At 44.3% G+C, this 55,766-nt stretch carries 72 protein-coding genes and 1 rRNA gene; 12 read left to right on the top strand and 61 right to left on the bottom strand.

Going from position 1 to position 55,766, the window contains the following annotated elements:
* The 7 genes from Psfp_RS11745 to Psfp_RS11715 form a co-directional block, all read right to left on the bottom strand.
* Positions 1-306 (bottom strand): 16S ribosomal RNA (locus Psfp_RS11745); the annotation flags it as partial.
* Between the two features lie 664 nt (positions 307-970).
* On the bottom strand, positions 971-1,627 hold the full coding sequence (gene yunB / locus Psfp_RS11740; protein WP_243120601.1) for a sporulation protein YunB: 657 nt from the start codon (positions 1,625-1,627) through the stop codon (positions 971-973).
* A gap of 268 nt (positions 1,628-1,895) precedes the next feature.
* Positions 1,896-2,111: a hypothetical protein gene (locus Psfp_RS11735; protein ID WP_192895401.1), complete on the bottom strand. Its 216-nt coding sequence runs from the start codon at positions 2,109-2,111 to the stop codon at positions 1,896-1,898.
* Positions 2,112-2,311: 200 nt separating this feature from the next.
* A complete protein-coding gene (tyrS, locus tag Psfp_RS11730) occupies positions 2,312-3,535 on the bottom strand; it encodes a tyrosine--tRNA ligase (protein ID WP_134218726.1) in 1,224 nt (407 codons plus the stop codon).
* A gap of 241 nt (positions 3,536-3,776) precedes the next feature.
* A complete protein-coding gene (locus Psfp_RS11725; RefSeq protein WP_134218725.1) occupies positions 3,777-4,526 on the bottom strand; it encodes a fumarate reductase iron-sulfur subunit in 750 nt (249 codons plus the stop codon).
* Positions 4,527-4,550: 24 nt separating this feature from the next.
* A complete protein-coding gene (locus Psfp_RS11720; protein ID WP_134218724.1) occupies positions 4,551-6,377 on the bottom strand; it encodes a fumarate reductase flavoprotein subunit in 1,827 nt (608 codons plus the stop codon).
* Entirely contained in the window at positions 6,374-7,087 is a 714-nt protein-coding gene (locus tag Psfp_RS11715; protein ID WP_134218723.1) for a succinate dehydrogenase, read from the bottom strand. The genes Psfp_RS11720 and Psfp_RS11715 overlap by 4 nt, the downstream gene beginning before the upstream one ends.
* 574 nt (positions 7,088-7,661) lie before the next feature.
* Between Psfp_RS11715 and Psfp_RS11710 the strand changes: the two genes are divergently transcribed.
* Positions 7,662-7,976, top strand: coding sequence for a hypothetical protein (locus Psfp_RS11710; protein WP_134218722.1), 315 nt, complete (start codon positions 7,662-7,664; stop codon positions 7,974-7,976).
* Positions 7,977-8,150: 174 nt separating this feature from the next.
* Here the strand turns inward: Psfp_RS11710 and Psfp_RS11705 are convergent, their stop codons facing one another.
* The 6 genes from Psfp_RS11705 to Psfp_RS11675 form a co-directional block, all read right to left on the bottom strand.
* Positions 8,151-8,990, bottom strand: coding sequence for a metal ABC transporter permease (locus Psfp_RS11705; RefSeq protein ID WP_134218721.1), 840 nt, complete (start codon positions 8,988-8,990; stop codon positions 8,151-8,153).
* Positions 8,990-9,805 (bottom strand): metal ABC transporter ATP-binding protein, encoded by an 816-nt coding sequence (locus Psfp_RS11700; RefSeq protein ID WP_134218731.1) that lies wholly within the window; start codon positions 9,803-9,805, stop codon positions 8,990-8,992. Before Psfp_RS11700 ends, Psfp_RS11705 begins: the two co-directional genes overlap by 1 nt.
* A 73-nt stretch (positions 9,806-9,878) precedes the next feature.
* Entirely contained in the window at positions 9,879-10,349 is a 471-nt protein-coding gene (locus Psfp_RS11695; RefSeq protein WP_134218720.1) for a Fur family transcriptional regulator, read from the bottom strand.
* A 203-nt stretch (positions 10,350-10,552) separates the two neighbouring features.
* On the bottom strand, positions 10,553-12,760 hold the full coding sequence (locus Psfp_RS11690; protein WP_134218719.1) for a PAS domain-containing sensor histidine kinase: 2,208 nt from the start codon (positions 12,758-12,760) through the stop codon (positions 10,553-10,555).
* Between the two features lie 121 nt (positions 12,761-12,881).
* Positions 12,882-13,082: a hypothetical protein gene (locus Psfp_RS11685; RefSeq protein WP_134218718.1), complete on the bottom strand. Its 201-nt coding sequence runs from the start codon at positions 13,080-13,082 to the stop codon at positions 12,882-12,884.
* A 347-nt stretch (positions 13,083-13,429) separates the two neighbouring features.
* A complete protein-coding gene (locus Psfp_RS11675; RefSeq protein WP_134218717.1) occupies positions 13,430-14,404 on the bottom strand; it encodes an MBL fold metallo-hydrolase in 975 nt (324 codons plus the stop codon).
* 257 nt (positions 14,405-14,661) lie between these two features.
* On the opposite strand from Psfp_RS11675, the gene Psfp_RS22250 reads away from it, so the two are divergent.
* Entirely contained in the window at positions 14,662-15,471 is an 810-nt protein-coding gene (locus tag Psfp_RS22250; protein ID WP_243120600.1) for an ISNCY family transposase, read from the top strand.
* A gap of 491 nt (positions 15,472-15,962) precedes the next feature.
* On the opposite strand, the gene Psfp_RS11665 is transcribed toward Psfp_RS22250, so the two are convergent.
* Positions 15,963-16,409, bottom strand: coding sequence for an ATP-binding cassette domain-containing protein (locus Psfp_RS11665; RefSeq protein WP_192895398.1), 447 nt, complete (start codon positions 16,407-16,409; stop codon positions 15,963-15,965).
* Between the two features lie 351 nt (positions 16,410-16,760).
* Between Psfp_RS11665 and Psfp_RS11660 the strand changes: the two genes are divergently transcribed.
* Positions 16,761-17,060: a YjdF family protein gene (locus Psfp_RS11660; RefSeq protein WP_134218716.1), complete on the top strand. Its 300-nt coding sequence runs from the start codon at positions 16,761-16,763 to the stop codon at positions 17,058-17,060.
* Between the two features lie 696 nt (positions 17,061-17,756).
* The gene (locus Psfp_RS11650) at positions 17,757-19,553 is read left to right on the top strand and encodes a DUF4153 domain-containing protein (protein ID WP_134218715.1); all 1,797 of its coding nucleotides are present in this window, start codon (positions 17,757-17,759) and stop codon (positions 19,551-19,553) included.
* Between the two features lie 104 nt (positions 19,554-19,657).
* On the opposite strand, the gene Psfp_RS11645 is transcribed toward Psfp_RS11650, so the two are convergent.
* From Psfp_RS11645 to Psfp_RS11635, 3 genes are all read right to left on the bottom strand, one after another.
* Positions 19,658-20,407, bottom strand: a complete 750-nt coding sequence (locus Psfp_RS11645) for a TPM domain-containing protein (protein ID WP_134218714.1) — start codon at positions 20,405-20,407, stop codon at positions 19,658-19,660.
* A gap of 29 nt (positions 20,408-20,436) precedes the next feature.
* Complete coding sequence (locus tag Psfp_RS11640) at positions 20,437-20,994, bottom strand: LemA family protein (protein WP_134218713.1); 558 nt, start codon at positions 20,992-20,994, stop codon at positions 20,437-20,439.
* Between the two features lie 215 nt (positions 20,995-21,209).
* Positions 21,210-22,436, bottom strand: a complete 1,227-nt coding sequence (locus Psfp_RS11635; RefSeq protein WP_134218712.1) for an MFS transporter — start codon at positions 22,434-22,436, stop codon at positions 21,210-21,212.
* A gap of 417 nt (positions 22,437-22,853) precedes the next feature.
* Here Psfp_RS11635 and Psfp_RS21700 point away from each other — a divergent pair, with 417 nt between their 5' ends.
* Positions 22,854-23,003 carry a hypothetical protein gene (locus Psfp_RS21700; RefSeq protein ID WP_192895396.1) on the top strand — a complete coding sequence of 50 codons (150 nt, stop codon included), beginning with the start codon at positions 22,854-22,856 and terminating at the stop codon, positions 23,001-23,003.
* Between the two features lie 645 nt (positions 23,004-23,648).
* Here the strand turns inward: Psfp_RS21700 and Psfp_RS11625 are convergent.
* The 6 genes from Psfp_RS11625 to Psfp_RS11600 form a co-directional block, all read right to left on the bottom strand.
* The gene (locus Psfp_RS11625; protein ID WP_134218711.1) at positions 23,649-24,914 is read right to left on the bottom strand and encodes a hypothetical protein; all 1,266 of its coding nucleotides are present in this window, start codon (positions 24,912-24,914) and stop codon (positions 23,649-23,651) included.
* Between the two features lie 223 nt (positions 24,915-25,137).
* The gene (locus Psfp_RS11620; RefSeq protein ID WP_134218710.1) at positions 25,138-25,395 is read right to left on the bottom strand and encodes a DUF6504 family protein; all 258 of its coding nucleotides are present in this window, start codon (positions 25,393-25,395) and stop codon (positions 25,138-25,140) included.
* Positions 25,388-25,624: a helix-turn-helix domain-containing protein gene (locus Psfp_RS11615; protein ID WP_134218709.1), complete on the bottom strand. Its 237-nt coding sequence runs from the start codon at positions 25,622-25,624 to the stop codon at positions 25,388-25,390. Before Psfp_RS11615 ends, Psfp_RS11620 begins: the two co-directional genes overlap by 8 nt.
* Position 25,625: 1 nt before the next feature.
* Positions 25,626-25,829, bottom strand: a complete 204-nt coding sequence (locus Psfp_RS11610; protein ID WP_134218708.1) for a transcriptional regulator — start codon at positions 25,827-25,829, stop codon at positions 25,626-25,628.
* 72 nt (positions 25,830-25,901) lie between these two features.
* Positions 25,902-26,765 (bottom strand): DNA adenine methylase, encoded by an 864-nt coding sequence (locus tag Psfp_RS11605; RefSeq protein ID WP_134218707.1) that lies wholly within the window; start codon positions 26,763-26,765, stop codon positions 25,902-25,904.
* Positions 26,766-26,892: 127 nt separating this feature from the next.
* Positions 26,893-27,180 (bottom strand): hypothetical protein, encoded by a 288-nt coding sequence (locus Psfp_RS11600; protein WP_134218706.1) that lies wholly within the window; start codon positions 27,178-27,180, stop codon positions 26,893-26,895.
* A gap of 472 nt (positions 27,181-27,652) precedes the next feature.
* Between Psfp_RS11600 and Psfp_RS11595 the strand changes: the two genes are divergently transcribed.
* Complete coding sequence (locus Psfp_RS11595; RefSeq protein WP_134218705.1) at positions 27,653-27,838, top strand: hypothetical protein; 186 nt, start codon at positions 27,653-27,655, stop codon at positions 27,836-27,838.
* Between the two features lie 132 nt (positions 27,839-27,970).
* Positions 27,971-28,807, top strand: a complete 837-nt coding sequence (locus Psfp_RS11590) for a DUF932 domain-containing protein (protein ID WP_134218704.1) — start codon at positions 27,971-27,973, stop codon at positions 28,805-28,807.
* Between the two features lie 76 nt (positions 28,808-28,883).
* Here Psfp_RS11590 and Psfp_RS11585 read toward each other — a convergent pair whose 3' ends face one another.
* From Psfp_RS11585 to Psfp_RS11550, 9 genes are all read right to left on the bottom strand, one after another.
* The gene (locus Psfp_RS11585) at positions 28,884-29,069 is read right to left on the bottom strand and encodes a hypothetical protein (protein WP_134218703.1); all 186 of its coding nucleotides are present in this window, start codon (positions 29,067-29,069) and stop codon (positions 28,884-28,886) included.
* Between the two features lie 3 nt (positions 29,070-29,072).
* Complete coding sequence (locus Psfp_RS11580; RefSeq protein WP_192895395.1) at positions 29,073-29,483, bottom strand: hypothetical protein; 411 nt, start codon at positions 29,481-29,483, stop codon at positions 29,073-29,075.
* Positions 29,483-30,310 (bottom strand): tyrosine-type recombinase/integrase, encoded by an 828-nt coding sequence (locus Psfp_RS11575; RefSeq protein ID WP_243120599.1) that lies wholly within the window; start codon positions 30,308-30,310, stop codon positions 29,483-29,485. The genes Psfp_RS11580 and Psfp_RS11575 overlap by 1 nt, the downstream gene beginning before the upstream one ends.
* 118 nt (positions 30,311-30,428) lie before the next feature.
* A complete protein-coding gene (locus tag Psfp_RS11570; RefSeq protein WP_134218700.1) occupies positions 30,429-30,674 on the bottom strand; it encodes a hypothetical protein in 246 nt (81 codons plus the stop codon).
* A complete protein-coding gene (locus Psfp_RS11565) occupies positions 30,667-31,299 on the bottom strand; it encodes a hypothetical protein (RefSeq protein ID WP_134218699.1) in 633 nt (210 codons plus the stop codon). Before Psfp_RS11565 ends, Psfp_RS11570 begins: the two co-directional genes overlap by 8 nt.
* Positions 31,299-31,640 (bottom strand): hypothetical protein, encoded by a 342-nt coding sequence (locus Psfp_RS11560; protein ID WP_134218698.1) that lies wholly within the window; start codon positions 31,638-31,640, stop codon positions 31,299-31,301. Before Psfp_RS11560 ends, Psfp_RS11565 begins: the two co-directional genes overlap by 1 nt.
* Before the next feature lie 14 nt (positions 31,641-31,654).
* On the bottom strand, positions 31,655-32,002 hold the full coding sequence (locus Psfp_RS11555) for a hypothetical protein (protein ID WP_243120598.1): 348 nt from the start codon (positions 32,000-32,002) through the stop codon (positions 31,655-31,657).
* Between the two features lie 2 nt (positions 32,003-32,004).
* Positions 32,005-32,133, bottom strand: a complete 129-nt coding sequence (locus tag Psfp_RS22515; RefSeq protein ID WP_282434340.1) for a hypothetical protein — start codon at positions 32,131-32,133, stop codon at positions 32,005-32,007.
* Positions 32,134-32,719: 586 nt separating this feature from the next.
* Positions 32,720-34,276, bottom strand: coding sequence for a DUF262 domain-containing protein (locus tag Psfp_RS11550; RefSeq protein ID WP_134218696.1), 1,557 nt, complete (start codon positions 34,274-34,276; stop codon positions 32,720-32,722).
* Positions 34,277-34,479: 203 nt separating this feature from the next.
* On the opposite strand from Psfp_RS11550, the gene Psfp_RS21310 reads away from it, so the two are divergent.
* On the top strand, positions 34,480-34,725 hold the full coding sequence (locus tag Psfp_RS21310) for a hypothetical protein (protein ID WP_153189523.1): 246 nt from the start codon (positions 34,480-34,482) through the stop codon (positions 34,723-34,725).
* On the opposite strand, the gene Psfp_RS11545 is transcribed toward Psfp_RS21310, so the two are convergent.
* The 28 genes from Psfp_RS11545 to Psfp_RS21670 all read right to left on the bottom strand — a co-directional run bounded on the left by Psfp_RS11545 (position 34,722) and on the right by Psfp_RS21670 (position 53,129).
* Positions 34,722-36,767 (bottom strand): kelch repeat-containing protein, encoded by a 2,046-nt coding sequence (locus Psfp_RS11545; RefSeq protein WP_134218695.1) that lies wholly within the window; start codon positions 36,765-36,767, stop codon positions 34,722-34,724. The two genes, Psfp_RS21310 and Psfp_RS11545, sit on opposite strands and share 4 nt — an antisense overlap.
* A complete protein-coding gene (locus tag Psfp_RS11540) occupies positions 36,761-37,027 on the bottom strand; it encodes a hypothetical protein (RefSeq protein ID WP_134218694.1) in 267 nt (88 codons plus the stop codon). The genes Psfp_RS11545 and Psfp_RS11540 overlap by 7 nt, the downstream gene beginning before the upstream one ends.
* Before the next feature lie 64 nt (positions 37,028-37,091).
* Positions 37,092-37,544: a hypothetical protein gene (locus tag Psfp_RS11535; RefSeq protein ID WP_134218693.1), complete on the bottom strand. Its 453-nt coding sequence runs from the start codon at positions 37,542-37,544 to the stop codon at positions 37,092-37,094.
* 9 nt (positions 37,545-37,553) lie between these two features.
* Positions 37,554-38,777 carry a hypothetical protein gene (locus Psfp_RS11530; protein WP_134218692.1) on the bottom strand — a complete coding sequence of 408 codons (1,224 nt, stop codon included), beginning with the start codon at positions 38,775-38,777 and terminating at the stop codon, positions 37,554-37,556.
* 1 nt (position 38,778) lies between these two features.
* A complete protein-coding gene (locus Psfp_RS11525; RefSeq protein WP_134218691.1) occupies positions 38,779-39,855 on the bottom strand; it encodes a fibronectin type III domain-containing protein in 1,077 nt (358 codons plus the stop codon).
* A 6-nt stretch (positions 39,856-39,861) separates the two neighbouring features.
* Positions 39,862-40,491, bottom strand: coding sequence for a lytic transglycosylase domain-containing protein (locus Psfp_RS11520; RefSeq protein WP_134218690.1), 630 nt, complete (start codon positions 40,489-40,491; stop codon positions 39,862-39,864).
* Positions 40,484-40,747 carry a hypothetical protein gene (locus tag Psfp_RS11515; RefSeq protein WP_134218689.1) on the bottom strand — a complete coding sequence of 88 codons (264 nt, stop codon included), beginning with the start codon at positions 40,745-40,747 and terminating at the stop codon, positions 40,484-40,486. The genes Psfp_RS11520 and Psfp_RS11515 overlap by 8 nt, the downstream gene beginning before the upstream one ends.
* Before the next feature lie 18 nt (positions 40,748-40,765).
* Positions 40,766-42,049 carry a DUF6273 domain-containing protein gene (locus Psfp_RS11510; protein ID WP_134218688.1) on the bottom strand — a complete coding sequence of 428 codons (1,284 nt, stop codon included), beginning with the start codon at positions 42,047-42,049 and terminating at the stop codon, positions 40,766-40,768.
* 18 nt (positions 42,050-42,067) lie between these two features.
* The gene (locus tag Psfp_RS11505; RefSeq protein WP_134218687.1) at positions 42,068-43,210 is read right to left on the bottom strand and encodes a glycosyltransferase family 2 protein; all 1,143 of its coding nucleotides are present in this window, start codon (positions 43,208-43,210) and stop codon (positions 42,068-42,070) included.
* A gap of 86 nt (positions 43,211-43,296) precedes the next feature.
* Entirely contained in the window at positions 43,297-43,446 is a 150-nt protein-coding gene (locus Psfp_RS21695; RefSeq protein ID WP_192895394.1) for a hypothetical protein, read from the bottom strand.
* 58 nt (positions 43,447-43,504) lie between these two features.
* The gene (locus tag Psfp_RS21690; RefSeq protein ID WP_192895393.1) at positions 43,505-43,669 is read right to left on the bottom strand and encodes a hypothetical protein; all 165 of its coding nucleotides are present in this window, start codon (positions 43,667-43,669) and stop codon (positions 43,505-43,507) included.
* Positions 43,670-43,677: 8 nt separating this feature from the next.
* Positions 43,678-43,833 (bottom strand): hypothetical protein, encoded by a 156-nt coding sequence (locus Psfp_RS21685; protein WP_192895392.1) that lies wholly within the window; start codon positions 43,831-43,833, stop codon positions 43,678-43,680.
* Between the two features lie 246 nt (positions 43,834-44,079).
* Complete coding sequence (locus Psfp_RS21680) at positions 44,080-44,235, bottom strand: hypothetical protein (RefSeq protein ID WP_192895391.1); 156 nt, start codon at positions 44,233-44,235, stop codon at positions 44,080-44,082.
* Positions 44,236-44,464: 229 nt separating this feature from the next.
* A complete protein-coding gene (locus tag Psfp_RS11500; protein WP_134218686.1) occupies positions 44,465-44,941 on the bottom strand; it encodes a hypothetical protein in 477 nt (158 codons plus the stop codon).
* Positions 44,942-45,021: 80 nt separating this feature from the next.
* The gene (locus tag Psfp_RS11495; RefSeq protein WP_134218685.1) at positions 45,022-45,396 is read right to left on the bottom strand and encodes a hypothetical protein; all 375 of its coding nucleotides are present in this window, start codon (positions 45,394-45,396) and stop codon (positions 45,022-45,024) included.
* Between the two features lie 13 nt (positions 45,397-45,409).
* Complete coding sequence (locus tag Psfp_RS21675) at positions 45,410-45,625, bottom strand: hypothetical protein (RefSeq protein ID WP_192895390.1); 216 nt, start codon at positions 45,623-45,625, stop codon at positions 45,410-45,412.
* A gap of 9 nt (positions 45,626-45,634) precedes the next feature.
* Positions 45,635-46,168: a replicative helicase loader/inhibitor gene (locus Psfp_RS11490; protein ID WP_134218684.1), complete on the bottom strand. Its 534-nt coding sequence runs from the start codon at positions 46,166-46,168 to the stop codon at positions 45,635-45,637.
* Between the two features lie 12 nt (positions 46,169-46,180).
* Positions 46,181-47,098 carry a replication protein gene (locus Psfp_RS11485; RefSeq protein ID WP_134218683.1) on the bottom strand — a complete coding sequence of 306 codons (918 nt, stop codon included), beginning with the start codon at positions 47,096-47,098 and terminating at the stop codon, positions 46,181-46,183.
* Positions 47,099-47,148: 50 nt separating this feature from the next.
* Entirely contained in the window at positions 47,149-47,706 is a 558-nt protein-coding gene (locus Psfp_RS11480; RefSeq protein WP_134218682.1) for a hypothetical protein, read from the bottom strand.
* A 26-nt stretch (positions 47,707-47,732) separates the two neighbouring features.
* Positions 47,733-48,659, bottom strand: a complete 927-nt coding sequence (locus Psfp_RS11475; protein ID WP_134218681.1) for an ATP-binding protein — start codon at positions 48,657-48,659, stop codon at positions 47,733-47,735.
* Positions 48,660-48,773: 114 nt separating this feature from the next.
* Complete coding sequence (locus tag Psfp_RS11470) at positions 48,774-49,172, bottom strand: hypothetical protein (RefSeq protein ID WP_134218680.1); 399 nt, start codon at positions 49,170-49,172, stop codon at positions 48,774-48,776.
* A 183-nt stretch (positions 49,173-49,355) separates the two neighbouring features.
* Positions 49,356-49,928 carry a hypothetical protein gene (locus Psfp_RS11465; protein WP_134218679.1) on the bottom strand — a complete coding sequence of 191 codons (573 nt, stop codon included), beginning with the start codon at positions 49,926-49,928 and terminating at the stop codon, positions 49,356-49,358.
* A gap of 267 nt (positions 49,929-50,195) precedes the next feature.
* Positions 50,196-51,068, bottom strand: coding sequence for a hypothetical protein (locus tag Psfp_RS11460; RefSeq protein ID WP_134218678.1), 873 nt, complete (start codon positions 51,066-51,068; stop codon positions 50,196-50,198).
* Between the two features lie 212 nt (positions 51,069-51,280).
* Positions 51,281-51,628 carry a DNA cytosine methyltransferase gene (locus Psfp_RS11455; protein WP_205079562.1) on the bottom strand — a complete coding sequence of 116 codons (348 nt, stop codon included), beginning with the start codon at positions 51,626-51,628 and terminating at the stop codon, positions 51,281-51,283.
* Positions 51,629-51,678: 50 nt separating this feature from the next.
* Positions 51,679-52,332, bottom strand: a complete 654-nt coding sequence (locus tag Psfp_RS11450) for a DUF2786 domain-containing protein (RefSeq protein ID WP_134218677.1) — start codon at positions 52,330-52,332, stop codon at positions 51,679-51,681.
* 12 nt (positions 52,333-52,344) lie between these two features.
* Positions 52,345-52,542, bottom strand: a complete 198-nt coding sequence (locus Psfp_RS11445; protein WP_134218676.1) for a hypothetical protein — start codon at positions 52,540-52,542, stop codon at positions 52,345-52,347.
* Between the two features lie 95 nt (positions 52,543-52,637).
* The gene (locus Psfp_RS11440) at positions 52,638-52,958 is read right to left on the bottom strand and encodes a hypothetical protein (RefSeq protein ID WP_134218675.1); all 321 of its coding nucleotides are present in this window, start codon (positions 52,956-52,958) and stop codon (positions 52,638-52,640) included.
* A gap of 18 nt (positions 52,959-52,976) precedes the next feature.
* Positions 52,977-53,129, bottom strand: coding sequence for a hypothetical protein (locus tag Psfp_RS21670; RefSeq protein ID WP_192895389.1), 153 nt, complete (start codon positions 53,127-53,129; stop codon positions 52,977-52,979).
* Positions 53,130-53,230: 101 nt separating this feature from the next.
* Between Psfp_RS21670 and Psfp_RS11435 the strand changes: the two genes are divergently transcribed.
* On the top strand, positions 53,231-53,770 hold the full coding sequence (locus Psfp_RS11435; protein WP_134218674.1) for a restriction endonuclease: 540 nt from the start codon (positions 53,231-53,233) through the stop codon (positions 53,768-53,770).
* Positions 53,771-54,075: 305 nt separating this feature from the next.
* Here the strand turns inward: Psfp_RS11435 and Psfp_RS21665 are convergent, their stop codons facing one another.
* A complete protein-coding gene (locus tag Psfp_RS21665) occupies positions 54,076-54,291 on the bottom strand; it encodes a helix-turn-helix transcriptional regulator (RefSeq protein ID WP_192895388.1) in 216 nt (71 codons plus the stop codon).
* A gap of 112 nt (positions 54,292-54,403) precedes the next feature.
* Between Psfp_RS21665 and Psfp_RS11425 the strand changes: the two genes are divergently transcribed.
* The 3 genes from Psfp_RS11425 to Psfp_RS11415 all read left to right on the top strand — a co-directional run bounded on the left by Psfp_RS11425 (position 54,404) and on the right by Psfp_RS11415 (position 55,647).
* Positions 54,404-54,973 carry a helix-turn-helix transcriptional regulator gene (locus Psfp_RS11425; protein ID WP_134218672.1) on the top strand — a complete coding sequence of 190 codons (570 nt, stop codon included), beginning with the start codon at positions 54,404-54,406 and terminating at the stop codon, positions 54,971-54,973.
* A gap of 6 nt (positions 54,974-54,979) precedes the next feature.
* Complete coding sequence (locus Psfp_RS11420; protein ID WP_134218671.1) at positions 54,980-55,270, top strand: hypothetical protein; 291 nt, start codon at positions 54,980-54,982, stop codon at positions 55,268-55,270.
* 119 nt (positions 55,271-55,389) lie between these two features.
* Entirely contained in the window at positions 55,390-55,647 is a 258-nt protein-coding gene (locus tag Psfp_RS11415; RefSeq protein WP_134218670.1) for a hypothetical protein, read from the top strand.
* The last annotated feature ends 119 nt before the right edge of the window (positions 55,648-55,766 follow it).

The following is a 55,766-nucleotide window of genomic DNA, read 5'->3' as shown; positions in this document are numbered from 1 at the left end:
AATGCGGATTGCTCCTTTCCTCACCCAAACATGTGTTCCCCGTGAGCGTATCCGGTATTAGCGCCAGTTTCCCGGCGTTATCCCGGTCATTAAGGCAGGTTATCCACGCGTTACTCACCCGTCCGCCGCTATGAGAAGTGAGATGTGAGAAGTTGGATGTGAGATTTTTATCGTTGCAATTCGGCTTGCCGAATTGCTTCTTATTCTCACTTCTAACCTCTCAACTCTCACCTCTCACCGCACGACTTGCATGTGTTAAGCACGCCGCCAGCGTTCGTCCTGAGCCAGGATCAAACTCTCCATTTATATCTGAATAATTTGATTGGCTCGTAAAGTTTGTGAGCCTGTGTCTTTTACGACACTTCTCACTCGTTGTTTTGGAATGTACTGCTCGTTTAGTTTTCACTTTGACGAGAGTCATGTGTTGAGTCATGGGTCGTAGTTCGCTTGTCGTGTGAACTCCCGGCTTCCTCTTGGGTCCTGGACCCTTGAGTCTGTCATTCATTCCCACGTCTCACGTCTCACATCCCACGTCTCATTTCCATCCATCCACTGTTTAGTTTTCAAAGACCGTGTCGCCCTTTAGCGCGACGCAAATGTTATCTTATCATTTCTGCCGGCCCCGCGTCAACTGGTATTTTCTGGCCGGATTCGCGCCTTGCGGCGCGAACAGTTGTTATTCTATCACTTCTACAATCTGCGGTCAAGTGGCAATTTGTGCAGGTTGATATCAGTAAATGCAGGATGTCCCCCGCTACTTGACCTTAACTCGACTGGCCTGAGCCAATCGTGATAAATTCAGCAGCAACATTTAATAATTTACCATAACTTAGTGTAATCTGTCAAGAAATTTGGAATAAAAAATCAAATTATCTGTAATTTTATAGTACATAACTATATTGACCATAAAATATTTTGTAACGTGATATTTATAATTATTCACTATGCTGGAGGAAGATTCAATAAAAACCTATTTTAATAAACCACTTCCGAAAACGCCTCCGGTCACATTTACAAACGTGTCAGGTACGTTTCCTACTATTATACTTTCCACCAGAGGCACTTGAGTTGTTACAACTGCCTCACCGCTTTTGGAAGGCACTACAATGCGGACGCTGGTGTCAAAAGCAAGGTATATTGAATGTCTGGTCTGGTTTATCCCAGCGGACTCAAACTTGTCTAAAACATTTACTCTTACCGAGCCAACCGGCATAATATGGTAGGTAATATTTGGGCCGCAGTGTGCCAACAGTGGAAGTCTTAGCATTTGCCCGAGCGGAATACTAAAGGATTGCCACCTGAAATTTTCTAGAGCTTTTTCTACTGCCAGTGTTGTTGCAGCGGCAAATTTATTGACACTGACGGTATCGGCCTGCATCAGGGTTATGTGTCCCTCGCTGTCCGTGTGAATTACAATAAAATCCTGATACCGGATATTCTGATCAACTACCTGTTCCTTGAGTGTCTCCTGGATAGCATTTGTTGCTATTTGCACTGCTTTGACCTCTGCTATGCCATAGAAGGTACCTCTGAGTGAAAGATCCAGCATGATCAAGAGCGCCGCTAAAGCAAGAAAGAAGGCGCCCAGCACAAGGCCTGGCCGCACCCTTCTTCTCCTTTTAAACAACAGGTTGTCACCTCCTTAAACCATGTTAAATGGGACTAATTTTTTAAAATAATTCCCGTATACTAATTTATGTTTCAACAGTAAAAATGATTGCTGATTGCAATAAGTGCATAAAAAAATGTTCCAAGGGCTGTACTAAATCATGCCAATATTAGTTGTTCGAAAATAGAAAAGGCGCCTAAGCGCCCTTTCTTATCTTAATTCTGTTCTTGAAATAGATTCTTCCTGGTCAAAAGTTTATATCTCAACCCTTTGGGCCATTTGCACTTTAAATTTTTTCTCCTCGGACTTTTACCGCCCCCTGCTGGATAAGACGTCTGTCGTTGCTTGTGCTTGAGGCGCTGCCGGGTGCTAATTTGGGCAGCAAGATCAACCCGTCCTCCAGCATGTCCTCTGATAATCTAAAGTCAGGTATTTCATCAGGCTGATCTTTTTGTTGGAATATTCTTATCAATTCCTCTTCCAACGGCAACTGCTGCATCATGGTCATGGTACTGTGAGACAATTTCCCTGGCCAGGCGCATCTTGACATCCTTGGATGCATTTCACCGAACTTTAAGCCTCTTTCAATATCACCCAACTCTTACAGAGATACGGCAGTTACCAGTTTAAAATACCGCAGCATCATATCGTTCGTCTATACCGATATAGTTACCCAGGCTTTTACTCCAGTTATCATTTTCTTTACTTCATCAAAGCCTTATGGTAAGTTTTCTTACCTTTACGTATTTTGACACTGTTTTTCAATTGTTCTAAAGTAATTTTATGATCAATGGATTCAACTTTAGTATCATTAACAAATACACCACCCTGTTGCACCAGACGTCTTCCTTCACTCTTAGAAGCCGTTAAACCACACACCACCAGCAAATCCGAAATACTGATCGCACCATTGGTCAGTTGCTCGGTTTCAATTTCAGTAGTTGGCATGTCAGAATCATCCGTGCCGCCTGCGAAGAGAGCGTGAGAAGCGTTCATGGCCTTTTGGGCTTCTTCTTCACCGTGGACCAGCTTTGTCAGTTCATAGGCCAGAATTTCCTTGGCTTCGTTTAGCTGGCTGCCTTCCCATTTGTCCATTTTGTCAATCTGTTCCAGGGACAAGAAGGTAAGCATACGGATGCACTTGAGCACATCAGCGTCACCGACATTACGCCAATACTGAAAGAATTCAAAAGGTGAGGTTTTGTTGGGGTCAAGCCAAACAGCACCCTTGGCCGTCTTGCCCATCTTATTGCCTTCGGAGTTCATTAGTAGTGTAATTGTCATGGCGTAGGCATCTTTGCCTAACTTACGGCGAATCAGTTCAGTACCACCCAGCATATTAGACCACTGGTCGTCACCGCCGAACTGCATATTGCACCCGTAATGCTGAAACAGGTAATAAAAATCGTAGGACTGCATGATCATATAATTGAATTCCAAAAAGGAGAGTCCCTTTTCCATTCTGTTCTTATAACATTCTGCGCGCAACATATTATTTACAGAAAAACAGGTTCCTACTTCACGCAGTAATTCAATATAATTCAGCTTTAAGAGCCAGTCTGCATTATTAACCATAATCGCCTTATCTTCACCAAACTCGATGAAGCGTTCCATCTGCTTTTTCAAGCAATCAATATTGTGCTGAATTGTTTCAGGTGTCATCATCGAACGCATATCCGTCCGGCCGGATGGATCACCAATCATCCCTGTTCCGCCTCCAAGAAGAGCAACCGGTTTGTTTCCTGCCATCTGCAAGCGTTTCATCAGGGATAGGGCCATAAAATGACCAACATGCAAAGAATCCGCAGTTGGATCAAATCCAATATAAAATGTTGCATTACCATTATTAATAAGTTCTTTAATTTCTCCTTCGTCGGTAACCTGGGCAATCAAGCCACGAGCTACCAGTTCATCATAAATTTTCATTGCAACGGTTCACCGCTTTCAATGGAGTGCTTTAATTTCTTTTAAAATACAATACATTATACCAATATTTGACGAACAAAATCAACCACACACATATTTTGTATCTCCTAATATTTTCTATACCAAGACGGCTACTTGCCTTGAGAAACTCATCATTATATGTCCTTCAATACAGAAAAAAACACCGTGGCAGTTTTCATTTCCGCCACGGCGTTTTAGTCCTTACTAAAGAGTTACCTGTTTAAGATATTTTCACTCCCGCAAACTGGAGCTTTAAGCCGGCTGCGGCCATCTTGCGCCGGGCATAAGCCAGCTGCGTCTGCAAGGGTATTTCCATGGGGCACAGGTCGGCACATGCCATCAAACCAACACAGCCAAAAGCGCCGTCCTCATTGCCAACCACTTCATAATATTCAGCGTCTGAACGTTCATCCCGAGGATCCATCATGAAACGCGAAACCCTGTTGATTCCTGTTGCTCCAATGAAGTCTTCACGGATATTGGCAGTTACGCAGGTAGCCACACAACAGCCACACTCAACGCAACGTTCCGGCTCATAAATTTCTTCTGCCGTTTTATTATCCATCCTTACTTCCAGAGCATTGGGGTCAAACTTCTTATTGGTATGAATCCATGATTCGGTCTTGATCTGTAAATTCCTGAACCAGGTTCCAGTATCAACCGAGAGGTCTCCAATCAGCTTGAATACCGGCAACGGCAACACCGTAATCCGGCTGGGCAGGTTCCTGGTCATGGTTTTGCAGGCCAACCGGGGCCTGCCGTTAATCATCATGGCGCAGGAACCGCAGATCGCTGCGCGGCAGACGAAGTCAAACATCAGGGTCGGATCCATCTCTTCACGGATCTTGTTCAGTGCCACGAACATGGTCAAACCTTCGAATTCTTCGAACGTATATTCCTGCATCCTGGGCTTATCGCCCGGCTTGTTCGGATTATAGCGAAAAATCGAGAATGTTAACTTGCGTGCCATCTATTCATGCCTCCTTTTACCACGTTATTTTGCCGCCTTCGGGCCTGCGGTTGCTTCTCCATAGCCGCGGTCTCCTGGAGGCATATGTGGAGTGGCAACAGGTTCGTAGTCAAGCGTGGGCAGATCGGCCCCTGGTTTCCAGTAAGCCAGCGTCCGCTTAAGCCAATTGGCGTCATCCCGCTTCGGGAAGTCTTCGCGAGAGTGGCTGCCACGGCTTTCCGTACGCATCAGAGCGCCGTATGCCACGCAGAGCGCCATACGGATCATACCTGGCATCCGCAATGCTTGAGCCAGTTCCGGATTGGCTCCCTGTCCGGAGGAACGCAGTCCGATCTTCAGTGAACGCCTGTAGAGTTCTTGGAGCTTTGTCACACCTTCTTGCAATGCCGGACCGGTCCGGAAGATGTGGACATGGTCCATCATGGTCTGTCCCATTGCTTCCTTGATTTCGTATGTGTTTTCCTTACCGTTTTTGCCGGAAATAAGGTTCTTGATCCGTTCTTCTTCCTGCTTGACAAAACCTTCGACCAGTTTGTAATCAAACTTCTGTGTAGCACCCAGGGTATATTTGGCAACCTCTTTACCAACCAGGAATCCCGCGGTGACTGTTTCCGCCAGGGAGTTGCCGCCCAGGCGGTTGAAGCCGTGGAGGTCCCAACAGGCCGCTTCACCGATAGCAAAGAGACCCTTGAGGCCGTATGCAAAACCGTTCTTATTGGTCCGGATACCGCCCATGGTATAGTGCTGGGTGGGGAGAACCGGAACCAGATCCTTGGCCGGATCCAAACCGTTAAAGTTCATGGCGATATTGGATATCTCACGCAAGTTGTTCCATACCCACTTGCGACCCAAATGGCGGATATCCAACCAGAGGTGCTGCGGCGCGTACTTGCTCTGGATACCATAACCTGCCCGAATATGCTGGATCATGCGGCGGGAGACGACGTCACGTGAGGCAAGTTCTTTCTTCTTAGGCTCGTAATCGGGCATAAAGCGGTGCATGTTCTTATCCAAGAGGTATCCACCGTCACCCCGGGCTCCTTCTGTCATCAGGATCCACACCGGCGGCATGCCCGTGGGGTGGAACTGGACAGCTTCCATATTGCCGAGAGGAACAAGACCGGTGTTGAGGCAGATAGCCCCGCCGGTGCCTTCACAGATAACAGCGTTGGTGGACGCAGCGTATATACGTCCGGCGCCACCGGTACCAATAACGGTCGACTTGGCCAGGTATACGTTTAAGTCACCAGTTCTCAAGTCTCTGGCGACAACTCCCAAACAGGTTTCACCGTCGTGTATCAAGGAGATGGCTTCCATCCGGTCATGGACGGTAATCCCCAGCTTGCAAACGACTGTGTCCACAACGAACATCACCGTATGGCCGGTGCCATCAGCTGTATAGCAGCAGCGCCACTTGGCCACACCGCCGAAGTCACGGGCGGTAATCAAACCTTCTTTTTCTTTTAAGTCCTCTGTTTCTACACCACTGGCGTATTTTTTCTTACCGGCCGTAACACGGTTCCAGGGGACACCCCAGGCGTCAAGTTGCCGGATCATAATCGGAACAGTATCGCAAAACGCTTTAGCGACTTCCTGGTCGCAGCCCCAGTCAGAACCTTTAATAGTATCCTCCAGGTGAATCCTGGGGTTATCACCCAAGCCCATCGCAACGTTTCCTAGAGACGCCTGCATGCCGCCCTGGGCAGCGGTACTGTGCGAGCGCCGCGGCGGAATCAGGCTTAGGATAATAACACTCAACCCCTGTTCGGCAGCCTCAATGGCGGACCGTTCAGCGGCAAGGCCGGCGCCAACAACTAGAACATCAGATATATGAGTATGTTTCGCGCTCATAGGGCACCTCCTACATGCGGATACATTTTAGCTAACTGAGTGAACATGTAAAGGGCTCCAACGCCGATGCAAATAATAATAACGGTTATTCCTTTTAACACCCAGCCCATTTTATGCCGCTCAAACCAGCCCCACTTGACAAGGATACGGTAGAGTCCGAATCCGGCGTGGTATTCTCCCACGAGCAGAAAAATTGTATAAAAAATTAAATAGTATGGGATGCTGAAATGACCCCAAAAAGCAACACCCGGATCGGCGACACGGTGAGCGCTTTTCACCGCTTCAATAGGCCAGGTTGTCATGACTGTCCAAAGGTGCATACTTGCGAAAATACCTATCAATAAGGCTGTGATTACCTGACCAACCCAAACCCAGGTATCATAGTGATTGAGCATCTTGGTCAACCGCCACGCTATCCTCAAATCACGCAGGCGCATCGGCGCGCGCCGGCCGGCCATAAAAATGTGAAGCAAAATAACCAATACCGTGGCCGGTATGCCAATTTGAGCCAGATAATACTTATCCAGACCCTCGGATAACGAGTTAAACAAAACACCATTATTGATATAAATCGTACCTACAAAGAGCATGTGCATCCACAAGAAACCTACCAGTATAATACCGGTAATCGATTCAGCGAGGTCAACATACAGGTCTGTCTTTCCATAAGACTTATTGAGAGTCTTCTGTAAGTTCTTCGCTAGCTCCATGTTACTCTCCTTTCCCCAAAGGAACAGATTGAGGCAAACACCCCTAAACCTCACCAGTAATAAAAGGTTTTTTCTGAAGTCCTTTACTAACTGTACGAGCTTTTAACAGCTCAGCCGAACTAAAATCCTCCCCTTAACGTACACTACACGACACTGCGCTGTGGGCTTGTTCAGCCCACCCAAACCAAGACCTTTTCTCCCGGTAAACCCGCGTATAATTGACACGCACACATTTTAACAGCAGCTATGGCGGGAATTACCTAATTAGGCCATCCCTTTCAAGATAGCCTGCAAGCCATTGCCTATAGCACCCCCCCTTAATAACTAAATATTTAGTATTATCTTAATAATGAATATGCAAAAGGGATGCCATGAAGTCAGTGCGCCTTCTTCAAATAGTCACGCGATTGTAAAAGGCACCACAACCTGTCTTAATTTAGATAATTTTGAAATCTTTATGCGTTTCATTTCTCATAAAAAGAAGGTGCCCGGACTCGTTTTGTGGAAAAATAATGGTCAAGCATTCTTAATTGTATTTATAATTTTTAAAATATAGAAATGGAAGTGATTCGTTTTGGCCTTTTTATGTGACACTTGCGGCAAAGAATTAACTGTAAATGAAGGGACCCTATCATGGTGTGATGACGAAAACTGCATACGCGATTTTCGCATTACCCACAAACACGACCAGGACCATTCCTGCGATGAAAAAGATGTAGGGTATGTTCATCTTTGGATTGTTACCGGAATATCCGGGTTTGTGAAATTCAACGAAATACTTGCTGATTACTGGGCAAAGGGCTATACACTAAAAGACCCTGGCGGCCTAAAGAAAGCGCTTAGCCAAATCGGCGCCTATATCTGGGAAAAGTCAAAAAACCAGCCATAAGGTGGACGGGCTGTCCCACGCAGCTCGACAATGCCGTAAATAAAAGAGTAGGCCAAGTCCTGGCCTATTGTCAAGCTCATTTTAATATTTTCTCTGCCGAAGATCTTAATCCCTTCACAAAATGGCGAGTTTTAGACATAAGATTTTGGAATAATAACAAATTTTAGTCTATTTTCAGGCCAAACGGGGTTTCATCAAAAGAGTGGCCAAGTAGAAAAGGGCAGTTATTAAAACAATCGTTGCCCCGGTAGCGGTAGCCCAGTAGTAAGACAATAACAGGCCGGCAACTCCAGAAAAAATTGTTATCAATACCGAAACGATATGGTAGCTCATCATGTTGCCGGTTACATTACGGGCCGCTGCAGCCGGTAAAATCAAAAATGAATTTATAATCAGGATGCCGACCCATTGAATCGATATGGTTACTATAATCGCCGTTGCCACGCAAAAAATTATTTCTACCAGACGCACAGGTATGCCCCTGCTAAGAGCGACGGATTGATTAACGCTAACCAGCAAAAACTTGTTGAACATCAATCCCCATAGGAGTAAAACCCCGCCCAGAGCTATGGCCAAGAGCAGCACTTCCCCGGAAGTTATGCTAAGTATATCACCGATGAGAAACCGTGAGAACTTGGCGAAACCTCCCCCCCGCGAGAGCAGGACTATGCCGAGAGCTACCATTATTGCGGCAACCGAACCAATCACAGTATCGGTGGGGGCCGTAGTCCAGAGTTTCAGCATGGAAATAGCAACCGCCAAAAAGACTGAAAAAACAAGCATGATCCATAAAGGGTCCTGGAATCCCAGGAGCACTCCGATAGCAATGCCTGTTAGCGAAGAATGTCCAATGGTATCAGAAAAAAAAGCCATTTTATTATTGACAACCATCGTCCCCATGATGGCGAACATTGGCCCGACCAACAACACTGCCAGCAGGGCATTCTTCATAAACCCATGGCTGGCCCAGGCAAACGGTAACATATGGCTAACAAAAGCATACCAAAGCTCCATTAAACGGGGACACCTCCAACGATATTGGGCTGCAAATAGTTTTGCGCCTTAGTTTCCAAGCAGAGCTGCCCATAAGCCTGCAGGAGCTTTTCGCTGGTCAAGACCTCTGCCGGAGCGCCTGTACAGAGTACCGTCTTGTTCAAAAGCACAACGCGGTCGGCATAACGCGCTACCATATCCAAATCGTGGGAGACCAGAATAATCGAGAGGTCATATTGACGGCGCAAGTTAAAAACCAGTTGGTAAAATAACTCTCTGCCCCTCGCGTCAACGCCTGAAACGGGTTCGTCCATCAAAAGCAGGTCTGGCCCCGGGTCGAGAGCCAACGCTAAAAGTACCCGCTGCATTTCCCCTCCCGAGAGATCCCCCAACCGCCGTTCCAAAAGGTGGTCCGCCTGAACATGGACCAAACTGGCTGAAACGCGTTCACGCAGTTTCCGTGAATAACCGAAGCAGACCGGCCGGACAGATAAACTGGCGGCGAACAGATCCATTACGCTGACCGGCGCTCCCCGGTCAAAATCCAATCTTTGGGGAACATAGCCCACGACCGGCTTCCTGCTCTTTTGTTCCCTGGCGTCAAGAAATTTGATCGCGCCGGTATGGGAGATTTCACCAAGGATCGCTTTCAACAGGGTGGTCTTCCCTCCCCCGTTGGGGCCAATTAAGGCCGTCAATTCTCCGCAATGAATATGAATATTGATGTCCCTGAGTATTTCAGTTTTACCAATACTCACCCCAAAGCCTTCCAGCTTTGTACAGCAAAGACCGCAGGCTTTTTCTTGCATATGCTCAAAAATCTCCGTAATACCCATTAATTCAAATGCCTCACTTAAGAATTTCGATAAAATTGCCATCCAAACGACCTTGAGGCTTTGTACATACTGTTCAACTGCATTTACCAGGCAGTTTGCCTATCTCATCAGACCGCTCTCTGCAAAGTGAGCAATAGCCAAATATCTCAAAGCTGTGTTCTCTGATTTCAAATTTTTTCTCCTCTGCTATTCCTATCTCATGCAGGGCCTGTAACGGGCAATAGTCTATTGCTTCCGCCGCTCCACACCCCAAACAAATTAAATGATGCTGGTGACTGCCACCCGGGTTTAACTCATAACGGCTCTTGCCGTCTTTGAGGCTAAGCCTGCTGATGATCTCTAAACCCTCAAGCACATTAAGATTTCGATAAATCGTGTCCAGGCTGACATTAGGGTATTTTTCAACAACTCTATTGTGAATGTCCTCGGCGCTTTGCGGCAGCCTGCTGCTGCTTTCCATGAACGCCTTCAGGATCTCCTGACGTTGCGGTGTGATTTTATATCCGTTGCGACGCAGCTGCTCAACAAGTTGTTGTTCTTTCAAGAGACAACCTCCTAAATACATATATTCTTATTTACTAGTTATTATTACTTATAATCTCAAGCTGGAGTTATGTCAAGATAAAACTGTTATGAAGAAATTTTGCAGATAAAAAAATGCCGCAAATAACTGCAGCAATGTAATTTAATACAGCACTCGTAGAGTTAAGCATTTTAACAGAGCCGGTAGGCAGGTTAACAGTCTTTCTATCTTGCAAACCTCACGTAAAAAGTTGTCCCTGTTGAACCGGTTGAAATTTTAACATTTGCTTTATGTTTGGCAATAATGCTATAGCAAACAGCCAATCCCAAACCGGTCCCGGATTCTTTCGTGGTGAAAAAAGGTGTGCCTATTTTCCCCAAAATTTCCTCAGGGATTCCCGCGCCTTCATCCTGGACTGCCAGAACAACCTCTTCACTATCAGTATATGTTCTTATAGTAAGGTTACCGCTATTATTCATAGCTTCCAATCCATTGCGCACAAGGTTTAAAATCAGCTGCCGCATTTCCTTCTCATCAAGCAACAATTCTGGTATATCACCAAGCTCCATTATGATATGCTTATCAGATTTAAATCCATCAGCTTGGATTAGAGGCAACATAGTTTCCAATATACTGTTGATGTTTACCTTTTTCAAATTTACGACTCTATTTTTAGCTAATGAAAGAAACTCTGTAATAATTGAATTTGCCCTTTCCAGTTCATCGATCATCAGGTCAAAAAACTCCAAGTATTGAGAACATTGTTCTTTACTTCTCAGTAATTGCAAAAACCCCTTTACTATTGTTAAGGGATTCCTAATCTCATGACCGATACCAGCAGCCATCTCCCCCACCATGTTTAGGCGATCGAGACGCGCCATCTCTTTTTCAATCTTTTTTCGGTTAGTGATATCATTTACCACTGTCAGCATACACTGCTCGTCGTTAAGACTAATTATCTCAGCTGAAAAAAGCACCTCGCGCTCTTCTCCCGATTTGGCCCGTATACTAAGCTCCTTGTTATAAATGCTTCCATGTTTTTCAATTGTATCTATTAAAACTTTCCGGGTTTCCGGGTCAACCCAAATATTTATTTCATTTGAAGTGTGACCTATCACCTCATCACGATGATAACCTGTTGTCCTCAGAAAACTTTTGTTAACATCAATATATCGACCGTCTGCAATCGTTGTAATAGCCATTAGTTCAGGGGAAGCATTAAAAGCTTTGGCAAATCGTTCCTCAGATAATTTAAGTGATTTCTCATATAGTTTGCGGCTTGTTATGTCACGGTTAGACTGGATAGCTCCAATCATATTACCATTACCATCAAAGAGTAGTGAGGCAATTCCCCACAGGTAAGCGCCCATACCTTTATTTACGAATGGTAAATAGACCTCGGCAGAGATGGTGTTGCCCTTTCTTTCAACGTAGTCATAGTATTTTTCCATACCCTTGTCTTCTGCGAGCAAAAGATCGATCAAATTAAGCCTGGCTTTTCCATAATAGGGTATAGTGTCAATATTACCTTCTTTACCCAAAATATCCCTCTTCGGTATTCCAGTATGCTCCTCCATGGCCAAATTCCAGGCAATAACTTTTTTTTCACTGTCAACCACATAGGTAGCGTCCGGAAGAAATTCGATGATATCTTGAAACCGCTGGTTGGCGGAACGAAGTTTTTCCTCAACCAACTTGCGTTCAGTAATATCTATAAGCACTCCCACCAAACCAGCCAAAGATCCATTATTATTCAGGTATGTAGCCTTGTTGAGAATAACTTCATGCTTGGTGCCATCAGCATGAATAAAAGGTATTTCGTAAAGCTGTACACCTGGATTATTAAACAGCAATTCATCCATTTCATGGTACTTGTCTGCTAAATCTTTAGGGTGAATATCATAAGCGCTAGCTCCCACAATTTCTTCTTTAGTTAAACCAAGATATTGCTCCCAAGCTTTGTTGCAGCCATTATAAAAGCCCTTTACATCCTTGTAAAAAATAGGGTTTGGAATAGTATCAATCAATCGCTGCATAAAATGTAATTGTTCTTGCAAAGCCTCTCCAGCTTGTTTAATTTCCATAACATAGTTAGTTATATCCAAAGCACAAACACATGTACCCATAAAATTACTATTATAATCATAAATGGGGTTTTCGATTAAAAGAACTTCTTTAGCAGCACCATCCTTAGCCACAATAGCAATTTCTTTCGGACCCAAAACACATTTATTGAGAGATGGGAAAAGCTTATCTTCGTAACCATCGATAAGTTGGGTGGCTTTGTTTTTATAAATTAATTTCTCCGATTTATCATAAAAAACTGTGCTCACAGGGAGTTCGTCAAGCACTTGCTTGTAAAAATTAACCTGTTCTCTTAATCCGGCCAATTCATCGATGAGTTGTTCTTTAGTCTTATCTTTGTCTTTCATTGACTATTACCTCATTAGCAGTGATGCATTCAAAATTTCGACAAATAGCGTCAATTCACCTTCCACATAATGAATCAAAATGCCCCTGTGAAAAATAGTAAACTATTTTATTGCGGAGGTCTCAACTTCTTTCCTTATAATAGATGACTTCTCTCATCAACAATGAATCTATAGAACTATAATCGTTCCCAGACAGTATAATAGCCCTCTTTTCAGAAAGCAATTTCACCACTCCCCTATACTGAGGTAAGTTTTCATCCTCAAGGGGTTGTGGACAAAAAACTACTTTGCCCTGGTTTTCAGCAAACTCTACAGTACGCATCGTCCCCCCCGGTAATATCCGTCTGGACAGGGCAAATTCCTAACGATAAGCCACTCTGTATTCTACAATATTCAGTATAGTTTTCCTTAAGAAAATCCTGCCCCAAAGCATATTCAGAGATCAACAAACCGTTATTTCCAATTATCCTTTCAGCCAGTTCCCTATTACTCTTAGGAACTATGTCTTCCAAGTTGCCGGGCAATACAGCTATAGTAATCCCATTATATTTAGCGGGCTAACCATTTTCATTCCAGTGCTCATAAATCAAAAGCCCTTGCCAACCATTCCAACGGCTCGCAAGGGCTAGAATATTATTTTTTACTTTGATGTGCTGTTGAACCGGGAACTCAAGCGATAAGCTCAAAGGCGAGGTTTCCGTCAGCTTTAGTGAACCGGAGCTGATTTTTGTTATATAAGTAGAGCAGGTGGGCAATAGCCTCGCCGGCGGCAAACCATTTCTGTGACAGAGGAAACTGGTCCCAGGTCCCGGCGAAATCCCACGTCATCCGGGCGGCGACTTGATAGGCGTCGGCTGGCCCGTCTTTTAATATGTTTAAGACTTCGGCCAACCTGTGGTCATGATGTGTTTGTAATTCACTGATGCGCCTGTGCACGTCGGCCATAACCCGCCGGTGGCCCGGCAGCGCCAGGCGGATGTCCAGACATTCAATCTTCTTGAGGCTCTTCAAATAATTGCCCAGGGGATCAGTAATCCCTAACTCACTGATATTAGAGGTGATGTTGTCCAGAATGTGGTCACCGGATACTAAAATCTGGCGCTCAGGCTCATAAAGACACACATGCCCCGGGGTATGTCCGGGGGTTTCCACGCAATGAAAGTAATAGCCGCCAATGTCCAGAATGTAGCCATCCTTGACAAAGCTGAAAACATGATCCCGATCCGGGTTGTAGTTGCAACCAGGATGCTTGCTGATTACCTCATCAATAGCTTGCTGCGGAAATCCATGCAAACCGAATAGTATCTTCAGTTCCGACCAATAGGACACGGTATGGGTGGCGTTAAGGATATATGCGTCGAGTTCGCCGCAGTAGATCACCGAACTTTCGGTGGTAAAAGCCGAAATAAGGCCGCTATGATCAGGATGCAAATGCGTAAGAAAAATATCTGTTTGCGCTAAATCAACCCCTAGTGTTTTTAAGGCCTTAAATAATACTGCTTTGGATTCTTCCATATTGAAGCCGGTATCAATGAGCAGATTGCGCCTCTGCCCCTTGACGAGATAGGCATTTAAAACCTTGAGGGGACTTTTAGGCAGAGGGACTTCTATCCGGTATATATCAGGCATCATTTCTTCGATCATCTAAAACTACCCCCCACTCTAATTAATTCCCACCTTCGCAAACCATAACTAAATGTCGCCTAATATGCCATATATCATCATAACATTGTGAATTGCGACGCATTGTGACTGATTACGGCATGATCTTACCATTATAATCATCTCGCTTCAAGTAAAATTATTTAGCGTATGTGTTCATTCTGTGATAATGTCACCCTGAAATATTTCTGAGAAAATGTCACCCCCTCTCTGGGTAAAATGGGAGGATGATATTATCAATGACACAGGATGAACGAAACAAGCTTTATGTCGCCCGTTGCTTGCTTGACGGGAAAATGACTATCAGTGAAGCCGCAGAGACTCTTGGCCTCAGCGAACGCCAGGTAAAACGCATTAAAAAGGGGGTCAAAGAAAACGGCGAGTCGTTCGTAATCCATAAAAACAGAGACCGGAAACCTTCACATGCTCTTACTGATGAAGTCCGAGATTTAGTGGTCAATCATAAACAATCGGAGAAATATTCAAAAGCTAATTTTTCACATTTTCAGGAGTTGCTTAAGGAATATGAGTCTATCAGCCTTAGCAAGCCTTCAGTTTACAAGATACTTGTTTCCAATGGATTTACAAGCCCTAAGAAGCATAGCAAAGTGAAACATCATAAACGCAGGAAAAGGAAGCCCCAAAGGGGTATGCTGGTGATTATCGATGCCAGCCCCCACGCCTGGTTTTTTAACAATGAGGAATGTTCTCTACATGGAGCCGTTGATGATGCCACAGGGGAGATTTTAGCCTTATTTTTCACGCCTAACGAATGCCTTGAAGGGTATTTCCGGATTATGAAGACTGTAATCTCGAATAATGGTGTGCCACTGGCCATTTATGCTGACCGCCACACCATCTTCCGCTCTCCTAAAACAGACAGGTTATCGATTGAGGACGAATTAAACGGCAAAAAGGCCAAGAATACTCAGTTTGGCAGGGCTATGGCTGAGCTAAGTATTAATCTTATCTGGGCAAAAACTGCCCAAGCAAAGGGCCGTATTGAAAGACTGTGGGAAACCCTGCAAAGCCGACTACCGTGGAATTAAGTATTGCCGGTATAACTACTATGGAAGAAGCTAATGCTTTCTTGGCTGCGTTTATTAAAAAGTACAATGAAAAGTTTGCTGTTGAGCCTAGAGATCCCCAGCCTTACCGTGAGCTTGAGGATAATGTTAATCTCGACCACATCTTATTCATCAAAGAGACTAGACAGGTTGACCACGGTTCTACGTTCTCTTACGGAGGTGTTTATTACAGGGTTATTCGTAACGGTAAAACGATACCGATGATTCCCAAAGCTAAAGTTACCGTATTAAAAAACACTCAGTTCGGCTTAAAGGTGCAATATAACGGCTCAATCTATGATGTTGAGGTATTGGAATCGTTACCATCAAAAGATTCCGTTCCCAAACAGCCAAGGCAGCCCCGTAAACCTGTTACACCTGCAGAAAATCACCCTTGGCGGACCAAAACCACTAAATTTCCCGCAACCATGTACGACGAATCAGACCGGGAAATCCTCGATGCTCTATACAGCTCAAGGCTTGCCTACCGGCGTATTCAACGATGGAATATTGATCTGCAGTCCTTCCAGCATTCTGCCGGCTTCTTTTTCCATCTTGCGCCTGTTCACCAGAAAACCGGCATAGACCGGCTCCCGGCCCAAAAAAATATTGCTGACTACATCGCAGCAGTCAACCAGGGCCAGGTCCTGATAAACGGTCGATATCCCCAGGCTGATCGCTCTACCAGGCGTCAGAGAGCTGTAACTTTTACCTTCAATAATAATCTGGCCTTGATCGGGAATCAGCGCCCCCGCTAACATCTTAATCAGGGTGCTTTTGCCGGCGCCATTGTCGCCGACAATCGCCAGTATCTCGCCGGAATTAATTTCCAGGCTGACATTGCGAAGAGCCTCAACATTGCCGAAGGATTTGCTGAGGTGGGTGATTTTTATAGTCGGGTCTTTGCTTTTTCTGGACACAATTAGTAAGATTTATCTCCTCTTCTTTATCGATAAATATTATTTATTAAAATCATAAGTATTACCAATTAGGAGTATAATTGCTCACTGCTTAACTGTCAAACCGAATTTTTAGTTAATTTGTCGATTCAGGATAACAAAACTCTCTTTCCTTCTCCCGACAATCTTGCATCCGCTTCAAGCAACGGCTTAATCTGTTGAAAACATGCTAAATATTTGATATATATAAATAAGGAGCATAAAAACACGATTCCGGTTGGTAGTCCGGATGCGCCGCAAGCACGGTGCCAGTAACCTTCCCCCTCGGGATGTCCATTGTTCCTGCAGTTCATTATGAAGAGGGGGATTTAGATGAAACTTACCATTTACCATGACGGGCAGTTTTGGGTTGGTGTTGCCGAACAAGCGATTGATGGTAAAGTGAGGGCTGTTCAACATATCTTTGGCCCTGAACCACATGATGAAGAGGTCTTGAAATTCGTTAATCAGCAATTATTTCAACTTTTTAATCAAGCCAATGCAATTATTGCGGCTCCGAGGTCGATAACTAAAAAAAGTAATCCCAAAAGGCTTGCAAGAGAGGCAGCCCGTGAGGTAAAGTCTGTTGGAGCATCCACTTACGCACAACACAGGCAATCAAATTGGAATTAGAGCAAAGAAAACAGGTAAGACAAAAAACTTCGAGGGAAGAAAAAGAATCAGAAAGAGATCGGAAGTGGCAGCTGAAAAGACAGCAAGCTAAAGCTAAACAACGAGGTCATTGAATCGAGTGACGCCCTTGCTTACGGGTTGTCTTCCCGCTGGTCAGGTGACAGGGTTTCTTTCAACACATCGCCTCGGCAGACATGCCGGGCAAACATTAATCTCCGGGTCCCGTCCCGGAGATTTTATTTCATTTTCAACTCCTGGCTGATGGACTTGTGTTCCTGGCGGAGGAGAACCAGGCCACCCAAAAAAGGAACCGTAATAACAATGTATATAGATTTACGGTTAGCAAAACATGGGCTGAACCTTCTAAGCATTAATAAAGTCATAATAATGTACAGGATCTGTCACTATACCGGCCAGACTGCTTAAGGCGAGTTGATGATCCCTGTCTGTGACCCGGTGGTTCAACCATTTTTAACCACAGAATGGTCAGCTGTAACCAAAACGCTGACAATACAAGTCGGAGAACCTGGCTACCCACTCAGTTAACTATCACAACAACACCTGCTAAGTAGCTTCTCGAAGCAATGAAGCCAATTTTAGCCTGCTGGTGGACTATAGTAAGTCATACTTCTGCTTGACAACATTGCCCATATGAATGAATAATTAAGCAATTAAACAATGGAACAGGAGGTTCTTATGAACCGTTTTACTGAGACCATTAGAGCTACCACCAGAGGGTTGTTTAAGGCTGTTTCACGTTTCCCTTTAACGGTCTTTTGTCTTGGCTGCTCAACTATACTAGTATGGTACATGATTTCTCTGCATAAAGACCCCGGGCTATTTATCCAAAAACTCATGTTCACCTTCTTGTTAGGAGCTTTTCTGGGAGTGGCCGCACAATTTTGCTGTGAGCGTTTTATGCGCTTGCAGCAGATGCGGGTGGCTGTGTATCTAATCTCAGCACTGCTGATTTTGGGCTATTATTTAATTATTTTACCTGTTCCAAGCATAACCTATGCGGTTACAGCCCGCACCTTCGTGGCTGTTTTTGCCATGTTCTGCACCTTTATATGGGAACCCTCATTTAGAAGCAAAGCCGATTTTAATGGCATTGCCCTGACTCACTTCAAAATGGCATTTACCTCGGTATTATATGCAGCCGTACTGTCTGCCGGCTGCTGCAGTATCATCGCCGCAATTGACACACTGCTTTTCAGTGTAAACCGGGATGCATATCCTTATACTCTGGCCTTTATATGGATATTCTTTGCTACTTTGTACTATCTATCGTTGCTGCCTCACTTCAATTCGTCTGATGAAGGCGAGCAGTCCTATGCGCGGCAGGCTGCGAGCTGCCCCCGCCCGTTTGAAGTTCTAATATCATATATCGCAATCCCTCTGGTTTCAGCTTACAGCCTGGTCCTGGTCGCTTATTTTGTGAAAATCTTATTTACCTTGCAATGGCCTTCCGGACAGCTGGGGCCTATGATCCTCGCCTATTCGGCCGCTGGACTGCTGGTATTTATTCTGGCCAGCCTTTTGGAAAATCGCTTTGCCACTGCTTATCGCAAAGTTTTCCCTAAGGCGCTTATTTTGATGGTGGTCATGCAGCTTATCTCAGTATACATCCGGCTGAATGCCTACGGTGTCACTGAATCACGCTATTATGTAATCCTTTTTGGCGTGTTTTCGTTAGTTTGTGGTATTATTCTGAGTTTCAAGCCGGTTACCAAAAACGGTATAATCGCCTTGCTGGCGGCCGGGTTTGCCATATTCTCAGTGATACCGCCTGTGGATGTCTTTACCGTATCCCGCGTTTCCCAGATTACGCGCCTCGAAAACATGCTCTATGCAGAAGGTGTACTGGTGGACGGAGAAATAATCCCTAAGGAAGACGTACCATTGGAATTAAGACTGGAAACCACCAGCATCCTTAATTATTTGGAAAGACGTAATTACCTGCAATACATTAATTGGCTGCCTGCTGATTTTAAAATGCGAAATGATAAAATGAAGAGCACGTTTGGTTTTGAGCCGGCTTATGATGCCGATAGAAGTGCTTCTCAATACTTTAGTGCCAGCCTTGATATGCAAAAACCGTTGAGCATTAGTGGATATGATCTGATCATGAATACGAGTTCCCACAAGGATATGAAAGTACATGACAGTAAAACTATTGATTTCCAGGTCCGTAATCACAAATATGGACTTGTAGTGGAACGCATATCGTCTCAAGAGGTGAAGGTATCGGTAAAAAACCAGGAGGGAGTCGAGCTGGTTGGCACCGGGTTGTACGACTTCACTAACTCCCTGTCTAAAGCCGGAAACGCGCCTAAAAAAGCCCTGCCCCCAGAGTCAATGACTTTGGATGCTGCAAACAACGGCTACAGGCTTAGAATAGTGCTGCAAGATGTTTTCTATACCACGGGCGCTGATGACGGCGTTTATTATAGTTTCTTTGTGCTGTTTGGCGAACCGGCTGAACACAGTTAACTGCTGTTAATTCACGTGTGCTACGTATAGCAAGCTTTCTTATATTATTCAATAAAAAAGAAGGCAATACCGTTTCTGCCGGCTATTGCCTTCCATTAACTCCACTACCATCTTCTTGTGCTGCCCCCGCCTCCACCTGAACCTCCGCCACCGCCAAAACCACCACCGCCGCCTCTTCCCCGCAAGAGCGTACCTAAAATCATACCGAGAATAAACCCGTTAAGGAAGCGCTGGTCTAAATAAAGCAGCAAGATGATCATAATGCCGATCAAAATTTTAGCCCATGTTGGCAAAGAAGACCGGGTTGCTGGTGAATCCGCCAGCGGTTGTGGCGAGCCTGTCTCCAGAGTTACTTGATACTCCTTGGCCACTTCCTGGACGATCGCGCGATAACCATTCAGGATCCCCTTATTGTAGTCGTTATTTTGGAAATACGGGAGCATATACGTATCCTGAATCTGGCCTGTCTTGGCATCCGGCAAGACGCCCTCCAATCCATAACCGACTTCAATCCGGCAAACCGGTTCTACTGGAGACATAAGTATCAGCAGCCCATTGTTCAGGTTCTTATCCCCAATCCCCCAATCTCGCAAAATTGCCAGCGCATATTCCTCAGGCGCTGTTTCATTGAGACTGTTTATGGTGACAACAACGATTTGCGCCTTTGTTTTTTGCGCCAGCGCAGCAGAAGTTTGAACAATGGTTTGTTCCGTACTATCATCAAGAACATTGGCCTGGTCCAGGACATAAAACTGACTGCTGGGCTGAGGGACAGTAGGAGCGGCCGCCGCTATGGGAGAAACCACCGCCAGCATCAAAAAGGTCAACACAACAAGGAGGGCTACCCTCTTCATGTGGTTTCATCCCCTTCCTTTTACTAACTTTATTTGGAGAAATCAACGTTTGGCACAGTGTTGGCGTTTTCAGCCGCCTGGAAGTAATCCTTTGGCCCAAAGCCAAAGATACCGGCATAAAGCGACGTGGGGAAAACCTTGATTTTGGTGTTATAAGCCTGCACGGCATTGTTATAATCCATGCGAGCTGTAGCGACACGGTTTTCCGTACCGGCAAGCTCATCCTGTAAGGCCCGGAAGTTGGCATCCGCTTTCAACTGCGGATAGTTTTCAGCGATCGCCAATAATCTTCCCAAAGCGGAGTTTAAAGCCTGATCCGCCTGGGCCGCCTCTCCCACAGACGCAGCTCCCGCCAATTTTGCTCTTGCTTCCGCAACCTGCGTAAAAATTTCTTGTTCATGCGCCGCATAGCCCTTCACTGTCTGTACCAGATTCGGGATCAAATCGGCTCTGCGCTGCAGCTGGTTTTGCACCTGGCTCCAACTGCTGTTAACTCCTTCGGAGAGCTTGACCAGATTATTGTAGCCGGAGCTTAGAATGATAACCAGGATGACAATAATACCAACCGGGAGCAACCATTTTTTCACTTTAAATCCATCCTCCTTGCCTTTGGGCTTTTCAATACTTCAATATTATATCATTTCAATTTACTATAAGTGATTATTTTTACTATCGCTGCTGATAATGCTCTCATATAGTGAGGTACAAAATTAAGAATGAAAGTTATACTGTAAGAAGAAACAATGATTCAGCCGAATTTAAAAGCAAGCCAGTTACCTTATCTGATAAACTAGCTATGTAGTTACTGTTCAGGATTTAAGATTGGTTTACCAGCCTCAATTAACACTTTATTGCCTATCAGGAAAAAGCCTTGAGTAAAGAGAAGCAAGCCTGTTCCCATAAGTAACCATTCTATTTTTATGATGTCAGCTAATGGTCCGAACACAAGCATTCCCAGCGGCATCATAACGCTTGAAATCATCCCTAAAACACCAAATACTCTGCCCAGATAATCCACCTCTACTTTCTCCTGTAATAAAACTGTAGAGGGCACATTAAAGATAGGCATAGCTATGCCAACTATGAGCATGAAAATCAAATATATCCAAAAATCGGGAACAACCCCGAGTGCAAAGGTACAGGCTCCAAAAATAAGGCTTGCCAGCGTCATTGTATGGACCTTGTTCTTGAAACCACCCCAGGAAGCCATGATGATACCGCCCCCCATCATACCGACAGAAAAGGTGATTTCAATTGCCGTTAGCCGCCAAACATCGCTGCCAAAACTACGTGTGACCTGCAGCGGCGTTAAAAATGCGGCGGGTGCGGCCAATACAAAGAAGACTGCGCAAAACAAAAAGAAGTTTTTAACATAGGCATGGTTTTTGATATAGGCGAATCCTTGACTCATATCGTCGAAATAGCTTGTTGTCTGCTTTTCCAGGGCTTTTGCATGAACCGGCACATGCAAAAACAAAAGCAATGTCAAAACCGCTATGGCTGCCGTAACAACATCTATGAAAAATATTGCCTCAATGGTAGACATCGTGAGCAGTGCGCCGCTAAGCATCGGGGATACCAGCATAACGAATGACTGTATGCTGCTGTTTGTCGCGTTCACCTTGGTAAGCTTGTCCTCCGGCACAAGTTGGGGAAGAAAGGCTCCTATCGCCGGCATTTGAATTGCTGTCCCGAGCGCGCGTACGGCTGAAATCACAAATAGCAGCCATAGCATATTGTAGCCCATGAGAAACAATATGGCTAAAACAAGCGTCGCCATGGCAATAAAAGAATCTGCCAGCATGATAAGCGCTTTCCGGTTATAGCGGTCGGCCCATACCCCCGCAAACGGAGAAAGAAAAAAGGTAGGCAGGAAACCGCAAACAATGGCTATCGTCATCATTACACCCGACTGTGTTATTAACGTAATATACCACATAATGGCGTATTGAACCAGGGACGATCCAAAGAGCGATACGGTCTGGCTAAACAAAAAAAGTATGATGTTCTTTTTCCAAGTTGTATCCATAAACGGAAGTATTATCTCCAATCAGTTTTTTGTTTACAACTAATCATAACATAATCAACAATATTTTAAAGACGTCGAGTAGATTCTGCTCGGCGCTCTTTTAGCAGAAAAAATATTAACAACTCTATTTAAAAAGGAAGCCGCTGATAGCCAGGGGGAATTACCTTCCCGGAATAGTACCCGGAACTTTTTGTTTTTCCAGGGATTGAAAAACTTCTCAACAACCGCTGTTGTATAAAAGCCTGACACAACCCCAGTCTAATTTCCATATTATGTTATCATAGGAGGGATATAATATGTATTACAATTATTTTCCAACAATGTTTAGAGGTTATACAGAAACAGCAGGTAACGTTAATGTACTAGGTAATGTTCATAGCCTGCCCGGTTGGATTGACAACGTTCACAGTCAACAATTTGCTCCTGGATTCGGACCAGGGGTCGGACCTGGATTTGGACCTGGATTTGGACCTGGATTTGGACCTGGATTTTGGCCATGGTTCTGGCCATGGTTCGGCCGTCCCGGTTTTTGGCCCTGGTTTGGGGGAGGCATATTCCTGCCACTAGGTGAGAAAGAACAGAAATAATTTATTCTCCGGAGACAGCCTCTGTGTCCACAGCGGCCCTTCTCCATTTCGTTGTTCGCAAGTGAATAGTTAAATTATTAAAATTTTACCAACATCAAGGCTTTTATCCCCAGCGTCCTAGAAAGGACTTTACACGTACGGCAGAGACTTCTCTCTCTACGACAGAGGACTTTATTGTCAGTCCTCTGTCGTAAAAAAACAAAAAACTGTCAGTTTTCAATAAGCTGACAGCCCTGAATCCCTTGGTATTACTGGGATAATTCGCTTCTGGAGGCGACACCCGGATTTGTCATAAAGCCGTGGAACTTAGTCCTCGTAAATATTGCAAATTAACAGAAGAGGTATTATAAAATTCCCTCTGTTTTTATTCGCCAGTGGCTATACAAAAAACCTGCTCATTACGAGTGAGTTATCGTGTATTCTAGCCTTACCTTGCTGGTCCTGAAATGCAGATATACAAAGGGTTTCAAGTTATTGCTATTTTATTCCATACTGTTTTGTACTGCAATTTTTACTTTGGGTTGCAGTACCGGTTGCAGTATAATTTAAACCGCTTATCATCGGATAAAATCTCCAACACCATGCCGCGCCGAATATTCCTCCCTCTTTCCATTCTAACCCATGGTCAATATCGGAGGCTTTCAGTAATCTTATAAATAAATTTAATCAGACCTGCTTTCATTTTTTCGAGTTCAACCATAGCATCATTAATACTATTTATTTTATATTCTTCTTTTATAAAGCTCTCCATATCCTCACCTTGGCGCTCGATTCCTTTAATAATCTTATTTAATTCGTCGGTGTGCCGCTGGCTTCTAACAGAAAATAATAAGGATACAAAAATTGCAACGAGAAATAAAGCAAACATAGATTCCATCATGGAAACAGTTTGTGAAATCGGTAAGACAGGAACAATCTCCTGAATAGAATTAAATAAAAGATTATTAAAACTATAGTAAAAAAAAGTAAAAAAGTTTGGTGTTACAGGGTAGCTAAAAAGAGTATTATTAATCCTAAAGATTCCATAATTTATAGCAGCAAAGGAGAATACCGTTAAAACTATTAGCATTAAAATAGTTAGGACATAATAAAGAAAGTTAAAGCCACTATTTTGATAATCCCTTAACTTTTTAGCCACAAACAAACAGATACGATTAAATAATACTGATGTTTGAAGATTTGTTGTCCATTTTTCAATCTGCTTTTGTTCAAGACTTTCAACTGGTAAATTTCTTATACTGCTATCTAATGCCAAAGTTGAGTATCCACTTTCCTTGAATTTCGATAATATTGTTATATACACATGAAATTCACCAACTGGTTTAAATATTAAAATAAGTCTATAGATATATGTTACCAAGACGATCCCAAAAATCATTACTGTTGCAGACCAGAGAAATATTTTTAGAGAAGAATTAAAGATAACTGCAAGCGATACCAAATAGAGAGCAGATATAATGAAGCTATATTTCATTGATCTAAGAAAAGAAATAATTGAATTTGTGATCGCAAACGCTAGAACCCAACTTTTTTGTTTGAAAATAAAGAATGGAATTTTCCAAAATAAAATTATTATTGGATAGAAAAACACATAAAATGCCCAGGAGAGGATGGTTTTGTTTTTTGTAAACAACCAAATTAATGCAATTATCCCGATTAAGATAAAAAATTTATACTTTAAAAACCAAGCATATTCTGGCAAAAAATTATCCACTAGAAAAACATCAATGTCAAAAACAAATAACTTTATAAAAACATATACCCAAAACAGAATTGCTAAAATTTCTTTAACTATAATAACAAAATAACCCAAGGGCCCTATCTTCTTTTTGGGTTCTTTACAAATATTTTCTTTGCTAGTTCCTAAAATTTCGATTGTTGAGTCTTCCATATATAAACCCCTATATAACATTTTAGCCCTATAGCAACTAATGCTCCTCAAATAATTGAGCCTCTTATTCCAAATATAACCAAAATGGTATTATCCCTATGCAATCCTCCATCATATTTTTCCTTATTTCGGCAATGTAAAATCTTTTCCTGCAAGAATCTGTACAATGAATTTTAGCAATAAGAAAAGAGCCTAGACTGGCCCTGAATCAAACGGGGAAAATTTAATCCCAAACTCTCTCCAGCACCCACCTTCCTGTGCCCGTCTCAATAACAAAGCACAAATCGCACACCAACCCCTGATATGTCTCGCATCGGTACCGGACCGGTTCCGGATCTCTTAGCTTACTCCACCAGTGTTGTTCAACCTCATGCTTGGCACATTTCAGGATCCGGTGCCAGCGTCCGAGCCAGCGAAAACGTTTCGGCAATTGCTGGGCGTCAATCTCCACCTGCACATGAGATCCGTAAAGTTTAGTCATAGTCCTTCACCACCCTGAGCACACGGCACCGCGGTTGCTCAATCCTAAGATAGCCGCCGCTACTTAGAAGCCCATTCAGATGGGCATGGACTGTTGAGGCCCCCGTACCGGTCATCTTGGCAAGTTCACGGATGGTTGGGGAATAACCGTGCTCAGAGGTGTACTTTTTTATGGCGTCCAGGAGGGCATGGTTGGATAGTCGGTTATAATCAAAGCGTGGTCCGGCCATCTTATTTCACCACACGTAACGTACGGGCCTGGTTAGGCTCAAAGTCAATATAACCGGCAAGTTTAATTCTGTGTAGATAGAGGTGGACTGTGGACGAAGATTTGAGACCTACCAGGGTACCAAGCTCCCGGACGGACGGTGGGTAGCCTTTGGCGGTGGTGTAATTGAGAATGGCGGAATAGATTTGGTTCTCACGGATGTTCATAAAAATACCCCTATACGCGAACTAGCGTTCTAGGGGTATTATAGCAAACAAGTGTTTGCGGGTCAAGCTTTACTAAAGAGCTTGAGAGGCTAAATCAATTTTTGTGTCTGGATATGACAAAATTACAAGTTCTTTGATTGCACCCCGCTTTGTTGCATCTGAATTAATGGCTCTAATTGCATTGATAGTCTTAATGTTGTAATCAGAATATAACTCCCTAGTAAATTCTGTGTTCGAGTTGCTTAGCATCACATAGCAACCCCTGTTCTTTAATATATCAAACACTTTTTTTAAGCGCCGATGGTCCGCTGCACAAAAGGCTCCTGCAGTATAGCCCGTAAAGTTTGATGTTGCCGAAAGTGGTACATATGGTGGATCAAGATAAATAAAATCTCCCTTACGGGCATTATCTAAGACCAATTCAAAGTCACCGGCAAATATTTCGGCATTTTTAAAAGCTTCACTTGCATTTCGCAACGCCTCTTCATCGCAAATAATCGGGTCGCAATAATCTCCAAACGAAACATTAAACTGCCCTTTCCTATTCACTCTATATAAGCCGTTGAAACAAGTTTTATTAAGGTATAATATCCTGGATGCCCTTTGTATGTCAGACATATCCTTGGGGTCAATTGATCTTATTCTGTAATAATATTCTTCATCGTAAATATGCTTTTTAGTTTCACTTATAAGCTCCTCCACATTAGTCTTTATTGCAATGTATAGATTAATCAATTCTTCAATATTGTCAGATATATAGGCCTTTGCATTGTTCATTATTAAGCCAGGTGCGAGAAAAAAGAATAATGCTCCACCACCTATAAAGGGCTCATGGTAGTTGTTGAAATTTGTTGGAATATATCTTTGTAGTTGGTTTAATACTCTGGATTTGCCGCCAGCCCATTTAACAATTGGCTTTAGCTTATTATTTGCCATAAATATTGACACCCCAGACTAATAATACATCTTTAGTGTGGGGTTTTCAAACTTGGGAATCGATCATTTTTGATCATTTGAGATCATTTAGTAGGATCATCTCTCTGTTTCTCCATTTAGATCATTATTACGATTTCCTGTTTCTTCTACAGATTATACACCAACTCTGGTCTCTCCTGCGATCATGGTCACCGTCTGAGCGACCTTCAGGACCAAAATCTAAACTAACATAAACGTTGTTACAATTTGGGCACTGTTTAAGCAAATAGACTCCATCAAAACCTACAATATTAGTTATTCTATTATTATCCGCATCAAAACCATTAAATCTTTGTCCTTCATCGAATTCAAAAGGCTCTTCATTACCAGTTATAACAAGCTCATTTTCCAACCTCACCGGGAACTTTACAAACATTGCCCCACCTCCCTTGTAGAAATATGACATTTATCCAGATCTATTCTAAAGTGGAAGTAAGGATCCTTTAAAAATAATTCGACTTATTCATACAAAATTTACACATAGAATTAATAAGGTTTGTTCCTGGTTAGTCCCATTATTATGGTAGTTAAAAACAAAAGGCCCGCACCGGAAAGCGAGGCTTTTTTATGTCTACGTATATTTAGTTTACCTCCGTCGTGGTAACGTTATCCGCGTTTATGGGCTTTACGCCCCGAATTTTGTGCTTGTGATGCCGCATGTACCACCATCTTTACCAGGAAGCAATATAACTTGCACTGTTGTCTATCGTCATATTCTCGATTCCTGCGGTATTAACACGTATGTCAATAGTAGTTTTCGTTGGATTTTGTCGATTTTAAAAATTTTTTGCTCGATCAATTTACTTGGACTTAATTTCTGTATATACTGTTTTAAGGGAGGTTGTTTTATGACTGGAGACAAAACCGAGAGAAACCCGCGTGGCGCTGGCCGCAAGCTGAAGCCACCTGACCAAAAATATAAATCTCATAATATAAAATTTCTCCCTGGTGAATGGGAAAAAATAAAGGAACTGGCCCTAAGCGCCGGCCTAAGTGCAAGCGAATATGTTCGCAAGAAAGCCCTGGAAAGATGATTTTCTAGGGTTTTTTATTTTCCCGAAAAATAATCCATTAAATTTTTAATTTCGGTGTTGACAGTAATTTAATTACGGTGTACACTGAAATTAAGAAAGGGAGAACAACCCAACAGAAAGGAGCTTGAAACAGTGTCCAGATTATCAACAACTTTTGGCAGCAACAGCATCTCTTACAGGCAAAATACACCGCTAGATAACAACCAACTTTTTAGAATTGCGCCCAGTATCTTTGCAGAGCAGCCACACGAATCCAGAACAAGCCGCTATACCTATATTCCAACAATAGAGGTTCTTAATGGCCTAAAAAAAGAAGGGTTTTTACCATTCATGGTAGCGCAGTCCCGCAGTCGGATTGAAGGAAAATCTGAGTATACAAAACACATGCTCAGGCTTCGCCACGAAAACAGTATTGCCGACGAGGAAGCCAACGAGATCGTTCTTATTAATAGCCACGACGGAACAAGTTCATATCAAATGATGGCCGGGGTGTTCAGGTTTGTCTGCCAAAACGGCATGGTGTGCGGTGATGTCATGGAAGATATAAGAGTACCGCACAGGGGTAATGTGGTTCACGATGTTATTGACGCCGCTTACACCATAGTTGACGGCTTTGACACGGTTAGAAATTCCATCGACGGAATGAAGTCAACGCTTCTATTGCCGGAAGAATCGGAAGTATTTGCAGAAGCGGCCTTATCCCTGAAATATGATGATCCGGACGATGCACCAATAACGGCGCATCAGTTACTTACCCCTCGCCGCTGGGACGATAAAAAAGATGATTTGTGGAGCAGCTTTAACCGGGTGCAGGAAAATATTATGAAGGGTGGCTTAAGGGGCAGAACAGCAACAGGTAAACGCACGTCCACTAGGGCTGTGCAGGGCATAGATAGTAACGTCAAATTAAATAAGGCTTTATGGATATTGGCAGATAAAATGGTGGCATTGAAGCAAGGAATAATTTAGGGAGGGCGGCCTAGCACCGCCCTTCACCACAATATACATGGTATAACTTTCAATTAAAGTTGATACTTTATGAGATTTAATCATATTTCCGGTTATTCTTCTCCACCGGATCCAAATCATTAAATTTGACGGGTGAACCATCCGTATTTTTTAATGGCTCTTTAATTAATTCCAATCCGCAATAAGGACAAATCCATGTTGCACCGGAGCCGGCAGCGCTAAAACTACTGTTACCGCATTGGGGGCAGTCCTTCCGAAACATTGTTTATCCTCCGTTTATCCTTATGGACATTGCTCGCGGGTGAACCGTAACAGAATTCAGTATCCCCCATAAAAGATTTTGGTACCATCCTTTAGTCCCCAGCAGTTGTGTATCCAACAGTTCCATGACCGGCCGAGTCATTGCAGCCATTATTTCGGCTTCTTCTTCAGTGGCTAATATGATTGGACCTGTGTTCATTTCCAGGGCAGCCAGGGCATTCTCAATCATAAGTTCTATGTCGTGCCTGCTGCCTGTTAAATAATATGGGGTGTTTTTATGCCGCACATAAAACCCGCCTGGAAACTGATAGTCTTTCTCAACCACAAATAAACCCTTGTTTTGTTTAGTCACAGACGGCCAATCTACTCTTATTCGCTTGTTTACTGGTGGCAACCCCAGTTTAATCACCTCCACTATTCGTTTTCTACTGCTCTTTCAAGATCCGTCCATCCCGGCTTGGTATAACGGGCTGTTGTATCCAACCGGGAATGACCTAAGAGCGTTGCCACAACCACAATATCTTTTCCCGACCGGAGTAACCGTGTGGCAAAGGTATGCCGGAGCACATGAGGGGTAACCCCTTCCAGGTGCGCCAGGTATGCGTATTTCCTGATCACGTCCTGGGCAGCCCGAGTGCTAAGGTGCCCCCCCTTTTGACCGGGGAAAACCCATTTACCGGTTGCCAAAGACAACCAGGGACCAACCATGGCCCGTGCTTCTGCCCCCAGGGGAACCTCCCGCCGCTTCATCCCCTTCCCGGCCCGGACCACCACCCGCCCTTTCCGCTCACTCATTTCCACTTCACCGACCTGGATTCGGATTGTTTCACCAACCCGAAGGCCGTCGTAAAGCATTAGAGCAACCAAAGCATTATCTCTGGGATTCCCCGCCCTTTCTACTGCCCGGAGGAAACGGGCCTCCTCCACTTTGCTAAGCGCTTTCGGCGCTCCCCTTGGTTCAGCAGCCCGCCTTGGGAACCGGGGCAGGTCCTCTATATGGCCGCATTCCTTCTCCCATCGCAACCAGGCTCGAATAGCAGCAATGCGTCGGTTTATGGTGGCAGGCTTCAGACCCCGGACAGCCATCATGTGTGATTGATACTCTCGCAGATCCACATTCGTGACCAACTCCGGGGATACTACTTGACCATTGGAACCTTCGAACCACCGGTAAAAGTCAGTTAGATCCTCTTTGTAAGCCTTGGCGGTGGAGATGGTCAGTGTGTTAAGAAAGTCCTGCATTGATACTCCTTCCCGCATTATGCGAAGTCATTTTGCTGAGATACCAAGGCCGAGAATCGGCATTGTTTCGTTCCGGTTCCGGCCATATTCCGCGCCTAAGGCATATTACACGCAGGTATTATGCGAACACCCATTCAAGAGCTTGTTCAATCTCAACAGGAGAATACTTTCCATTTGTAGATGCGTATGCTCTGCTCATGCCGTCAAGATTCAGATACCGGCGGGTGTCCACATGCTTGTACAGGAAAACCCATATCTCCCCAATCGCCACCATTCCCATAAACATAAAGTTCTTGCATTTTTCTCCTACAACTTTTTCAAGGGGTCCCCATTCCGGTTTGTCCGGATAGACTATTTTAGGCAATGCTATCATCCTCCCGACCTTCCTGGGCATCAAGCCCATCCCTGATCTGAATTACTTTAGTGAGGAACCTGTCAAACTCCCGTTCGCTACCGGGGAATTCCACGTTTCGTATAATCGCATCGGTATCATACATGCCGGCCGCAAATATTTCATTGGCTATGTATTTGGGCAGGAATTTGCGGGACAATAGCTTTTCCGCCTGAAAATCATATATTTCATATACGAATCCGCCGGGATTCCGGCGACAGACCACCAAAATATTTGTAAGCAGCCTGATCCGGGAGTCCAGGTTTCTTATATTCGGAGTGGTCATATAAAGACTGGAATGAAGTTTCCGGAGGTAGAAGAAAAATTGGGTCATGTAGATATTTGAGCCTTTATGGAAAAGCCGGCTGTCCAGGTTGACATGCGCTTCATCCATCAAGCAAATACTGTTGGAGGACTTTGCCACGTCGTAAAAGTCCTTGTAATTGACAAGCGGTTTTGCTCCCTTGAGTCCATAATTGGCATAAATATCAACCGGCAGCCCTGACCGCTGGGCCTTGGCCGCAAAATAATGCGCCAGCACCGACATGCCGAAGGTCTTTCCTTCTCCAAGGTTGCCCTGAAACACCCAAACATACATTACTTATCACCACCGAACACTTTCCGGAGCGGAATCTTGCCAGTAACATAGCCGCCCAAGGTCATCTTCTCAATTACTTCTGTAAATACCCCCGGAGGTGTAATATCTTTAGCCATACCAGTCATAACCTGGATGATTGGTTCATAATCTTTTGACTTGCGGCGTCCCTGGAGTGAGCGCAAGAGTCCTACTGCAGCAACCTGACGTTCTGAAATTGGCGTCCCGTGCTTTTCCATAAATCGTAGGGTTTCAACTAGATCACCTTTAGAAGAGGAGAACAATTCTCCTGACATAATATCTTGTAGGGAACGCCCCTGTTCATTAACCCCTTGTTCGCTCATAATCTCACCTTCCCTTAATTCCGGAGTAAGAAAACTGTAATGATAAGTGCCGCAATCATAACGTAAAATTGAATGTTGGCAAGTTTAGACGTCGCTCCATAATCAAACAGATTTCTCAGGACAGTACTTTTCTCAAGGCTTGTGATATTCTCAGTTTCAGCTAAATACTGCTGGGTAAAGCCATACACAAACGCCCTGCCGCCGGCCGGGAAATACCTTACCTCCGCATCTGCACGGGGCAGGGTCAGGCCGCCTGCGTATATCGCTTGCTCATTCTCGCTTTCCACTTCCATTTGCCTGATCTCACGCTCAGAGATCAGGATCACAATATCCCCCGTGCCTTCTTCTTTCTTTTTTATCAAACCTAACATCTCTTACCGCCTTTCCCTATACCGCCAATAAAACGGTTATACACCCACAACACCAAAAGAACAGCTGCACCAATGCCGGCGGCAATCCCGAATGTCGCCTGGAAAAAAAACTCAAAGACCATGAATTACACCTCCAATAAAATTATCCCGTACCTAATAACTCTCCACAATGAACATTATCTGAAGTATTTTTGCAAAAAAAATAACCCCATAGATTTTTGCTTTCCATGGGGGAAAAACGGCTTCACAGGATTAATTGTAAGGCCCTTTATTTGACGTGGAATACAATTTACCTATCCTAAAAAATAAGCCCGCTTAGAATGAAACGTAGCTCGTCTGAAGAATTTTTTCATTATGATATTTGCAATTGCATGAAATTGGAAGAATAATTCCAGTCATTAACTCGAATGTCGATTTTATCTTTTATACAGATAAGCGAAACTTCGTTTATTCAGTATTTAGGCGAAATGTTAAATTTAGAGGTCAATATTAATTAAAAACGTATAATTGAAACTGATTGTGAAGTACTGGAAGGTTATAACCGTGCATAGTAAGGTGAAGAAGTAATTAAGGTGTTCACGAAAAATTGGATAGGTATGGTTTGGGATTATCCGTCTTAGGGCCTCGCTTGCCCTTTTCCACAAAACAAAATAGGGTCACCCCAATTATAAAACTGGTGACCCTATTTACCAGTAGCAAACCTCTCATTTAATTCTTAACACCAGTATTGCAATAAGGATGTGCCAATTGTCCATTATCTGCTATTCCCAATCCACCTTCACGCTTCCGCAGTATATGGTCAACAGTAATAGAGCGATTATGTAAAATTCCCCCACATATGGAGCATTTAGGTGCATTTTTTACTGCTTCTCGAATAAACACTTCGCTCTTACTGCTGGAGCTAAATACTGGGGATGTAATTTCCAAATCACTGTTTGGAATGTTTGTTACAACTTTTTTGTATTTATCATTTTTAACCAATGCGTTTATGACATCGACATTACTCATTCCTTGGTCAAGCAACTCTAAAACTGTAAAGTAGTACTCTGAAATATGCTTCGCGCTTTGAAGTCCGCGTCGAATAGTATCAATCATCTTTTTAATTATCGCATCGTTTTCAAAAATGAAAGTCTCAAATGCTTTTCTATTCTTAATGAAAAGTTTTAGCTTGGGTGGTTTATCTGTAATTGTTTTCACAAATTCTATGGCACCATAAAACGAGGACGGTCTAAAATTTCCACGGTTAGAATAGCAATATAAAATTGGATGGAGACCATATGAACCGGGACTTGTACTACTAAACAACCGAGCAATTCTCTCTGCCTTTTTTAAGCACTCAATTGTTTTTGTACCATCTTCATCGTTTTTTTCACTATCGCCAACATTGATAAATCTAATATAGTCATAAACTAAAGTAAGAAAATTATTGCTTTTATCACAAATCGGCAAGTCAAGGGTCTTGATGGGGCGAACTATTCCAGGCTCAAATAGAAGGTCGTGTATAGTTTCAGATATAGATTCTATTGCTTCCTGATTTTCTTTCGAGAAATTGTGCCAATATTTGTGTCCCTTTCCTGCTTTTACAATTGACCTAGCTGCAATGCAGTTGGGAGTTTTTCTTTTTTGTAGTAGTTTTAATTCAGTTGGGTCAATTGGAGCCGCCTGCTGGTTAATATTGAAAAAAGAACGCTCCGCTGTCTTTACATCACCATCAATCCACTGAATTTGAAGTGCTCTAGATGCTAAATTTCTAGCTTTGACTATTATTTCTGGGTCAGGGTGTTTAGCGGTTAATGCTTTATAATAATCTAAATATGGCCCAATTTGTGAGTTAATCCTCTCGCGTGCTTTCTTGGCAATAATCCGTTGTTCTTCCGGGACATCTCCATCAAATACATCTAGTGAAAACTGTCCGTCACCATAATCATCATTTACCCACGCGATCAGAGAACTCAACCTATGGGAACCATCAATCACAAATATTAGTCCGGCCTGACTTCTCCATAGAATAACAGCGGGTATAAATTCTCCATTAACAAAACTTGTGATAAATCTAACTACTTTATCTATACCCCAATCCGCTGTCTCGCGCTGGAAGTCTGGCTTTCTAACAGACGCAAGAAACAAGCCGCTACCTTCTTTGAGATCATTTACAGAAAGAGTAGAGATTTTGCTTGCTGTATTCATAGTCTCATCAGATGCTTCAAAATCCTCACGCGTAATTAAAGCATCAAGATTTACTGTAGTCTTCTTTTTTACTGGCATATACCATGCCTCCTTTGATATATCACAACATATTATAGCATATTTTCCCAATATTTTATAGAATAATATTCTATCATTATCAACGCTGGCGCAGATGCTCCGCAGTCCGGATAAGCTGACCGCGCCAACGCTACCCTGGTGTCTTACAAAATCGACGAGCCGGACGCCCGCATGCAAGCCCTTGTCAAAGATATTGTGCCGACGTGACCGCCGACATGGTTTCCCCCTACCAGCTGGAGCATATTTCGGGTTATCTGGACAACTTAGAAAACGTCGGTTTCGACGACAAGCAGCATATGGTGGTGGGGATTGATTACCCGCATTGGCACAACCTGCAACTGGGTAGAAATCCAATGAAAAATCTGACGGCAGGCCGCCGTCAAACCGTGAAAATGACCGTGTGTGCTCTTGTAAAACATACTTTCCTAACTCCTACGGAACACACTTAATCATTCACCCTCAAAATCCCTGACCACTGGCTGCGTGCATGGGTACCGGCCATTACCCGAACCATACAAGGGCGGGGAACGGTCACCGACGGGCCTCCTACAGTGGAGCTCTGCCAAGTGCTCCCCCCGTCCGTGCTAATTTGTACCTGATAGGGTGACGCCCCATTAACTGCCGTCCAGTAAACGGTTGCCTCGGTGTCACTAGTATAAGCAACACGTAACCCTCCAGGAGCCAGAAAGGGCCGGTCCTGCGCCGCCCAATCAGACTCCGCAGCAATTCTCCAACTCCAAGTAGCCGGCTCATAAACCCTGACCTGGTACATGTAATTCAAACCGGAAGTCACGTTGGTATCCAGCCACGTGAAGCTGTCCTTCTCTTGCTCAGAAATATCCTTCACGTTCATCCAAATTCCGGACTGACTATCCACCCGCCAGAGCCGGACCATATCCCCCGACAGGTCCACAGTCCCTCTGCCCCAATCAACTTCCACATACCGGCCTCCGGTCGGCCAGTATACCCAAAACCTTTCCGGGGTCGGCGGTTGGACCGTTACAGACACAATATTGGACGGCGTTGATACTCCGTTGTCATTACCGGCGCTAACCCGGTAGTAGTATGCGCCCGGCGGCAGGCTTGGATCGGTGTAGGAGGTACCGCTGGTCTCTGCCAGAACGGTAAAGCTCGTTCCATCCGTAGACTTTTCAAGGATGTAATTCGTGGCTCCTGTTACCGGTGTCCAAAACAGATCAGCATCGGCGCCCTCTAAAGTGACTGACAAGGTAGGAGTTTCAGGGGCAAGTTGCTGAACGTTTATAATGACGGTATTGGAAACCATGTTGCCAAAATCATTCTGAGCTGTTACCCGGTAATAATATGTTCCGGGGGACAAGTCGGCATCGGTGTAAGAATTCTCGTGTGTCTCTGTTATTTGGTTAAAATTCATCCCATCAGCAGACCTTTCAAGGATATAACTGGTTGCATTTGAGGAAACAGTCCACGTTAAAACAGCACTATATTTATCCAGAGCGCCTGACAAGGTAAAGTCGCCCGGCGGCGCTGTCAGAGTAGCAGGATCTATTTCCAGTATATCTGTAGTAGCATCACCAAGTTGAAGGCTTTTTGAGCCGCCAAAGACATAAATCTTACCATTATTTGCCAGGGTAGCAGTGGCATTGGCAAGCGGAGCAGGCAAACTCCCAGCAGTGACTACAGTATTGTTAACGGGATCATACTGAATAATTTCCGCTTTTAACTCGCCTGGAGTAGTTATCTTTTTTCCACCAATAAAATAAAGCATACGATCAGCTCCAAAAGATGCCGACATACCAGCCATATATGGAAAATCAGCTGCTTTTGTGAGTGTATTGGATGCCGGATTGAAAACAAGGATACCCGTATCAGTTGCTGAGTTATCGTAATATCCAGCAATATAAGCCATACCTTCATTGCTGGCTAAAGAATAATAAATAACGGTAGATGGGCTACTAATTGTTGTCACTGTATTATCAATCGGATCATACTGTTTTATAGTAGCTTGATATGTGCTTAATCTTTTTCCCCAGAAATCATATATGTAGCCGTTACCCACAAAAGCATGTATATTTCCATGCCCACTATCACAATACACATTCATTGAAGAAGGAGAGAATACGCTGCTTATACTATTATTTGCCGGATCAAAAATAAAAACTTTACTTGTCGGTTGGTTCCCATAATAACCGCCGCCAACATATATTTTCCCATTGTAATTTACTGCCCACCCTCCTTCAAATCCATCCCCCATGTCGGCTGCAATAGTTACAGATTTGTCGATTGGATTAAATTTTATTACTTTGGAGCTTTTACTTCCTGATACTCCGGACAACCCGCCAAAAACATAAATGTTGCCGTCGTCACCGAGAGCACTACATGCATCAATTACACCCATCGGTAAATCAGCAACTTTAGTAACGCCCTGGGCGTGTACTTCCCACGGCTTAAATATCACTAATAAGATAAGGATAGATAGTAAAGTTATTAAGAGAACTTTTTTATTTACCACCACTTAACCCCCTCCTTCAAGGAAAGGTAAATCCCATATCCTTTCCGGGCCACCAGCACCGTGATTAAAAGGAAGGCGCTGGCAACAACAGAACTTATCAACGCCCGCCACTCCGGACCAAGCATTGATACCGGTCCAAGAAAATAATCAAGGCTTAACCCACGGGCGGCAACCATAGAGATATAGTCCAGACGGTCGCGCGCCGCCACCAACACTTCGATTACAGGGTTAAAAAACGTATCAACTATTCTTTGAAACACACCGTACGACCTCGTTTCATAAGACATTCCAAGGTAAGTAAGAGCGACAAAACAATTATTCTTCTCAACGCTGCCCACCGGCGATTCTGATAAGGGCATAAGCAGTCATGATCCATACGAACACCATTAAAATCAAAGCTATCGTGGAAAGTCCGGTTTGTCTTAAAAAATTGGACACACCGTCGTAACCCTGTTGATATGCCGCAGGCATGTAATAATAATCCGTGTTGCCAGAGAAGCCCAGAAGCCCTGCAAAGGTATGAAAAATACCGGCAATTACCGATAGGACGACTTTAAACAATCCAAAGACAACCTGAACGGACAAAACGACCATATCAAAGCACTTGGTGATTAAGTACCATATGCCTTGAAAAAAGATTAGGATGGGCTGAAATATTAAGGCGATAAAGGTCTTAAAGCCATTCCACAGGTCATTGATAAAGTTGCCGAGCCAGGTAAACATCCGGCTGATGCCGTTTACGATGTTTCCACCCAGGTTTTGCAAGAATTCATACATTACTATTACCTACCTCGGAGGCTCAGGTTCAACTGGCGTGGCGCGCTGGTAAGGGCTGTCCTTAGCCAAAGGTTCACTTGCTTGGATCGGGTCGGACCTGGTTATTGGCGGATCTGTCGCCACAGGGTCCAGGGTGCGCGGCGCTTCTTTTATTACCGGGTCCCGGCTCGCCGGCTGCTGCATATTGACCGGATCAGGCTGCCGTGGCGTATCCATACCTACCGGATCTGTTGGTAACGGGTTGTCCCTGGCAACCGGGTCGGCAACCAGCGGTTGTTCCACCTCTACCGGCGGGTTTATCTGCGCCGCCGGGTCATGCTCCATAACCGTCGGGTCCGGCGCTAGCGGAAGAGGCCCCGGACTATCGGTAAAAGGCGGCATTTGCGGCGTTTCTTTATTGTATTTGTACGGCTGTTGAGGCGGCTCTGTTATAGGCGGCGGCGTAGGATCTACTGTCATTGTCGGCAGGCTGACGTTAAACGGCTCCGAAGTCCTTGGAATTGAAAGATAGTCATATACGTCAACCACATGGGAATCTAAGGTATCAAGTTGATCTTGGATGGTTGTAAGTTTTCCATTGATACCGCTTAATTGACCAGTAACTTCGTTAAATTTTGAACCTATTGCACTGGTTTGGCTTTGGATTGCCGCCACTACGTCGCCAATGTCTCCCCCGGTTCCACCACCGCCGTTCGCTATGATGGTGTCAAGTTTGCCAAGGATGGTTGCAATCTGTCCCTGGATTGTCTGTAATTCATTCACCACGGGAGTGAGGTCTACGGTACCACCGCCTCCGCCGGTAGTATCCGGATCGGGGAATATGGTAGTATTGCCGGTGGTGTTGCTCGTGGATGAGCGCCACCAGGCCCACCGGCCTCCGGAGGCGCTGCCGGTTGCCAAGATAAGCTGGGCTGCGTGCGCGTTTGCCGGAGGCGACACGGTCTCCGGCGATCCGTTCATGGCGAGGGTATCCGTTGCTATTACGCTGCCTGTTTCGGTGTACCATTTAATTCTCACCTGATCGCCCGGCTGAATCAGATATTTTACTTCCGCTGCCGTTACAACAGCGCCATCACCGGCATCCAGGTAGTCCGATTGGGTCGCCGTTGTATTCGGAGTATTGGAATACACATATCCAGGGCTGGGCGCATAAATTATTTCCGCAAAAGCCGGCACCGGCAGCAAGACCATGCACCATATAAGCAATAAAGATATAGAACGCTTCGTGTTCATGCTATCTCCTTATCAGCCAAAACCTCTGCGTGAAGGTTTCCTTGAGCGCCCGTGCCAGGGCAAAGGACGCCCCCACGGCAAAGATCATCACCAGACCTGGAAGCGCGTCCGCATTGTAGTTGAATATGTCTTGCACAAGGGCTTCCTTGGTTACTGGAGACGGGACGGGAAGAGTTTCCGCCTGCATGGTTGCCGGTTGTGACCGGTTCCCGTCGGGCAAAACGGCCGCCACCTCCACCTGGTGGCTTTGCCCGGCCTGAAGGGCTCCAAGGGTGTAACTTGCCTGACGGGTTTCCCCCACTGTTTGCCCGTTGACGCTGATCATATATTTATCCGCGCCTGATACGGGATTCCACTGGAGCCAAAGGGTGTCTGCCGAGTGGTTTGTCATTTGCAGGCCGCCGGGCGCAAGGATCACCTGCACGGCGAACTGGACCGGGCTTGATGCCGGCCCCTCCCGGTTGGCGTTTATGCCCGCCACGGAAACCATGTGGTTTCCGTCGCATAAATTGGTCAGGTTGGCGGCCTGTATCCCTTCCTGGGGGATGACGTATGCAAGCGGCGTCCCGTCCACATACACCCTGTAAGCATGGATGGATTGGAAAGGCGGCAGGGGTTCCCACTGGACCAGGGCGGTATTGCCATTTACACTTACCGTCGGCGTTGCCGGAGCGGTCGGGACCGGCGGCAGAGTGGTAAAACCGGCGGGAGCAGAAGGGCCGCTTTCGCCGCTTGCATTGGCGGCGGTAACGCAAATCTCATATGGGGTGTAAGGTTGCAGACCATGGATTGTCGCCCCTGGGGCGTCCGCCCCGGTCCAGCGGGAGCCGTTTATCCAAACTGAGTATTGCGAAGCTGTTGGCACAGGGGACCATGAAATAGTTACCCCTGTGTCGGTTACGCCTGACACGGATATATCGCCGGGGGTTGCAGGCATTGACGGCGGGTTAATCGTCACCGGGTTTGTCACCGTTACCGGTGCGGGCTCCTGGGCGTGGGCCGTTGGCACCGGGATCGTCGTACATCCGGCCATGCAAAGTGTTAAGACTGCTGTTATGAAAATCAGGAACTTTTTCAATGGTTCTTACCTCCCTGCAAACATCATCACCCGTGCTACAAATTCCCTGGTCTCCTTGTACGGGGGCAGCCCGCCATATTTCTCAACCGCCCCCGGCCCGGCGTTGTAGGCCGCCAGGGCTTTTGTGATGTCGCCGCCAAAACGGTCTACCTGAAAGCGCAGGTACTGAGCGCCTCCATATATGTTCTGTTCCGGGTCGTAGGGGTTTACCCCCAGGCCGGCCGCCGTGGCAGGCATCAACTGCATCACGCCGACGGCCCCCGCCGGGGACACAGCGCTGGGGTTTCCACCGGATTCAGCCCGCGCCACCGCCCCCACCAGCGCCGGGCTCAGTCCGACCCTTTGAGCGGCCCGGTTAATCAGCAATTGGATATCTTTCTGCAGCTTCCGGAATGCGGACCTTGCCGTAACGCCGCAGGCAACTTCGGGATAAATGAGGCGTGTTTCCTGCACATTTAATTCTTTTTGCCCCCTGGGGTTTACGGCAGGCAGCTCGGCGCAGTCAAGGTTTACCGCCTGTACTGCCTTGATTTCTCTGCAGTCAATTTGCTTGGGGGCGGCCTGGGCGGCCCCCGAACCTATATGCAAAGCGGCCGATACAACCAAAACGGCCGCTAATTTCTTCGCGCTACTCATAATAAACATAGACCCCTTTTTTGGTTTTCCTCACACTGGGATTCCTGTCCCCGGCAACAAATACGGATGAACGGCGGGGCTTGGATACTTTAGCCTTCTTCGGCGGGGGTAAATACTTTCTTTTGAAAACCTTAGTCGCATTCTCAATGAGCAACCTTGCTCCCACCAAGCCAAAACATAGAGCATATAAAGGCCCCAATACCTTCACTACCGCCCACATCTGCACCAAAACATCCGTGCCGCTGGTATGGAACATACCCAAACACCTTCATTCTCAGAAGAATTTTTTGAACAAACCTGCCTTGACCGTCGTTACCACCCAGGGGCTTGCTTTAAGCGCTAGGGCCAGGGCCAGCAGCCCGCCCGCCGGATAGAGAACGAGGCCGGCATTGTTGATCACGTCCCCCGCCATGGAGGAACCCGGCGTAATAAAGGCGGCGACCTTGACCTGGACGGGTTCGGATGGGTACTGTTCAGCACCGATCAAAGCGACCACCTGTAAGGCATAGGAGCCGGGTTGCGCTTTGTAGTCGTATCGGTTGCCGGTTATACTGTCCACTTGCTGCCCGTTTACCACGACCAGAAAGTTGTCGGCAGCGCCCGTCCAGGACATCTTGATCATTTGGCCGTCGACTCTAGCGGTAAGGACCGGGTTCGGCAGATGCGGGGTTGTTGCAGTGGCGGCGTTGCTCATGTCGCTTTCAATATTTGACGTGTTGTAAGCCTTGATTCCGTAGATGTAGGTTGTGTTTGGACGCAGGCCGCTGTCAATGTAGCTGGTTTCGGCAGCTCCGACACGATCAATTTCCACGTAATCACGGAATATAATATATCCCGCAAGATCCGGCTCAGTATTGGCTTGCCAAGTCAACCGTACCTGGTCGTGTGCATTTGCGCCGGCCACAAGATTGGCCGGGTCCAAAGGCGGGAAAATTTCATTTCCAATAACTTCGTTTGTATCAGAGACTAGAAGATCGGGTTTAAGGTACAGAGTGGGGCGCACGCCACGCGATTTGTAGATGTAGGCGTTATCAATGCCCATGCCTCCGCTGGCATTCACCAGCCAGACCCTACTAGGAGAACCAAGACGAGGAGTCCTTGTCCACCAAATATATCCACTCCCATCGGATGGAAATAGCAAGCGGTAAGCATTGTACTCAGCGTAACTTATGAGGGATATTTTACAAGTTACATCGGCTTGGCTTCCGCTGCCGTTCTCGTATTTGATCTCCCAGGAGTGGTTCTCTATTAAGTCTCTTTGAGACAAGCTGTTGTAGAAAATGTTATTTAAGTAGTATCCTATGTTGTTGCTGTCTGACGGGTTAAACAGCTGCGTATTGTCTGCATCAAAAGCCTTGTCTCCGTCGTTTGAACTCAGGATGATATAAGTTGTACCATCATCTTTTTGATCTAAGATCATCCATTGGTTGCCGGAAAAGGTGATGATTGTGCCGGGGGGTTTGTCATGCAAGGGAGAAACCGAAACCGCTAAAGATGCATCAGGAAACGCAAACAGGAAACCCAATAGGATCAACATACTTTTGATGAACCTCAGCATGGCTTTATACCTCATTGTTCATGGTTGATGCGGCGTCCTCCACCAGCCCTGTTTTCCATGCGTCACCGCTCCGTAAGCCGTAATAGGTATCCAGGTAAAATAAAACATTCCCGCTGTGGCCAGATAAGCCCATGCCCGCACGTTCGTTGTCTTTTCAGCCGCCATCAGGAGGAAATACAATACTGGGACCGACAATATGGCGCTAACGAAATAAATTGGCCCATGCATGAGCAAGGATGTGATGAACGAGCCCAATACAACCAAATGCATCGGTACCCACATGATCCCGTCGAAGGCCCTGAGCGCGCCGGCCACATCCCCCCGTACCCAGCTCCTCAACACCTGAAAAGCCAGCCGGGGAACATACCGCATGGTTACCTGCGTCTGTCCTCTTATCCACCGGAGACGCTGTTTCATGGAGTCCCGCAGCCCTACGGGTTTTTGGTCGTACACTACTGCGCCGGGCGCGAACACCACCCGTTCACCGGCCAGCAGCAGCTGACAGGTATACTCCACGTCATCGACCAGGGTTTTCACGTTCCAACCTACCCGCCGGATGATTTCCGTACTGATACACAGCCCGGTGCCGGCCAGCCAGGCCGATAGTCCCAGGCGGGTGCGCGCCATCTGCAGCCGGCACATATACCAGAACATATAGGCGTAATTGGCCGTGATCCAGGAATCGCCGGGGTTTTTCGTCTCGACATACCCCTGGACGACCTTGTGGCCGGCGGTCAGGTGGCGGTCCATCACGCGGATGAAGCCGGGCTCCACCCTGTTGTCGGCGTCAAGGACAATGACGCCCTGGTATTTTTCCAAGTCTATTTGTTTAAACGCCCAGGCTAGGGCGTGTTGTTTCCCGCGTAACGTTTTATGTTCCCGCCGGAGCACCCTTGCGCCGGCGTTTTGGGCCAATTCTTCCGTCCTGTCCGCGCAGTTGTCTGCAATCACAAATACGTCCAGTTTCCCTTTGGGATAATCGCTAGCCAGGATTGATTGAACGGTTTGATAAATCACTGTTTCTTCATCGTGGGCCGGGATAAAGACCGCCAGGCGGCTTAGGCCCGCGCCCCCGGGCGTGCCGGGAGCCGGGCGGGATATGCCGAGGCTCACCATGAAAAATACCAGGTGATAGAGATAATAGAGAAAAAGTATTGCCACAGGTTGTCCCCACTTTCCAAAAAAGCGGACCGTCAGCAGGTCCGCTTTTTGGTGATGGTCGATGATCTCTTTTGGTTGTCGCCGGATTAGCCGCGCCGTCCGAACGCAGTCTTTGCGGCGCGGATAATCATAGGGGTCGCCATGATACCCAGGCCGATAGCCAGTATCGGCCAGATACCAGTGAAAACGTCTCCGATATAGCCAAGCACGTCGGCCGGAACGATGTTGAGACTCATAACGCATCCTCCTTTTTTATTTATACCTGCTTTATTTATGATCCGCTTCAAGCGGTGATCATCTTCTGTCGTCGATAAACTTGTGCAGCGCCCATCCCAGCCCCCCTATAATCATCATGGCCAGCATAATCGCAAAGGCCGGCGCTACGATGGGCCAGATACTCGCCATGGTGTCTGCAACGGATTTGTAAAGTAGCGTAATGTCGTAATTCAGGTAAGACACTGACTCACCTACTTAGAGGCATAGTGGCGAAAGATCGTGATCAATCCCCCGAAAACAAACAGGGCCAGCAGCGCTCCGATAAAAGGCCAGAGCAAGGGGGTCATACTGCCGAAAACGTTGGCGAATTGCTGATATACTTCTCCCATATCAACATTGAAGCTCACTCCTTACGCCCCCCATCAAACGAATCTAATCATCGTGGCCGCCAGGCCCAACCCGAGAGAAACAAATCCAACCGCTTTAATCACCCAGGGGCAGCTAAAAAACCACATCACGCAATATGCAAAATTGTAATCCATCTCAACTCCACCATCCCCTTAACCGCATTACAAAGTATGCTACCAGGAAAGGCACCAGGAAAACCAGGGTATATATTGAAACCAAGTCGTGTCCGGAAAGTATGTTCCACATCAGATAAATCCCTCACGGTCGGCTATGTCGTACAGCGTTTTAAAACCGAGAATTACTGCTATTATTACTAAAATGCCGGCGATAATCATATCGCCGTAGGAAAGGCTTTGGATTATTTCAAACAGTCCGTGCGGGGTAATAATTTGATATCCCATTTTCATCAACCCCTTGATATAAGCTTAAAACACAAAGCAAGAACTGCACAATGAACAGTTCCTGCAATGGTTTAGGCGTACTTTTTGAATATTAGGCGAATTTGCAAATCTTGGGTCTTAATAATTAGAACGGTGTTTTATTAAACTTAATATTATTATATGTCAAGAAATGTCAAGAGATAATTTGTCTTAAATTTGTCTTAAATTTGTCTCTAAGCTTATCTTTATCTTACAAATTAATGACGTTTTCTCTCGTTAAGCTGTACCTTCGTTTTGATCTATTACCTGGCATTATCTCACATATCACCTCACCCGTGGCTATGAGAGTATTGATGATGTCTGTAAACTCGTTAAGCCTTAATCCTGAACGTTTAAGATTTATATTCATAAGTAATTTACTATGGTCAATTACACCATGCCTTCTGATCATGCCAACGATACGTTGTTTATGATATTCAAGCCGTTCCTTTTTAGAGTACAGCTCCCACAGTTCTATGATTTTTTCTCTGTAGGCGTAAAGAGACCTTTCGGTGTAATCCATCTCTTCTGCAATCAAGCTGATCGTCTTGCCCTCCACATACCTTTTTATGGCAAATTCACGGCTGACATTATCCAGCTTTTTAAAAAAAGAGTCAATATAGCTTTTTTTCAACGGTGTTAGAAAACGATAATTTTCAAGCATAAAGGGATCTTCTTTTTTAGCCAATGCCAGCCCCCCCCCAACTTTTATTCCGGCCGCTTACCCACCCACACACACTATTAATTATTAAAAGAAAAGCTTCGCTTTTATTTGACTGCGCCATTTATCTTTGTTAAAGCAATCTCTTTAAATTCAGCATATCGTACTGTTAGAGACTTACTCATTTCTTCCGGCCTTATCAAGTAGAATAAAGCTTTACCAACTCTCATTTTTCTACCGACAAGACCATCCCTTGCAGCATGGTGGTTTAACAACTCAGCTGGGACAGGCTCATACCCTGTTATCTTAGCTGACTTCAATAACATTTGATAAATTTTGTAATTCAAATATTTTTGACTCCACCGTGCAAATTCCACTATGCCATATCTTCCTGGGTTTTTATATAAACAGGTGTATGGACTTACCCTCCATCTCGTTAACTCTCTGCAAATCTCGACTGCCTTGTTGAATGATTCGCTCATACAATATCACCCCTTACAATACTCCATCTCTCTTAGTTGTCATGCCATCCCTTGACACCGCCTTCACTCCGGCCCACTTATGCCCACAGTATTGGCACCGGTGGTAGATAAGCGTTTTTGCCGGAAATGACTGTACCGACTTGCCCCGGCACTTCGGACAGGCTAAGGATGTCGGTGTTACCCCTCCCCCGATTAATTTGAGCACTGTAATCGCCTCTCTTGTATTCATGTGATTAATCTAGGCTGGTAGGCTCTTGGCTACGCCTCCAATAAAGTTCTTGACGCTCTCCGGCAGTACCGCCGTCTCTTTTTCCCGATTGGCAAATTGCCCGTACATCCGCATAAACTGCGCCCGTACCACGTCGATATTCTCAGACATGCAGATTTCCCGGAAGCCGCCGAAGGCCTGGACCGCTTTCTGCACCGTTTTATCAAGTGTAGCTAACCCCTCGCCTGACCGGTAGTATCCGTACTCTTGAACAGCCTTGATAACCTGCCCCCAGGCTTCAGCCGGCGAGAGGATGAACGGGCTTGAGATTGCCGCCGCCGCTTCCCTGATTTCTGCCACGGTGGGCCAGAATTTAGCCGTGGCTAGCACCTTGGCAAGCGCAGCTTGTACCACATCGTAAGGGATGTCGGAAAGGATTTTCATCCAGAGGACAACTGTCGGCCCCATGTCTTTGTCCTGCAGGTGTGGAAAGTTTGCTAAGGCTATGGCTACAAGTTTTTTGGCACGTTCTTTTTTGATTTTTTCTTCTCTGCTGTCACTCATTTTTAAATCACCTCAAGCATTATAAATAGTCTGAAAACCCCGTGGTATATGTTTTTGTTGTGATTTATTGCTTTGTTCAGCAATCAGCTTATTGATCTGTGTTTTAAAAACCCCTATCCCGTAATTAGACTGCCTTATCCAATCGTCCGTACTTTTAAAAAAGGCATCCAGGTAGGCTTTTAACTGCTCCTCGGATTTCGGTTTAAGCAGGTCCTTGATGATCTTCCCATCTTTACCCCAGTCGATAACCGGGTCCTCGCCAAATTTATTTTTAAACTCCTCAGCATAATACAGGAGCACATTTTTAACCGCCGGGTTCGGCAGCACGTTCAAAGTACCGTTAGGTACTTTATTTTTCTTTAGAGTTTTCTTTAAAACATTTCTTTCTTGATGGGCTTTTTCGCTACCAGGGGGCGAATCCGCCCCCACCCTTGCCGGAGCCGCGTCATTACTAGGTTGATCGCTATTTTGGGCGAATTCTTCCTCACTATGAAGAGGTGGCGAATCCGTCCCCTGGGAATGGCCTTTTTCACCACCAGGGGGCGAATCCGTCCCCTGGGCTTTTTCGCTACCTGGTGACATATTAGCCACCTGTATATTATTTGGTACGTTCTTTTTAACTAACCATTGGTCATAATCTTTATTAAGACCTATCACGCGAGGTGTGTTAAAATCGGCTTCCTTTACCACGGTGACAACCTTATGATCTATTAAGACCTTTAACTCTCTCTTTGCCTGATCCTTATGTATCCCTGTGGCCTTTGAAAGAAACGACAAAGATAAATCGCAATCTTTTCGATTATACCCATAGGTGTATCTAATGAGAATAAAGAGTATTCTTAATTGGGTCCCGTTAAATTTATAAAAAGGGATCATTTCCATTAACTCATTAGATATTCTAGTGAATTGGTTGGGTTGGGGATTTGCCATTAGATCACCTTCGAGCTCTTTTTGCTGTTACATTTACGGCATGTTGCGCATTAAGCAGTTAGCTTGAGGCCCAATTCCTCTTTGAGGACCTCGGCAAACATCGGCATCAATATAGTGGCGAAGGCTTTTACTGAGGCATTGATATCAAAAATAGGGCCATCCACAATGTCGTCCCAACTGAGAACATGATCCGGTATGTTAGATTCAAGCAAAGTACGCTGGGTCATTTCTGCACTATCTGAAAAATCAAGATCACTTAGTACCTCCCATGCCTTTCGGGCTTCCTCCTTGGTGCAGCTGCGCTCCCATCGACTTCTCAGAACATTTTGCTTCCATTCCTTAATAGTCTTTTCAAAATTGAAGCGGCTGGGCTCTTGAGGTGCTACCTTTCTCACAAGGTAATCCCAGTTTCTGGTGATCTCGATAAGAAAATGTTTGAAAGATGGACATCCATGGTTCGGCCAGGCATAGTTGTAATTACCATAGTCCGAAAGACAATTAAAAAGACCGTTGTTTTCATCAATAGTGAATATGCCCCATCCAAATCCCTCTTTAGGCTGAATGTCGTATCTTTCAACCGATGATTTCTTAAACGTAAATTCCTCCATCACATTCACCCCTCTAATTTACATAATTAAGCCATTTTTGCTTTTGTTGAGTTTAAAATATATTGTTTTGCTTCTTTATGTATTTTTTGTTTTATATCCGCACCACTCATACCCTGGGTATCTTTGACCCATTCCTCAATATAAATCTCTAAGGGCAGCCCTTTGGAATAGTGTAATATCAGCTTGCGGCGCTCATTCTCCCCAGGCAGGTCCATGTTTACCACCGTAAACCTGCGCCATATGGCTGAGTCAAGTAAATGCCCGTGGTTTGTTGCGGCTACCAGAAACGAGTCCGGGGAAAACAGGTCAATATTTTGCAGTGTATTAATCACTACCCTGTTCATTTCTCCTACTTCGTTATGGTTTGCTCCCCGCTCTTGGCCTATGGCGTCAAATTCATCCAGAAAGAGCACCACCGGTTCATTATTGGCCGTATCAAATATTTTTTTGATGTTACTTCCGGTACTGCCAAGGTAAGAGCTTATCAGCGTGTCCCACCGTACAAATACCAAGTCCAGGTTCAATTCTCCGGCAATAGCCAAAGCAGTCCATGTTTTCCCTACTCCCGGGGGACCATTGAAAAGTATCTTGTTTGATATTTCCAGTCCGTATTGCTTGAGTTTATCTCTGTTCTTGTATTCTTCCAACACCGTATTTACTGTGTCAATAACAACCGTTGGAGCTATTACATTTTGAAGGCTTATGTCAGACTTACGAATCTCGCACATTCTTTCGTTTGCCTTGTTTAAGGCGGTTAGCTCCTTCAAGGGCTTAATAGTATAACCATCTCGTTTCTTGCCGGCATAGTGGTTAAATGTAGCCCTGATCTTGTTACCTGATATTTCTTTGCCGCTGCCTATTTCTGCCTTGATGATTTTATCAATAATATTGTGAAAGTCATCCTCTGATGTGTAATGAGCTCTTATTAAATCCTGAAGATCGGTATATTTCAATCCCCTAATCCTCCTTTTCAGATAAAGCTAGTTGACTTTTAGAGTATTCCGTTTTCGGGTTGAAACTGGAATAGCAATTTCCAGTTTCAACCCGAATGTCGTAAAAAATGCACACTAACTCATTACCGCAAATAATGCAGCTTGACACCTTTGTTTTGGTGTAGCATGAATTAAACCCCAGGTTTCATCAATAACAATATTACACAGTGCTTTAATATAACTGTTTTGTAATCCTAAATTTTTAATATGCTCTTCCAGTTTATAAGCATCATCGATATTGGTACTAGGATTAAAGTTTATGTCGGGCCAACCAGTGTATTTTTTGCCTTTATATGACACGCCTATATCTGTAGTTTCGTGCATCCAGGCATCCGCCTTTTCTGGTGAACAATTGAATTGCTCCGATGGATTCATCCACCAATTACCTTGAACTGGTATCCACTTATAAACTTTTAAAGCTATTAAGATATTCAGCTCTTTATTGCTTAAAGCAAAAATTTTCGTAATATCCATTACTTACAACTCTCCTTTATTGTTTACCTCCCGGTCTAGTCTCTCGGTATATACTTTTACGAGGGTATTCCCTGGTATTATGTATGCTTTTTCCAGCTGCCCCCGTATCCCATTTAAAGCGCTAAGAGTTATTTGCAAAGTCTATACCTCTTTCTTATTGCTCAGTTTGAACTGAAATATGCATCAAGCGCATGGTATTACAAATTGTTGCTCACCATTCCATATAAACCACGCATAAGCTGCAAAATCCGTTCCTCTACCAGTAAAGCTTGGTCTTTTCTTCAGGGTTATAAGGCTCACGTCTTTATGTGATAACCAAAACTCTGCCCTGTTTTTTGATTCGAGAAAACCAAGTCTTAAAAACATAATTATGTCTGTGTCTGGATAAGTTGATATATCAAACGATTTTTCAATAATCTTTTGCGCTATCGAAAACGGCGGGTTGGTTATTATGGTGCGCGGTGGACACGGCGGAGCATATTTTAAATCCGAAAGTTTAAATTCTAAAAAGTCTTTTATTAATACTTCTTCACAACCTACCTTCACAAGATTGTCATATTCTTCTGGCCTTATTTCTACGGCATAAATACCGCCATCCCAATTACTGCGCTCGTGAATCGCTTTTACTATAGCGCCATTTCCAGCACAGGGTTCCAATATCCAACCAGGTTTTAACTCATAATTATTTAAAAGCACATCAATTGCCGCATCAGGTGTGATATAAAAATCTTTTTCATGTCTTTCTTTCTTTTTCAAAATTATCACCTTACTTTACTTTACAATGCCTATTCTCGCTGAAGTGTTCACCTTCACATCAAGCATCTTTAATTATTTTTTGTCCGCGTGCTTTTCAGTAACTTTTTTAGGAGTTTGCTTTTCTATTGCTTCTATGGCTATTCTCATGGCTTCCTTTTGGGTATCATTCCAGCCAGCCCAAACCATACCAGTCTGTATAATTTTTGCTATCCTGCAAATCCATCCCTGCGCCTCTTTGGCTACGTTATAAAATCGTTGAAGTGTTCACTAAGCACTTATCTTAATCTTAAAACCCCTGCGCTTGAGTTCGCTAATCAATTCTTTATTGCTGGATTGCTGTAATTTTTCTTTCTTGTCCAGATATTCTTTAGGCTTTTTATCTTTCTTTAGCCTTCTAATTTTCAAATCATCCGGCGTTAAGTCGAACAATTCAAAGTCGACTACTTTTGTGTATTTGTAACGGTTTAGAATCGCCCACCACATATTATTAATATTGTGGTAAACAACAACGCGCACCAACCGCCCTGTTGACCTATCACGAAAATATTTAATCTCTCCGTTCCTAATAATTTTCTTATCCCTGTCGGTATGATTGTATGATTCTTTGCATGTTTGACCGTCTAAATCTGATAAATTAAATTCGTCCATTGATTTCTGAGGATGGTGACAACTTTCAACGAAATGTTGTTTTATTTTTTCCTCAACAAGCTTATAGACTGGAACGGTATTGTCCAAACACCCCAAACCTTCTAAGAACACTTTCATGTGGCGGGTTTCGTTAATAAATAAGAGCTTTATAAGATATGGCATCTTTTCAAATTTATCAAAGTCATATCGTCCGCCATTCAGATTTTCAAACACTATGTTTTGGTAAAACTCAAATTTAAACCCTCTTGGATACCTGTCTAATCTGAATTCCAGATCACCTTTCCTGCCGTACCAATGATCTTTTTTTATGATTTTGTGAACATTTTTATCATGCTCAATATACCATCCACGGGACTTCATAAAATTTATAAGCCTATGCAATATTGCGTAATGCGACCACTTTTTATCAAATGGCCCCCTCTCTTCTTCCGTGTCATTTACAAAGGAGAAACTTGCCAAATCTTTATTTGTGCTAAATATATAGCCTTTCACTTCTTAGCCTCCTTATGTCGCATTTTTAACATAATGCGTATTTTCGTTGAAGTGTTCACCATTACATCACGCATGGAACTTGTCCACCATCGGCATAATCCACGCACAATTCAGGCAGATTTGCTCTTACCAGTGCCTTTGGCACCATAGGAGACACGGAATTACCGCATCCAGCCACTTGCGCCGCCTTGGAATATATTTTGCCTTGATCATCACGGTCGATGATGTAGTCTGCCGGGAATCCCTGTGGCTACCCAAGCCAGACCGCGAATCTTTTTCTCTTTTGGTTTACCTCCCCTGGCCTTACTATGATGGGTACAGTCTGGAGAGAGCCAGCACAGCGCCACCGGACGTCCTCCCGTAACCTCCCTGGGGACAACATGCCAAACGTCCTCGCAAAAATGCTTTGTACCCGTGTGGTTCGCTCGATGTATGGCAATGGCCGCAGGATTATGGTTGATGGCTATATCAACTACCCTTCCTGTAGCCATTTCTATTCCCTTGCTCACACCGCCCCAGCCGGCGAAGTTGTCAATAATGAGTTCTTGTTCTTGCATCATTTCAGCTTCTCCCGTGTAGTGCAAAACGTGCAATATTAACACATTAAGAATTAACGGATCATCTTACGTTTTTCGTCAAAATTTCTACCATCGAAGTATCCAGCTTGCCAAGCACTGGCCGATTCACCAGTCGCAATCCGGCTAACCCGGGCTTTTTTTAATTTCTTATCCTCTACTGCTTTAACAACCAGGGCATCCTTGACTAAAACCAAGGCGTAGTCCTTGGATTCAACCTGTTTCTTGAACTTGTCCCGTAGGCCGTTAAGAAAACCTTTCATGTAGTCATTTTTGATTCCTCGTAGGCCGCTCGCCCGCCATCTTTTCGCATATTCACTAGCTAGGTGCACCATAGTAGCCAAAGCATAGAGAAAAACCTCTTTTGCAATTTCTACGTCATCTTTTAACCCGATGAAGTAAATACCTCGCCCTAGAGTTACATAGGGGTGACAGCGAAAGTTCTCGCCAATAATAGCGGAAAGACGTTTCTCATACCAAGTATTTCTATGCTTTTCCGAAATACAGGTATCAACTACCTGCTTATCCTCACCTTTATCCTTCTGAGAACCAACTTCGGTCATTGTTAGCCCATGCTGGGCCATTAACTCCTGTGCTTTCAGAAGGGCTGCTTCTGCCTCTTCTCGATAATTACTTTTTGTTAGCGACAACAACTTGCGAATTTTTTCAATGATTCTTTCTTCTGCCATCTTAACTCACCCCTATAAATTTAAGTTTCTCTCAAACACTGACACAACTTCGCCAGTTGGCTTCTTGACCATATATTTTATACCGAAATTGCCTTCATGCGGGCCACTAACTACAATCAGACTAACGTTTGGTAGATCCTTATGCTCTACCATGTCGCCGGGTACCAAATCGGCAGCCAGCTTCTGCTCCAATGGTTGGGGCTTTTTCAATATAATCACCTTCTCAAAATGGGTCATGTACTTGCCTTTTATCTCGCTTTTAGATAAAATTAATTAGACGTTTTTATTTAGCTGCCTTTGGGCAGTTATTTTTTTGGCCTTCTCACCGTTATTCCCAAGGGTAGTTTGCAGCTCATTACTTCCCCGGTGAATCCGGCGCATGGATAGAATTCACCTATTATAAGTTGCGCCGTTGGGTTTTCGCTACATAGGATAGATTCGTAGCGTCCACCTACCCACGGTCCCGGCTCCATTCTGCCCCAGTCCTCAGTTTCAACATACCGCCCTAATTGAACCTCCAGCATATCACCACAGTGAATATCATCTTCTTTGCCGTTTTGCAGCTCAATATAGTGCCGATAACCGCCACCGTCCTTTTTTAGTCTAAGAATGCCTTTTTTTTCCAAAACGCTTACCTCCTGACCTCATGTTTTTATTAGTATCAAATTAGCTTTTGAGACTCTTGTTTTTGCATTTCTAATTGACTTTTTTAAAATTACAATTCGTTGTTCACATTCCTGGCATAAATCTTTTTCCCTTGAATCTCCGTCACAAATTTTACATTTCTTGACACTCATAGAGTTGTAATCACCCTTTTTTAAAAGGTATTCCATCCTCCATTGTTGAATTTTAGAAGTTGCCTATTCTACTAAAATTCTCTAACGAAGGAGGAATATTTTTGCAATTGAATGGTTGGTCAATGGCATGGGATCTTGTTAAAGCAACGTTTCAAATTTTTTATCTCTTATGGTGGGTATTTGCCTTGGCTATTTTACTTGCAGTTCTCAAAGCTTTACCTAATTGGATCATGAATTACCGCGCCAGGGCAGCCGGTGTTGACAAAGTTGACAAGATGAACGGCGAAATGTTTGAAATTTGGTTAGGTCATCAATTTAGCAAGGCTGGGTATGATGTCAAACACACTCGTTACCAGAAAGATCATGGTGCAGATTTAATTATTACTGCGCCAGGTGGAGTTAAAATCGCTGTTCAAGCTAAAAAATTAAGCAAACGTAAAGATCGGGTCGGAGCTAAAGTCTTAGGCGAAGTCCTTAGAGGTAAAGAGTATTATGACTGTGATCAATCTATGGTAGTTACAAACCAAGGCTATACCGAACAGGCACGAAACGAAGCCAGTAGATTTGGTATAGAACTTATTGACCGTGAAAAGCTAATAGAGTTTGTTAGAAGGATTAATTTAAAAACTAAAAATAAATGAAGTCTAATGGTATAATATGGTTAGGCAATATGGTTATTAGCTTGCAACCGGCTTAACTTCTCCACATGGCTGCTCCTTAATTTCCCTAATTACTGACTCAGCAATTAGACGTATCATGGATTGTTGCCCATGGCTTACGGCTTCCAGAACGCTATATTCAAAATCAGTTGGAACATTATGAGTTATGATCTTTATGGTTTCGCAACGAGATTTGCGTGACATAGGAAACCTCCTGCAACGATGTCATTGACAAGTGTGAGTGCTGCCAACGAAATTTTTTGCATGTTCGGGGGGGTTAATTGAAATCACTCCCCTACCGCCTTAGCTTTGGGGCCTTCAAGAAAATAAGCTATTGAAACGCCTAAGGCATTTGCAAAGGTTTTTAAGTCATCCACATCCATAGAAGTAATTCCATTTTCTTTACGGCTTACTTCCGCTTGTGATAATCCAACTCGAAGAGCAAGTTCTTTTTGAGTTATACCAAGTTTTAATCTAGCCTGTTTAATACGTCTAAAGTTCATATCTACACCCCCAATATATACATTATAAGTATATACACATGACGTATTATTGTCAAATAAAAATATACCTTTAAGGAAGTATTTTTCTCGCTTAAAATAAGCTAATATATACATGAAACGTATATTGTATATGAGGTATGAAATGGACATTGGTTGGAGAATGAAAGAGGCTAGAAAAATAAAGGGGTTTACTGTTGCACACATGGCAGATTTAATGGGTGTAACACAACCTACTATTACAAGATGGGAAAATGGAACCATTGATATACCAAGTTCTGTGTTAATTCGCTACATAAACGCTCTTGGGCTCACTCCAGCTGAGTTTTTTTCCGAGCAATTAAAAGAACTACCACCTGAAATACGTCAAGTATTAGAAAAGATAAAAAAGTTATCACCAAGGCAATTGCAGGTCTTAAACACTGTATTAGATGAATGGAAAATTGAAGATTACAAAGCAGAAGAACAACATCCTATATATAAGCATAATCAGCATGAGCATCAAGAATTTATGCTCCATGAGAATGATGTTTCATACGATATCGATCTCAACAACATCGTCCTGGTCGCTGAAGCAGAAGGCCGCGAAGAGATGCGCCCACTCTCCCCTGAATTGCAGGCTATCGTTAAGGATGCAATAAAGGCATCCAGGCACAAGCGAAAAAAGGAAACAAAGGAAGGATGATATATAATGAGCGAAGAACGCCTTAAGCACATCGAAGAGATGGTGGAGCAGCTTATCCGTATTAGCGGAAACACTGTCGCGGCAATCGAAGAATTACGCAATGGTCAAGAAGAGCTTCGGAATGGTCAAAATGAGCTTCGCGGTGGTCAAGAAGAACTAGGAAAAGAACTTACTGACTTGAAAAAAGAAGTATTACAGCGGCTTGATAATCTGGAATACAATATTGAATATCTTGCCAACAAAGTCACTAAGCATGACATGCAGATCTATCGGATCAAACAAAAAATAATTGGATAAATATAATCTTTTTGCCGCTTACAATACCGTTATTAATATAAAAGTCAGTATCAAAAAAAACTACCGTAAAAACGGTAGTTTTATTACTAAAAACTATAGTTCCATAAATTGGAGGGATAATGGATAACAAGACCGAACACCTATGGCGGCTAATTGATTCCGAAAATATTGACCTCTTTTATTATCCACTACGAAATACTCCTGAAAAAGCCCTTGGCCTTTATATAAGAGACGGTCTTAAAAGCATTATTATTATCGACGAGGAGCTTGACGAGAATAACGTAGAATACAGGTGTGTATTAGCTCATGAGGTTGGTCATCATTTTACTGCTCCAAGGACAAATCTGTTAACAGCCCATACCTGCTACGCGGTTTAAACCCCTAATTTTAGAGTCTACTCCCCTTATTCTCTTGTTTACATAGAATTAATAAATATTGCTCACGGAACAGGAAAACCAATAAGCCTCAATTCATTTATTGTGAACAGCTAAGGCGA

The organism is Pelotomaculum sp. FP (assembly GCF_004369245.1).
In the GTDB taxonomy this organism is placed as follows: Bacteria; Bacillota; Desulfotomaculia; order Desulfotomaculales; family Pelotomaculaceae; genus Pelotomaculum_C; species Pelotomaculum_C schinkii.
The sequence above is the reverse complement of the archived record's forward strand: the minus strand, read 5'-3'. Positions and strand labels throughout refer to the sequence as shown.

Bases quoted from the DNA above. Each gene is read 5' to 3' on its own strand.
- Psfp_RS11605 (WP_134218707.1), bottom strand. From the start codon at position 26,765: ATGGCAAATAATAAGCTAAAGCCAATTGTTAAATGGGCTGGCGGCAAA.
- Psfp_RS11560 (WP_134218698.1), bottom strand. From the start codon at position 31,640: ATGAGCGAACAAGGGGTTAATGAACAGGGGCGTTCCCTACAAGATATT.
- Psfp_RS11615 (WP_134218709.1), bottom strand. From the start codon at position 25,624: ATGGCCGGACCACGCTTTGATTATAACCGACTATCCAACCATGCCCTC.
- Psfp_RS11725 (WP_134218725.1), bottom strand. From the start codon at position 4,526: ATGGCACGCAAGTTAACATTCTCGATTTTTCGCTATAATCCGAACAAG.
- Psfp_RS11550 (WP_134218696.1), bottom strand. From the start codon at position 34,276: ATGCCAGTAAAAAAGAAGACTACAGTAAATCTTGATGCTTTAATTACG.
- Psfp_RS11510 (WP_134218688.1), bottom strand. From the start codon at position 42,049: ATGCTGAGGTTCATCAAAAGTATGTTGATCCTATTGGGTTTCCTGTTT.
- Psfp_RS11485 (WP_134218683.1), bottom strand. From the start codon at position 47,098: ATGGCAAATCCCCAACCCAACCAATTCACTAGAATATCTAATGAGTTA.
- Psfp_RS22515 (WP_282434340.1), bottom strand. From the start codon at position 32,133: ATGGTCTTTGAGTTTTTTTTCCAGGCGACATTCGGGATTGCCGCCGGC.
- Psfp_RS11595 (WP_134218705.1), top strand. From the start codon at position 27,653: ATGACTGGAGACAAAACCGAGAGAAACCCGCGTGGCGCTGGCCGCAAG.
- Psfp_RS21665 (WP_192895388.1), bottom strand. From the start codon at position 54,291: ATGAACTTTAGACGTATTAAACAGGCTAGATTAAAACTTGGTATAACT.
- Psfp_RS11600 (WP_134218706.1), bottom strand. From the start codon at position 27,180: ATGTTTGTAAAGTTCCCGGTGAGGTTGGAAAATGAGCTTGTTATAACT.
- Psfp_RS11450 (WP_134218677.1), bottom strand. From the start codon at position 52,332: ATGGCAGAAGAAAGAATCATTGAAAAAATTCGCAAGTTGTTGTCGCTA.
- Psfp_RS11420 (WP_134218671.1), top strand. From the start codon at position 54,980: ATGAGCGAAGAACGCCTTAAGCACATCGAAGAGATGGTGGAGCAGCTT.
- Psfp_RS11415 (WP_134218670.1), top strand. From the start codon at position 55,390: ATGGATAACAAGACCGAACACCTATGGCGGCTAATTGATTCCGAAAAT.
- Psfp_RS11645 (WP_134218714.1), bottom strand. From the start codon at position 20,407: ATGAAGAGGGTAGCCCTCCTTGTTGTGTTGACCTTTTTGATGCTGGCG.
- Psfp_RS11635 (WP_134218712.1), bottom strand. From the start codon at position 22,436: ATGGATACAACTTGGAAAAAGAACATCATACTTTTTTTGTTTAGCCAG.
- tyrS (WP_134218726.1), bottom strand. From the start codon at position 3,535: ATGAAAATTTATGATGAACTGGTAGCTCGTGGCTTGATTGCCCAGGTT.
- Psfp_RS21695 (WP_192895394.1), bottom strand. From the start codon at position 43,446: ATGAGTCTCAACATCGTTCCGGCCGACGTGCTTGGCTATATCGGAGAC.
- Psfp_RS11490 (WP_134218684.1), bottom strand. From the start codon at position 46,168: ATGAGTGACAGCAGAGAAGAAAAAATCAAAAAAGAACGTGCCAAAAAA.
- Psfp_RS21670 (WP_192895389.1), bottom strand. From the start codon at position 53,129: ATGAGTGTCAAGAAATGTAAAATTTGTGACGGAGATTCAAGGGAAAAA.
- Psfp_RS11705 (WP_134218721.1), bottom strand. From the start codon at position 8,990: ATGGAGCTTTGGTATGCTTTTGTTAGCCATATGTTACCGTTTGCCTGG.
- Psfp_RS11735 (WP_192895401.1), bottom strand. From the start codon at position 2,111: ATGATGCAGCAGTTGCCGTTGGAAGAGGAATTGATAAGAATATTCCAA.
- Psfp_RS11520 (WP_134218690.1), bottom strand. From the start codon at position 40,491: ATGAGTAGCGCGAAGAAATTAGCGGCCGTTTTGGTTGTATCGGCCGCT.
- Psfp_RS22250 (WP_243120600.1), top strand. From the start codon at position 14,662: ATGACACAGGATGAACGAAACAAGCTTTATGTCGCCCGTTGCTTGCTT.
- Psfp_RS11455 (WP_205079562.1), bottom strand. From the start codon at position 51,628: ATGATGCAAGAACAAGAACTCATTATTGACAACTTCGCCGGCTGGGGC.
- Psfp_RS11625 (WP_134218711.1), bottom strand. From the start codon at position 24,914: ATGGAAGACTCAACAATCGAAATTTTAGGAACTAGCAAAGAAAATATT.
- Psfp_RS11515 (WP_134218689.1), bottom strand. From the start codon at position 40,747: ATGTTCCATACCAGCGGCACGGATGTTTTGGTGCAGATGTGGGCGGTA.
- Psfp_RS11690 (WP_134218719.1), bottom strand. From the start codon at position 12,760: ATGAAAGACAAAGATAAGACTAAAGAACAACTCATCGATGAATTGGCC.
- Psfp_RS11480 (WP_134218682.1), bottom strand. From the start codon at position 47,706: ATGGAGGAATTTACGTTTAAGAAATCATCGGTTGAAAGATACGACATT.
- Psfp_RS21675 (WP_192895390.1), bottom strand. From the start codon at position 45,625: ATGAATACAAGAGAGGCGATTACAGTGCTCAAATTAATCGGGGGAGGG.
- Psfp_RS11675 (WP_134218717.1), bottom strand. From the start codon at position 14,404: ATGATCGAAGAAATGATGCCTGATATATACCGGATAGAAGTCCCTCTG.
- Psfp_RS11425 (WP_134218672.1), top strand. From the start codon at position 54,404: ATGAAACGTATATTGTATATGAGGTATGAAATGGACATTGGTTGGAGA.
- Psfp_RS11620 (WP_134218710.1), bottom strand. From the start codon at position 25,395: ATGACTAAACTTTACGGATCTCATGTGCAGGTGGAGATTGACGCCCAG.
- Psfp_RS11470 (WP_134218680.1), bottom strand. From the start codon at position 49,172: ATGGATATTACGAAAATTTTTGCTTTAAGCAATAAAGAGCTGAATATC.
- Psfp_RS11495 (WP_134218685.1), bottom strand. From the start codon at position 45,396: ATGAGCGAATCATTCAACAAGGCAGTCGAGATTTGCAGAGAGTTAACG.
- Psfp_RS11685 (WP_134218718.1), bottom strand. From the start codon at position 13,082: ATGCGTACTGTAGAGTTTGCTGAAAACCAGGGCAAAGTAGTTTTTTGT.
- Psfp_RS11720 (WP_134218724.1), bottom strand. From the start codon at position 6,377: ATGAGCGCGAAACATACTCATATATCTGATGTTCTAGTTGTTGGCGCC.
- Psfp_RS11535 (WP_134218693.1), bottom strand. From the start codon at position 37,544: ATGTATGAATTCTTGCAAAACCTGGGTGGAAACATCGTAAACGGCATC.
- Psfp_RS11660 (WP_134218716.1), top strand. From the start codon at position 16,761: ATGAAACTTACCATTTACCATGACGGGCAGTTTTGGGTTGGTGTTGCC.
- Psfp_RS11585 (WP_134218703.1), bottom strand. From the start codon at position 29,069: ATGTTTCGGAAGGACTGCCCCCAATGCGGTAACAGTAGTTTTAGCGCT.
- Psfp_RS11715 (WP_134218723.1), bottom strand. From the start codon at position 7,087: ATGGAGCTAGCGAAGAACTTACAGAAGACTCTCAATAAGTCTTATGGA.
- Psfp_RS11530 (WP_134218692.1), bottom strand. From the start codon at position 38,777: ATGAACACGAAGCGTTCTATATCTTTATTGCTTATATGGTGCATGGTC.
- Psfp_RS11700 (WP_134218731.1), bottom strand. From the start codon at position 9,805: ATGGGTATTACGGAGATTTTTGAGCATATGCAAGAAAAAGCCTGCGGT.
- Psfp_RS11565 (WP_134218699.1), bottom strand. From the start codon at position 31,299: ATGTATGTTTGGGTGTTTCAGGGCAACCTTGGAGAAGGAAAGACCTTC.
- Psfp_RS11575 (WP_243120599.1), bottom strand. From the start codon at position 30,310: ATGCAGGACTTTCTTAACACACTGACCATCTCCACCGCCAAGGCTTAC.
- Psfp_RS21680 (WP_192895391.1), bottom strand. From the start codon at position 44,235: ATGGGATATCAAATTATTACCCCGCACGGACTGTTTGAAATAATCCAA.
- Psfp_RS11610 (WP_134218708.1), bottom strand. From the start codon at position 25,829: ATGAACATCCGTGAGAACCAAATCTATTCCGCCATTCTCAATTACACC.
- Psfp_RS11650 (WP_134218715.1), top strand. From the start codon at position 17,757: ATGAACCGTTTTACTGAGACCATTAGAGCTACCACCAGAGGGTTGTTT.